56 protein-coding genes and 1 tRNA gene (1 of these 57 running past the window's edge) are annotated in these 57,671 nt (G+C 30.0%); 30 read left to right on the forward strand and 27 right to left on the reverse strand.

Translation table 11 applies throughout. The features are described from left to right. Positions 1–113: 113 nt before the first annotated feature. From L8U41_RS05520 to L8U41_RS05530, 3 genes are read left to right on the forward strand one after another with little or no spacing between them, the layout of a single operon-like run. Complete coding sequence (locus tag L8U41_RS05520) at positions 114–878, forward strand: class I SAM-dependent methyltransferase (protein ID WP_263728021.1); 765 nt, start codon at positions 114–116, stop codon at positions 876–878. Between the two features lies 1 nt (position 879). Further along, positions 880–2,235, forward strand: a complete 1,356-nt coding sequence (locus L8U41_RS05525) for an ATP-dependent DNA helicase (RefSeq protein WP_263728022.1) — start codon at positions 880–882, stop codon at positions 2,233–2,235. A 2-nt stretch (positions 2,236–2,237) separates the two neighbouring features. Continuing rightward, the gene (locus L8U41_RS05530) at positions 2,238–2,882 is read left to right on the forward strand and encodes a flagellar basal body-associated FliL family protein (protein ID WP_263728023.1); all 645 of its coding nucleotides are present in this window, start codon (positions 2,238–2,240) and stop codon (positions 2,880–2,882) included. Here the strand turns inward: L8U41_RS05530 and lolA are convergent, their stop codons facing one another. Then, positions 2,883–3,389, reverse strand: a complete 507-nt coding sequence (gene lolA / locus L8U41_RS05535) for a LolA-like outer membrane lipoprotein chaperone (protein WP_263728024.1) — start codon at positions 3,387–3,389, stop codon at positions 2,883–2,885. Between the two features lie 117 nt (positions 3,390–3,506). On the opposite strand from lolA, the gene secA reads away from it, so the two are divergent. From secA to L8U41_RS05570, 7 genes are all read left to right on the forward strand, one after another. Then, positions 3,507–6,098: a preprotein translocase subunit SecA gene (gene secA, locus L8U41_RS05540; protein WP_263728025.1), complete on the forward strand. Its 2,592-nt coding sequence runs from the start codon at positions 3,507–3,509 to the stop codon at positions 6,096–6,098. A gap of 8 nt (positions 6,099–6,106) precedes the next feature. Then, positions 6,107–7,396 carry a sigma-54-dependent transcriptional regulator gene (locus tag L8U41_RS05545; RefSeq protein WP_263728026.1) on the forward strand — a complete coding sequence of 430 codons (1,290 nt, stop codon included), beginning with the start codon at positions 6,107–6,109 and terminating at the stop codon, positions 7,394–7,396. 13 nt (positions 7,397–7,409) lie between these two features. Then, a complete protein-coding gene (locus L8U41_RS05550; protein WP_263728027.1) occupies positions 7,410–8,426 on the forward strand; it encodes an aspartate-semialdehyde dehydrogenase in 1,017 nt (338 codons plus the stop codon). Positions 8,427–8,436: 10 nt separating this feature from the next. Further along, positions 8,437–8,943: a YqhA family protein gene (locus tag L8U41_RS05555; RefSeq protein WP_012661246.1), complete on the forward strand. Its 507-nt coding sequence runs from the start codon at positions 8,437–8,439 to the stop codon at positions 8,941–8,943. 12 nt (positions 8,944–8,955) lie between these two features. Continuing rightward, entirely contained in the window at positions 8,956–9,978 is a 1,023-nt protein-coding gene (gene hemE / locus L8U41_RS05560) for a uroporphyrinogen decarboxylase (RefSeq protein ID WP_263728028.1), read from the forward strand. Beyond that, a complete protein-coding gene (locus L8U41_RS05565) occupies positions 9,975–10,883 on the forward strand; it encodes a radical SAM protein (protein ID WP_263728029.1) in 909 nt (302 codons plus the stop codon). Before hemE ends, L8U41_RS05565 begins: the two co-directional genes overlap by 4 nt. Positions 10,884–10,951: 68 nt before the next feature. Next, positions 10,952–11,026, forward strand: a tRNA-Asn gene (locus L8U41_RS05570). An 85-nt stretch (positions 11,027–11,111) separates the two neighbouring features. Here the strand turns inward: L8U41_RS05570 and L8U41_RS05575 are convergent. From L8U41_RS05575 to der, 5 genes are read right to left on the reverse strand one after another with little or no spacing between them, the layout of a single operon-like run. Beyond that, complete coding sequence (locus L8U41_RS05575) at positions 11,112–13,514, reverse strand: tetratricopeptide repeat protein (protein ID WP_263678842.1); 2,403 nt, start codon at positions 13,512–13,514, stop codon at positions 11,112–11,114. 8 nt (positions 13,515–13,522) lie between these two features. Next, positions 13,523–14,758, reverse strand: a complete 1,236-nt coding sequence (gene serS, locus L8U41_RS05580; RefSeq protein WP_263728030.1) for a serine--tRNA ligase — start codon at positions 14,756–14,758, stop codon at positions 13,523–13,525. A gap of 11 nt (positions 14,759–14,769) precedes the next feature. Beyond that, complete coding sequence (gene trpS, locus L8U41_RS05585; RefSeq protein ID WP_263702820.1) at positions 14,770–15,729, reverse strand: tryptophan--tRNA ligase; 960 nt, start codon at positions 15,727–15,729, stop codon at positions 14,770–14,772. Beyond that, positions 15,726–16,223, reverse strand: a complete 498-nt coding sequence (locus L8U41_RS05590; RefSeq protein ID WP_263728031.1) for a shikimate kinase — start codon at positions 16,221–16,223, stop codon at positions 15,726–15,728. Before L8U41_RS05590 ends, trpS begins: the two co-directional genes overlap by 4 nt. Continuing rightward, positions 16,207–17,592 carry a ribosome biogenesis GTPase Der gene (gene der / locus L8U41_RS05595; RefSeq protein ID WP_263728032.1) on the reverse strand — a complete coding sequence of 462 codons (1,386 nt, stop codon included), beginning with the start codon at positions 17,590–17,592 and terminating at the stop codon, positions 16,207–16,209. Before der ends, L8U41_RS05590 begins: the two co-directional genes overlap by 17 nt. A 99-nt stretch (positions 17,593–17,691) precedes the next feature. On the opposite strand from der, the gene L8U41_RS05600 reads away from it, so the two are divergent. Genes L8U41_RS05600 through pyrF form a run of 6 tightly spaced genes read left to right on the forward strand, consistent with a single transcriptional unit; the run spans position 17,692 to position 22,363 of the window. Next, positions 17,692–18,624, forward strand: coding sequence for a DMT family transporter (locus tag L8U41_RS05600; protein WP_263728033.1), 933 nt, complete (start codon positions 17,692–17,694; stop codon positions 18,622–18,624). Next, positions 18,614–19,975, forward strand: a complete 1,362-nt coding sequence (locus tag L8U41_RS05605) for a uracil-xanthine permease family protein (RefSeq protein ID WP_263678849.1) — start codon at positions 18,614–18,616, stop codon at positions 19,973–19,975. The genes L8U41_RS05600 and L8U41_RS05605 overlap by 11 nt, the downstream gene beginning before the upstream one ends. A gap of 21 nt (positions 19,976–19,996) precedes the next feature. Beyond that, positions 19,997–20,800: a 3-deoxy-8-phosphooctulonate synthase gene (kdsA, locus tag L8U41_RS05610; RefSeq protein WP_240386734.1), complete on the forward strand. Its 804-nt coding sequence runs from the start codon at positions 19,997–19,999 to the stop codon at positions 20,798–20,800. A gap of 12 nt (positions 20,801–20,812) precedes the next feature. Next, positions 20,813–21,283 (forward strand): 6,7-dimethyl-8-ribityllumazine synthase, encoded by a 471-nt coding sequence (gene ribE, locus L8U41_RS05615; RefSeq protein ID WP_043019540.1) that lies wholly within the window; start codon positions 20,813–20,815, stop codon positions 21,281–21,283. A 1-nt stretch (position 21,284) separates the two neighbouring features. Next, positions 21,285–21,683, forward strand: coding sequence for a transcription antitermination factor NusB (gene nusB / locus L8U41_RS05620; RefSeq protein WP_263728034.1), 399 nt, complete (start codon positions 21,285–21,287; stop codon positions 21,681–21,683). Beyond that, the gene (pyrF, locus tag L8U41_RS05625) at positions 21,680–22,363 is read left to right on the forward strand and encodes an orotidine-5'-phosphate decarboxylase (RefSeq protein ID WP_263668565.1); all 684 of its coding nucleotides are present in this window, start codon (positions 21,680–21,682) and stop codon (positions 22,361–22,363) included. Before nusB ends, pyrF begins: the two co-directional genes overlap by 4 nt. Before the next feature lie 10 nt (positions 22,364–22,373). Here the strand turns inward: pyrF and L8U41_RS05630 are convergent, their stop codons facing one another. Genes L8U41_RS05630 through rpmH form a run of 11 tightly spaced genes read right to left on the reverse strand, consistent with a single transcriptional unit; the run spans position 22,374 to position 33,425 of the window. After that, on the reverse strand, positions 22,374–22,787 hold the full coding sequence (locus L8U41_RS05630; protein WP_263728035.1) for an META domain-containing protein: 414 nt from the start codon (positions 22,785–22,787) through the stop codon (positions 22,374–22,376). Between the two features lie 11 nt (positions 22,788–22,798). After that, the gene (locus L8U41_RS05635; RefSeq protein ID WP_263678856.1) at positions 22,799–24,391 is read right to left on the reverse strand and encodes a methyl-accepting chemotaxis protein; all 1,593 of its coding nucleotides are present in this window, start codon (positions 24,389–24,391) and stop codon (positions 22,799–22,801) included. A gap of 15 nt (positions 24,392–24,406) precedes the next feature. After that, the gene (gene purH / locus L8U41_RS05640) at positions 24,407–25,939 is read right to left on the reverse strand and encodes a bifunctional phosphoribosylaminoimidazolecarboxamide formyltransferase/IMP cyclohydrolase (RefSeq protein WP_263728036.1); all 1,533 of its coding nucleotides are present in this window, start codon (positions 25,937–25,939) and stop codon (positions 24,407–24,409) included. Next, on the reverse strand, positions 25,936–26,706 hold the full coding sequence (locus L8U41_RS05645) for a TerB family tellurite resistance protein (protein WP_263728037.1): 771 nt from the start codon (positions 26,704–26,706) through the stop codon (positions 25,936–25,938). The genes purH and L8U41_RS05645 overlap by 4 nt, the downstream gene beginning before the upstream one ends. A 2-nt stretch (positions 26,707–26,708) precedes the next feature. Then, the gene (gene purL / locus L8U41_RS05650; protein ID WP_263728038.1) at positions 26,709–28,886 is read right to left on the reverse strand and encodes a phosphoribosylformylglycinamidine synthase subunit PurL; all 2,178 of its coding nucleotides are present in this window, start codon (positions 28,884–28,886) and stop codon (positions 26,709–26,711) included. A 12-nt stretch (positions 28,887–28,898) separates the two neighbouring features. Next, positions 28,899–30,227, reverse strand: a complete 1,329-nt coding sequence (gene mnmE, locus L8U41_RS05655) for a tRNA uridine-5-carboxymethylaminomethyl(34) synthesis GTPase MnmE (RefSeq protein ID WP_263728039.1) — start codon at positions 30,225–30,227, stop codon at positions 28,899–28,901. Then, positions 30,224–31,069, reverse strand: a complete 846-nt coding sequence (locus L8U41_RS05660; protein ID WP_263728040.1) for a Jag N-terminal domain-containing protein — start codon at positions 31,067–31,069, stop codon at positions 30,224–30,226. The genes mnmE and L8U41_RS05660 overlap by 4 nt, the downstream gene beginning before the upstream one ends. Next, positions 31,053–32,633, reverse strand: a complete 1,581-nt coding sequence (gene yidC, locus L8U41_RS05665) for a membrane protein insertase YidC (RefSeq protein ID WP_263728041.1) — start codon at positions 32,631–32,633, stop codon at positions 31,053–31,055. Before yidC ends, L8U41_RS05660 begins: the two co-directional genes overlap by 17 nt. After that, entirely contained in the window at positions 32,597–32,980 is a 384-nt protein-coding gene (yidD, locus tag L8U41_RS05670) for a membrane protein insertion efficiency factor YidD (protein WP_263664027.1), read from the reverse strand. Before yidD ends, yidC begins: the two co-directional genes overlap by 37 nt. Next, positions 32,968–33,294, reverse strand: coding sequence for a ribonuclease P protein component (gene rnpA / locus L8U41_RS05675; RefSeq protein WP_263664026.1), 327 nt, complete (start codon positions 33,292–33,294; stop codon positions 32,968–32,970). Before rnpA ends, yidD begins: the two co-directional genes overlap by 13 nt. Further along, positions 33,291–33,425 carry a 50S ribosomal protein L34 gene (rpmH, locus tag L8U41_RS05680; RefSeq protein ID WP_012661270.1) on the reverse strand — a complete coding sequence of 45 codons (135 nt, stop codon included), beginning with the start codon at positions 33,423–33,425 and terminating at the stop codon, positions 33,291–33,293. Before rpmH ends, rnpA begins: the two co-directional genes overlap by 4 nt. 138 nt (positions 33,426–33,563) lie before the next feature. On the opposite strand from rpmH, the gene L8U41_RS05685 reads away from it, so the two are divergent. The 3 genes from L8U41_RS05685 to L8U41_RS05695 are packed head-to-tail and all read left to right on the forward strand — an operon-like array spanning position 33,564 to position 35,862. Further along, on the forward strand, positions 33,564–34,037 hold the full coding sequence (locus L8U41_RS05685; protein WP_235362456.1) for a GNAT family N-acetyltransferase: 474 nt from the start codon (positions 33,564–33,566) through the stop codon (positions 34,035–34,037). Next, complete coding sequence (locus L8U41_RS05690) at positions 34,037–34,648, forward strand: uracil-DNA glycosylase family protein (protein WP_263663998.1); 612 nt, start codon at positions 34,037–34,039, stop codon at positions 34,646–34,648. The genes L8U41_RS05685 and L8U41_RS05690 overlap by 1 nt, the downstream gene beginning before the upstream one ends. Beyond that, on the forward strand, positions 34,645–35,862 hold the full coding sequence (locus tag L8U41_RS05695; protein WP_263678868.1) for a hypothetical protein: 1,218 nt from the start codon (positions 34,645–34,647) through the stop codon (positions 35,860–35,862). The genes L8U41_RS05690 and L8U41_RS05695 overlap by 4 nt, the downstream gene beginning before the upstream one ends. Here L8U41_RS05695 and L8U41_RS05700 read toward each other — a convergent pair. Continuing rightward, complete coding sequence (locus tag L8U41_RS05700; protein ID WP_263728042.1) at positions 35,840–36,220, reverse strand: YbgC/FadM family acyl-CoA thioesterase; 381 nt, start codon at positions 36,218–36,220, stop codon at positions 35,840–35,842. The two genes, L8U41_RS05695 and L8U41_RS05700, sit on opposite strands and share 23 nt — an antisense overlap. Before the next feature lie 147 nt (positions 36,221–36,367). Here L8U41_RS05700 and L8U41_RS05705 point away from each other — a divergent pair, with 147 nt between their 5' ends. From L8U41_RS05705 to L8U41_RS05740, 8 genes are all read left to right on the forward strand, one after another. Continuing rightward, complete coding sequence (locus L8U41_RS05705) at positions 36,368–36,997, forward strand: GntR family transcriptional regulator (RefSeq protein WP_263663994.1); 630 nt, start codon at positions 36,368–36,370, stop codon at positions 36,995–36,997. A 227-nt stretch (positions 36,998–37,224) separates the two neighbouring features. Next, a complete protein-coding gene (locus L8U41_RS05710) occupies positions 37,225–37,608 on the forward strand; it encodes a RidA family protein (RefSeq protein WP_263675187.1) in 384 nt (127 codons plus the stop codon). A gap of 18 nt (positions 37,609–37,626) precedes the next feature. Beyond that, a complete protein-coding gene (locus L8U41_RS05715) occupies positions 37,627–39,072 on the forward strand; it encodes an aldehyde dehydrogenase family protein (RefSeq protein ID WP_263728043.1) in 1,446 nt (481 codons plus the stop codon). A gap of 26 nt (positions 39,073–39,098) precedes the next feature. Beyond that, a complete protein-coding gene (locus L8U41_RS05720) occupies positions 39,099–40,091 on the forward strand; it encodes a dipeptidase (protein ID WP_263708781.1) in 993 nt (330 codons plus the stop codon). A gap of 9 nt (positions 40,092–40,100) precedes the next feature. Further along, positions 40,101–41,627, forward strand: coding sequence for a BCCT family transporter (locus L8U41_RS05725; protein WP_214126123.1), 1,527 nt, complete (start codon positions 40,101–40,103; stop codon positions 41,625–41,627). Between the two features lie 18 nt (positions 41,628–41,645). Continuing rightward, positions 41,646–44,045 carry a DUF3726 domain-containing protein gene (locus L8U41_RS05730; RefSeq protein ID WP_263728044.1) on the forward strand — a complete coding sequence of 800 codons (2,400 nt, stop codon included), beginning with the start codon at positions 41,646–41,648 and terminating at the stop codon, positions 44,043–44,045. A 55-nt stretch (positions 44,046–44,100) separates the two neighbouring features. Then, a complete protein-coding gene (locus L8U41_RS05735) occupies positions 44,101–44,745 on the forward strand; it encodes a thiol:disulfide interchange protein DsbA/DsbL (RefSeq protein ID WP_263728045.1) in 645 nt (214 codons plus the stop codon). 43 nt (positions 44,746–44,788) lie between these two features. Then, on the forward strand, positions 44,789–46,639 hold the full coding sequence (locus L8U41_RS05740; protein WP_263728046.1) for an aryl-sulfate sulfotransferase: 1,851 nt from the start codon (positions 44,789–44,791) through the stop codon (positions 46,637–46,639). Positions 46,640–46,668: 29 nt separating this feature from the next. Here L8U41_RS05740 and L8U41_RS05745 read toward each other — a convergent pair whose 3' ends face one another. After that, the gene (locus L8U41_RS05745) at positions 46,669–48,063 is read right to left on the reverse strand and encodes an anaerobic C4-dicarboxylate transporter (RefSeq protein WP_263663985.1); all 1,395 of its coding nucleotides are present in this window, start codon (positions 48,061–48,063) and stop codon (positions 46,669–46,671) included. Positions 48,064–48,193: 130 nt separating this feature from the next. Further along, on the reverse strand, positions 48,194–49,462 hold the full coding sequence (locus tag L8U41_RS05750; protein WP_263728047.1) for a M20/M25/M40 family metallo-hydrolase: 1,269 nt from the start codon (positions 49,460–49,462) through the stop codon (positions 48,194–48,196). Between the two features lie 53 nt (positions 49,463–49,515). Here L8U41_RS05750 and L8U41_RS05755 point away from each other — a divergent pair, with 53 nt between their 5' ends. Both L8U41_RS05755 and L8U41_RS05760 read left to right on the forward strand, forming a co-directional pair. After that, positions 49,516–50,040: a thermonuclease family protein gene (locus tag L8U41_RS05755; RefSeq protein WP_263702790.1), complete on the forward strand. Its 525-nt coding sequence runs from the start codon at positions 49,516–49,518 to the stop codon at positions 50,038–50,040. Between the two features lie 8 nt (positions 50,041–50,048). Further along, entirely contained in the window at positions 50,049–50,234 is a 186-nt protein-coding gene (locus tag L8U41_RS05760) for a hypothetical protein (RefSeq protein WP_263728048.1), read from the forward strand. On the opposite strand, the gene L8U41_RS05765 is transcribed toward L8U41_RS05760, so the two are convergent. Genes L8U41_RS05765 through abc-f form a run of 7 tightly spaced genes read right to left on the reverse strand, consistent with a single transcriptional unit; the run spans position 50,214 to position 56,953 of the window. Next, complete coding sequence (locus tag L8U41_RS05765) at positions 50,214–50,777, reverse strand: hypothetical protein (protein WP_263663982.1); 564 nt, start codon at positions 50,775–50,777, stop codon at positions 50,214–50,216. The genes L8U41_RS05760 and L8U41_RS05765 overlap by 21 nt on opposite strands. A gap of 2 nt (positions 50,778–50,779) precedes the next feature. Next, the gene (cmoB, locus tag L8U41_RS05770; protein ID WP_263728049.1) at positions 50,780–51,655 is read right to left on the reverse strand and encodes a tRNA 5-methoxyuridine(34)/uridine 5-oxyacetic acid(34) synthase CmoB; all 876 of its coding nucleotides are present in this window, start codon (positions 51,653–51,655) and stop codon (positions 50,780–50,782) included. 37 nt (positions 51,656–51,692) lie between these two features. After that, positions 51,693–52,442 (reverse strand): flagellin, encoded by a 750-nt coding sequence (locus tag L8U41_RS05775; protein ID WP_263725228.1) that lies wholly within the window; start codon positions 52,440–52,442, stop codon positions 51,693–51,695. A gap of 28 nt (positions 52,443–52,470) precedes the next feature. Next, a complete protein-coding gene (locus L8U41_RS05780; protein WP_263725229.1) occupies positions 52,471–52,944 on the reverse strand; it encodes a DUF4149 domain-containing protein in 474 nt (157 codons plus the stop codon). A 30-nt stretch (positions 52,945–52,974) separates the two neighbouring features. After that, positions 52,975–53,775, reverse strand: a complete 801-nt coding sequence (locus L8U41_RS05785; protein WP_263707079.1) for a HemK/PrmC family methyltransferase — start codon at positions 53,773–53,775, stop codon at positions 52,975–52,977. Beyond that, positions 53,775–54,962 (reverse strand): M48 family metallopeptidase, encoded by a 1,188-nt coding sequence (locus L8U41_RS05790; RefSeq protein ID WP_263728050.1) that lies wholly within the window; start codon positions 54,960–54,962, stop codon positions 53,775–53,777. The genes L8U41_RS05785 and L8U41_RS05790 overlap by 1 nt, the downstream gene beginning before the upstream one ends. Before the next feature lie 53 nt (positions 54,963–55,015). Next, on the reverse strand, positions 55,016–56,953 hold the full coding sequence (abc-f, locus tag L8U41_RS05795; protein ID WP_263728051.1) for a ribosomal protection-like ABC-F family protein: 1,938 nt from the start codon (positions 56,951–56,953) through the stop codon (positions 55,016–55,018). Positions 56,954–57,024: 71 nt separating this feature from the next. Here abc-f and L8U41_RS05800 point away from each other — a divergent pair, with 71 nt between their 5' ends. Then, on the forward strand, positions 57,025–57,671 hold the 5' portion of the coding sequence (locus L8U41_RS05800; protein WP_263728052.1) for a metallophosphoesterase. Its footprint extends 484 nt past the window's final position; only the first 647 of its 1,131 coding nucleotides appear in the window; its start codon is at positions 57,025–57,027; the stop codon falls past the right edge of the window.

The raw sequence follows: 57,671 nt of genomic DNA on the forward strand, positions 1-57,671 counted from the left end.
TTATGGCTTAGATTTGTGTTGTTGGTTATTGAATTGTTATTTGGTGGGTTGTGGGTTTTGATGAGATTAAAATGAAAAGTTTTGATATAATAAAGTTATTATAAGGATGTATAATGTTAGATAATAAGTATGATGATAATATTTTTTTTGATAAATATTCCTTAATGCTAAGATCTAAAGTAGGATTGGATGGTGCTGGTGAATGGGAAGATTTTAAAACATGTTTACCAAGCTTAAAAGATAAAGTTATATTAGACTTAGGTTGTGGATATGGATGGCATAGTATTTATGCTTTAGAAAATGGGGCTAAAAAAGTTTTTGCTATTGATTTATCTTTAAAAATGTTAGATAAAGCTAAGACTAAAACAAGTAAATATAAAAATAAAATATCCTTTTATAGAGGTTCTTGTGAAGAAATAGATAAAATCACTGACTTACAAAATATGAAATTTGATATAGTTATTAGTTCTTTAGTTTTTCATTATATAAAGGATTATGAAAAATTAATTTTTAATATTTCAAATCTTCTTAATAAAAATGGTAGTTTGGTTTTTAGTGTTGAGCATCCTGTTTTTACCGCAAATATTTCCCAAGATTTTATATATGATAATAATGGGGATATTCAATATTTTCCTATTAAAAATTATTTTTATGAAAATAAAAATAAATATAATTTTTTAGGTGAGAGTGTGATTAAATATCACCGTACCTTAACAAGTTATATTTCTCCCTTATTGCAAAATAATTTTAAAATAACCAATATTATTGAGCCAATGCCTTCTAATAAAATTATCAATCTTTTTCCTGAATTCAAAAATGAATTTAAAAAAGAATGGCATAGGCCAATGATGTTGATAATATCTTGCATGAAAGAGTAGCTTGAATTTAGTTATAGATAAATTAAGATTTTTTTTAAAAAATAATAATGTATTTTTAAGTGGTGGTGCAGGTGTTGGTAAGTCTTTTTTAACTATGGAGCTTATAAAATCTTATAGAGTTCAAGGAAAAATTGTTATTGTATTGGGTTCTACCGCTCTTAGTGCTTTTAATATAGGTGGGGTTACTTTACATAGTTTTTTTGCTTTTAAAAGATGTCAGAATTATGATGAGTTATATTATGAAGATAGAAAGCAAAAAGATAAACTAGAAAAATTAAAGAGAATTTTAAAACAATGTGATTTATTGGTTATTGATGAAATCTCTATGGTAAGTGCTTCGTTGATGGAAATGATTTATTATAGATTATCAAGAAGTGGTTTTAATGGTAAAATTCTATTAGTTGGAGATTTTTTTCAACTTCCACCTGTGGTTAAACATAAAGAAAATCAAATTCAAAGTACTTTATTTCAAAATACTTTATATGCTTTTTCTTCGCAAGCTTGGAATGATCTTAAATTTATTAATTTAAAACTTAGTATTACAAAAAGAACTTTAGATAAACAATTTTACGAATATTTGTTTTTTCTTAGAATGGGTGAAACAAATAAAGAAATATTGAATTTCTTTAAAAAAATGTTAATTAGTTCAAAAAATTTACTTGAGTATATGGATGAGTATACTTTATTATGTGCTACCAATAAAAAGACTAATCATATTAATACTGAAAAATTAAATCTTTTACAAGGTAAAGAAAGTATATTTAAAGCAAAAGCTGAAAAACTAGATTGTACCTTAGATGATAAAACATACGAGCAGTGGATTAATGGACTTAATTCTTTGAGTGAGTTAAAATTAAAAATAGCTGCTAAGATTATTTTTTGTGTGAATAATAAAGAAGAAAATTATTATAATGGGGAGCAGGGTGTTGTTTTAGATTTTATAAAAGATAAAGAGCAAGAATATATTCTGATAGAAAAAAATAATGGTGAAAGATTGAAATTAAAACCATATGAATATACCTTAGAAGAGTATGAGTTAGACAAAGATGAAAAACTAGAAGTTAAGATAAAAGCTAAATTTGTTCAATTTCCTATAAAATTAGCTTATGCTATAACAATCCATAAATCTCAAGGCATGAGTATAGATAAATTAATATGTGATATTGATGGAATTTTTGAAAAAGGACAATTATATGTATGTTTATCAAGAGCCATTAATCCAAGTAATTTAAAAATAATATATAATTATAAAATGCCTTTTGAGGATTATTTTTTAAAAATTTTAAAATTTGATAAAGAGGTAAAGCGATTTTATCTGCAAGAAAAGTTTATAAATTTAGAAGAAGATAGGGAGTGATTATGAGATGGGTAGTAATTTTATTTTTTTCTTTTTGTAGTATTTATGCTAATTCTTTAAGCATAGAAGATTTTAGAACAGATTTGTATTCAAAAGCTGGAAGTAATACTTTAAAAAAGATTGAAATGACTTTAGATTTTGAGGGAGAAAATTTAGAACAAAAGAAAATTACAGACGCATTAAATACTATTGTATCTAGTTATTTTTATGAAGATTTGTTTACAGAAGTGGGTAAAAATAACTTCAAAGAAACTTTGCTTAAATTTAGCAATAAAAAATACAAAACTCAAATAAAAAACATTTATATTTTAAAAATTAACTCAGTGGCTCAATTTGATATAGAAGAACTGAAGCGTTTTGTAAAAGATTTAGAAAAAAATGAAGAAGGTTTAAAAGAAACTGCTAAGCAAGAAGAAATTCAAAATATTCTTAAAGTTGCTAAAACTTCAGATCAAAATAATACCCAGCCAAAAGACATAAATGCTACTCAAACAAACAGTATTAAAGATAGTAATATAAGTTTTAATCAAGATGTTAATACAAGCAAAGAAGCTATGGATATGATTTTAAAAACTATGGAAAATGCTCAAATGCAAATGTTAGCACCAAGCAAAGAACAAGATTTGTTTAAAGAGATACCATTTTGATTAATGGATTATATCAAAATGGCTTGGAATTTTTGGTATAAAAATATTATCGTTGATATTTTGATCAAATTTTTGGTTGTAAAAATAAATACTAACTAAATTTCCTAATTCATCTTTATAAGAAATACTGTTAAGGCTACCGTTTTCTAGTTTGATATTATATATGATATTTTCGTATTTTGCTTCATAGCTTTCGTGAGATATTGATTTTGCATTTTTAAAAATTGCTTGAAGATTTGGTAAATTTTGTAATTGAGTATAAATGGCTTGTTCTAATTCAGGTTCTATGATAACAACTTCTTTGTTATTGATATAAATTTGCTTTTTATTCGGCTTAGTATAATTCCAAAAGGCTTTATTTTGAGTGATGATAAAATTTCCTTTGTAATTTAGCGAAGAATTATTACTTTGCACTTTTTGTTCAAAATCACTGCTAAAATTTTTAAAATTTATATCAAAAGCAAAAATATTACAAGCAAATATCATTAAAAATACAAAATATTTCATAATTATCCTTTAAAAATTTTACAAATTATATAAAATTTATGCAAATAAAATTTTATATAGTTCTAATTAAAATCAAGGTATAATCTAGCATATATTTTTGTAATTAAAGGTAAAAAAATGTTTTCTAGTGTATTTAAAGCAATATTTGGCACAAAAAACGATCGAGAAGTAAAAAAATATTTAAAGAGAGTTGCGCAAATTAATGCTTTAGAGTCAAAATACCAAAATTTAAGTGATGATGAATTAAAACAAAATTTTATAGATTTTAAAACACAAATTCAAAAAGAAGAAAAAACTTTAGACCAAATACTAAATGATGTTTTTGCAATAGTTAGAGAAGTAGGAAAAAGAACGCTTAATATGCGTCATTTTGATGTACAATTAATTGGTGGTATGGTTTTGCATGAGGGAAAAATCGCTGAAATGAAAACCGGGGAAGGTAAAACCTTGGTTGCAACTTTACCTGTTGTATTAAATGCTATGAGTGGCAAGGGTGTGCACGTAGTTACTGTAAATGATTATTTAGCCAAAAGAGATGCAGAGCAAATGAGTGCCATTTATAATTTTTTAGGTTTTAGTGTAGGTGTGATACTTTCAGAGCAAAATAGCGATGAAGCACATAAAAAAGCTTATGAGTGTGATATAACTTATGGTACAAATAATGAATTTGGCTTTGATTATTTGCGTGATAATATGAAATTTTCAAAGCTTGAAAAAGTACAAAGAGAGCATAATTTTGTTATAGTTGATGAAGTAGATAGTATTTTAATAGATGAAGCAAGAACTCCACTTATAATAAGCGGACCTACAAATAGAACTTTAGATGGTTATATTAAAGCAAATGAAGTAGCAAAACAAATGCAAAAAGGTCAAGCAGCGGCTACTCCTCAAGAATTACCAAGTGGAGATTTTGTTGTTGATGAGAAAAATAGAACTATCATGATTACAGAGGCTGGAATTTCTAAAGCAGAAAAATTATTTGGAGTAGAAAATTTATATAGCTTAGATAATGCAATATTAGCCCATCAGCTTGATCAGGCCTTAAAAGCACATAATTTATTCGAAAAAGATGTGCATTATGTATTAAGAGATAAAGAAGTTGTAATTGTTGATGAATTTACGGGAAGGCTAAGCGAAGGAAGACGCTTTAGTGATGGTTTACACCAAGCATTAGAGGCTAAAGAAGGGGTAAAAATTCAAGAAGAGAGTCAAACTTTAGCAGATATTACTTTCCAAAATTATTTTAGAATGTATAAAAAATTAGCAGGTATGACAGGTACTGCGCAAACTGAGGCAACGGAATTTTCTCAAATATATAATTTAGATGTGGTTTCCATACCTACAAATATACAGGTTGCAAGAATAGATAAAGATGATTTGATTTATAAAACACAAGAAGAAAAATTTAAAGCAGTTATTGAAGAGATAAAAAAAGCAAATGCAAAAGGTCAACCGGTTTTAGTAGGGACTGCAAGTATTGAAAGAAGTGAAGTATTTCATAATATGCTTGTAAAAGAACGCATTCCTCATCATGTGCTTAACGCTAAAAATCACGAGCAAGAAGCTTTGATTATCCAAGATGCGGGTAAAAAAGGTGCAGTAACTATAGCTACCAATATGGCAGGTCGTGGCGTTGATATAAAAATAGATGATGAAATAAGAGCTTTAGGAGGGCTTTATATCATAGGAACTGAACGCCATGAAAGTAGAAGAATAGATAATCAACTTCGTGGTCGTGCAGGGCGTCAAGGTGATCCTGGTGTAAGTAGATTTTATTTAAGTTTAGAGGATAATCTTTTGAGAATTTTTGGCGGTGATCGCATTAAAAATATCATGGAAAGATTGGGTATAGAAGAGGGTGAGCATATAGAAAGTCGCATTGTTACAAGAGCTGTAGAAAATGCTCAAAAAAAAGTTGAAAGTTTACATTTTGAAAGTAGAAAACATTTGCTTGAATATGATGATGTGGCTAATGAGCAAAGAAAGACTATCTATAATTATAGAAATGAATTACTAGATGAAGAATTTGATTTGCAAGATAAAATTTTAAAAAATATTGTTGAATATAGCAATCATTTGGTAAGTCAAATTTATCTAAATGCAGAGCTTGAAGATGATGTTAAGCATTTTGAAAGCTTAAAGCAAAAAGTAAGTTATGAGTGTAACCTTGAGCTAAACGAAGCTGATTTTAAAGATTTAGGTGTGATTGAAGTAGAAAACAAATTAAGTGAAATTTTAGAAAAAGCTTATAAAGACAAAATGAGTATTATTGAAGATAAGGAAGCTAGAAGAATTGAAAGAATTTTATATCTTCAAATTTTAGATAATCTATGGAGAGAGCATTTATACCAAATGGATATTTTAAAAACTGGTATAGGTTTAAGAAGTTATAACCAAAAAGATCCTTTAGTGGAGTATAAAAAAGAAAGTTATAATCTTTTCATGGAGCTTGTTGAGCGTATTAAATTTGACAGTTTAAAATTGTTATTTAATGTAGTTTTTACTCAAAAAGAAGTACAAAATTTTGAAGAAAAAAGCCATGAACAAAATGAGCAGTTGTTGTCAAATACTACAGAAAGTGGTGTTAATGAAAACGGTGAAGCACAAATTACTAAAGTACCTAGAAATTCACCTTGTCCTTGTGGTAGTGGCAAAAAATATAAAGAATGTCATGGTAAAAGTGGTCCTAAAAAAGGTATTTTAGCTTAAGGTTTGAGATGAATTTAGTTATAGTTGAAGATGATATAAATATGAGAAAATCACTCGAAATAGCTTTGGGTGAGTATGAAGAATTTACTATAAAATCCTATAAATCAGCAACTGAAGCACTAAAAAAACTTAATGATGATGTTGATTTAATTATTACAGATATTAATATGCCGGGTATGGATGGTATTGAATTTGTACAAGCTTGTGAGAATAAATATGATTTTATCATTATCACAGGCAATGCAACGCTAAATCGCGCTATAGAGGCAGTAAGGCTTGGAGTAAAAGATTTTCTAGTAAAACCATTTGATATTAATACTTTAGTAACTGCAATAAAACGCGCAAAAATAATTCAAGAAAAGACTTCTAAAAAAACAAATAAAAAGACTACTAAAAAAGAAGAAAATCAAGATTTTTATGGTACTTCTAAGGCTTTGGAAAATTGTCTAAATTTGGCTTTAAAAGCTGCTAAGACAGATGCAAGTGTACTTTTTTTTGGAGAAAGTGGAGTAGGTAAAGAAGTTTTTGCAAATTTTGTACATAAAAATTCAAAAAGAGCACAAAAACCTTTTGTGGCTATTAATATGGCAGCAATTCCATCAAATTTGATAGAAAGTGAGCTTTTTGGTTTTGAAAAAGGTGCGTTTACTGATGCTAATACTACTAAAATAGGGCTGTTTGAGCTTGCTAGTGAAGGCACTTTGTTTTTAGATGAAATAGGTGAAATGCCTTATGAAATTCAAGCAAAATTATTAAGAGCTTTACAAGAAAAAGAAATTACAAGATTAGGGAGTACTAAAAGTATAAAGATTGATGTAAGAATTATCAGTGCAACTAATGCTCATATAGAAAAAAAGATTGCAGATAATGAATTTAGACAAGATTTATATTATAGACTTAATACTATTCCTATTAATATACCACCGCTAAGAGAGCGTCAAGAAGAAATTTTGCAAATTGCGCAAAAGGTATTACTTGATACGTGTAAAGAATATGATTTTAATGAAAAAACTTTAAGTCAAGAAGCACAAGATGCTTTACTAGCTTATGATTTTCCAGGTAATATTAGAGAATTGATTTCTATTATACAAAGAGCTTGTATTTTAAGTGAAAATGATGAGATTAGTGTTCAAGATTTATTTTTAGAAAGTAGAAAAGGTAAAGATATTAAAAATCTTGAAAAAGAATTGATTTTAGAAGCTTTAAAAAATTCGCAAGATATTACAGAAGCAGCTAAGCTTATAGGGATGAGTGAGAAAATTTTTAGCGAAAAAATGAAAAAATACAATATTACTTAAAAAAGGACGGACAATGAAAAAAATAGCTATTGTAGGTGCAACAGGAGCAGTTGGTGAAGAACTTTTAAATGTCTTAGATGAGCTTGATTTTTCAGTTGAAAGTATTTTGCCATTAGCAAGTGCAAAAAGTGCAGGTAGTGAAGTAGAATTTAGAGGTAAAAGCTATAAAGTAAAAGAATTAACTCCAAGTGTTTTTAAAGAAAATCCTGTAGATATCGCTTTTTTTAGTGCTGGAGGAAATATAAGTGCTGAGTATGCAAAATACGCAGTAGAATGTGGTGCTGTGGTGATTGATAATACGAGCCATTTTAGAATGGATGAGAATGTTCCTTTGGTGGTTCCTGAGTGCAATAGTGAAGATATTAAAGATTGGGAAAAAACAGGGATTATTGCTAATCCAAATTGTTCTACCATACAAATGGTACATGTTTTAAAACCACTTGATGATGCATTTAATCTAAAAAGAGTAGATGTAAGTACTTATCAAGCAGCAAGTGGCGCAGGTAAAGAAGGTATGGAAGAACTAGTTCAAGGAATGCAAAGTTTTTTTGCTTTTAAATTAGATGAATTTGAAGCAAAAACTTTTCCATATACTTTGGCTTTAAATTTGATTCCCCAAATTGATGTTTTTAGCGACAATGGCTACACTAAAGAAGAATTAAAAATGGTAAATGAAACGCAAAAAATATTGCATAAAAAACTTGAAATTTCAGCAACTTGTGTAAGAGTTCCTGTACTTAGAAGTCATAGTGAAGCCATTACTATGCATTTTGAAAAAGACGTTGATGTTGCTAAAGTTAAAGAGATACTTTCTAAGGCGCCAAGTGTTGTTGTGATTGATGATGTAGAAAATAAAAAATACCCTATGCCTCTTTTTACAAGTGACACTAACGAAACTTATGTAGGAAGAATAAGACGTGATATTAATCATAAAAACATTTTGCACTTATGGTGTGTGGCTGATCAAATTCGTGTAGGAGCTGCTACAAATGCAGTGCGTATTGCACAAAAATGGCTAGAGTTAGTTTAAAAGGAGAAAAATGCTAGAAAGATTTTTTGAGAATTTATTAGTTAAAAGTCGTTTGGTTACTATTTTACCTGTAATTTTTGGTTTAATAGGGGCTTTTGTTTTATTTTTTATCGCAAGTTATGATGTGATTAAAGTTTTAAAATATGTATTTGAATACTTTATGTTGCCAAATTCTACGGTGGATTTGCATGAAGATATTGTTGGTTTGATCATAGGAGCTGTGGATTTATATTTAATGGCTTTGGTTTTATTTATTTTTTCTTTTGGAATTTATGAGCTTTTTATTAGCGAAATAGAGGATTTTAAACAAACAAAGCAGTCAAAAGTTTTAGAAGTGCATAGTTTGGATCAGCTAAAAGATAAGCTTGCAAAAGTAATTATCATGGTTTTAGTTGTAAATTTTTTTCAAAGAATTTTACAAATGCAACTTAATACAGTTTTGGATATGACTTATTTGGCAGGTTCTATTTTGGCTCTTTGTGTGGGGCTTTATTTCTTACATAAAAGTGATCATTAATAAGGAATAAAAATGATTTTTATTGATGCGTGTTTTAAAAAATCAACTCCTTATACTCCGGTTTGGATGATGCGTCAAGCAGGAAGATATTTACCTGAATACATGGAAGTTAGAGCAAGTGCTGGAGATTTTTTATCACTTTGCAAGGACTATAAAAAAGCAAGTGAAGTTACTTTGCAACCTGTGGATATTTTGGGCGTTGATGCAGCTATTATTTTTTCAGATATTTTAGTAGTGCCTTTAGAAATGGGCATGGATTTAAAATTTGAAAAAGGCGAAGGGCCGGTATTTTCAAATCCCATTAAAACTAAGGAAGATTTGGAAAGATTAGATGTTGAAAAAAGTATTAAAAATCTTTCTTATGTTTATGATGCACTAGCGCTTACTAGAGAAAAACTTGCGCATGATAAAGCTTTGATTGGTTTTTGTGGAAGTCCTTGGACTATTGCTACTTATATGATAGAGGGTGGTGGTAGTAAAAATTATACAAAATGTAAAAAATTAGTTTATCAAAATCCTAAATTTTTACATCAAATTTTATCTAAACTTACTTTAACTTTAAAGCATTATATTCAAGAACAAATTAAAGCAGGAGCTAATGCTATACAGATATTTGATAGTTGGGCAAGTGCTTTAGAAAAAGAGATGTTTTTTGAATTTTCTTTTAAATACATGCTTGAAATTGCTGATTTTATCAAAGAAAAATATCCACATATTCCCGTGATTTTATTTCCTAAAGGTGTTAGTGGATTTTTGGATGGTATAAATGGAAATTTTGATGTTTTTGGTGTAGATTGGAGTACGCCTTTAGAATTGGCAAAAGAAAAATTAGGCGCTAAGTATACTTTACAGGGTAATATGGAGCCTTGTAGATTGTATGATAAAAATGCGATTGAAGTAGGAGTGGATAAAATTTTGAATATTATGCAAGATAGTGCACATATTTTTAACCTTGGACATGGTATTTTGCCTGATATTCCTGTTGAAAATGCTAAATATTTTATCAAGCTAGTTCAAGAGAAATCTAAAAAGTGAACAAAATTACCTTTGGCCCCATAAGCTCGAGAAGATTTGGGCTTTCTTTAGGGATTGATTTAAGTCCAAATCAAAAGCAGTGCAATTTCGATTGTGTATATTGTGAGTTGCAAGCTGCAAAACCTGTGGAAAAATCTTTAGTATATCCAAAAATTCAAGATATCTTAGAACAAGTAAAACAATCTTTAGCTAGCGATGTGAAATTTGATTTTCTTACATTAACTGCAAATGGTGAACCTAGTCTGTATCCTTATTTAAAAGAATTAGTTTGCGAGTTAAATAAAATAAAACAAGATAAAAAACTTTTGATTTTAAGTAATGGTAGTGGTGTGTTAAATCCAAATGCATTCAATGCTTTATTGGATATTGATGTAGTTAAATTTAGTCTTGATAGTGCTAAAGAAAAAACATTTTATAGAATAGATAAAGCTCTAAAACAAATTAAACTTGAAGCAATGATTGATAAAATGATTACTTTTAGGGAAAAATTTCTAGGTGAGCTTGTTATGGAAGTTTTAGTTGTACAAGGTTTAAATGACAATAAAGAAGAAATGTTAGCTTTAAATGAGGTATTTGATAAAATAAAGCCATTAAGAGTAGATTTTAGCACTATTGATAGACCTCCAGCTTATCCTGTCAAAGGTGTATCCATGGAAAAATTAGAAGAATTAAGTATGTATATTAATAGTGCCCCTGTTGTTCTTGCTAAGCATTATTATAAAGGTGAAAAAATTGATTTTAATGCTCAAGAACTTTTAAAAATGTTGCAACTTAGAGCTCAAAGTGAATTTGATGTTGAAAATAAATTTAGTCAATATAGTAAAGATATATTAGAAAAGTTACTTAAGGAGCAAGAAATTATTGTAAAAAATCTAGCTGGAGTGAAATTTTATAAAAAAATATAATTTTTTGTGAAAAACTCTTGACAAGAGTATTTTTTTCTTATATAATACCATTTCTTATTTATTGATGTTCCGGATTAGCTCAGCGGTAGAGTAGTCGGCTGTTAACCGATTGGTCGTAGGTTCGAATCCTACATCCGGAGCCACTTCTTTTTAAAATATAATCCGGGTTTTATAAGTGTTAAGTAAATTATATGATTTTATATAACTAGTATTTTTGTTACGAAAATACTAGTTTTTGATATCAAAAGTAAAGAATTTGCTTTCGAAGTTATTGCCTACTTTTTCATACTGAAACATAGCAGGTTCTAGATTTTGCACTTCATGGTATAAAAGTCCTAAAGCAAGCCTTGCTTCTAAGGTTTCTTCGTTTTCTAATCTTGCAAGTTCAAGCAAAGCAATGGCTGAGTTTGGATTATTTGAACCTATTGCTGCAACTGCAGCTAAAAATAAAGTTTGAGCATCTTTAATTTTGTAATCATCTATTAAAATATTATAAAGTGTATATGCTTCTTGGTATTCTTTTGCAAATATATCTACATAAGCTAGAGCAAAGATTAATCCAATGGAATTTTTATTACTCATGGCTAGTCTTTTTTTAATATCATTTCTAACATGATTAAGCAAGCCTGTTATTTGCATAAGCGTTACATAGCTATCTTTAACTATCCCAGCTCCTCCAAATAAAGAATTATAATCAAGTTTGGTATTTAAAAAATACATTTGAGCTTGTTTGGCGTATTCTTTGATATTTAAGTTCATATTTTTGGAGTTAAAATATAAAATATTGCTAATAATATCCTCACTTAATAAATCTTTTAATTCTTTTATTTTTTGGTTTCTTAGGGTTTCAAGATTATTACCATTTGCAGCTATAATAGCAAATATTAACTCCAAAGGTGTGTTATTAGTATTTGAAAGATTATCTAGGTAAGGAATAGTAGCAGTAAAGTCATTTTTAGCTAAATATAGTAAATATTTGTATATGTTGTTGTTTTGATCAATGGTATTATCTGCTTGGAGATTTTCTAAAAGTTCATTAGCAAGTTTTGTATAATCTTTCTTTGCTAGATCCATACAATATATGCCAAAAATTCCTGCAATATAATTTTTAGGATTTAAATGATATGCGGTTGAAAAGTGCTTGTAAGCATTGTTATAATCTTGTAATTGTGCGTAAGTTAGGGCAAGATTATAATGAATTACATCATGAGCATGATAAATTTCACTTAAGTTTTTAAATTCTTGATTAGCTTCTCTTAGATGAAAATTAAAAGCTAAGTTAATAGCATGAGATAATTCTATATTAACCCCTGATAAAGCCTTACTTTTAACAAGTAATTCATTTTCGTACTCATATCCTTGTATAAAATTTCCCAAATCAGCCTTTGTAATAAGCTCCATGCTTTGTTTAACATCAAAAACACGATATGGTGAAAAGTAAAACAGTAAATCATATATTTGTTGTTTTCCAGTAATCAATCTTTTGGCAAAATTTTGTTGTGCGATATCAATATTTGAAAAATTTCTTTTTAATCTTGTTTTGATATTATAGTATTTTGAACCTATATCTTTATCTTTGATGTAAAGAGCTTTTAAAATTTGCGCACCACTTTCAAATTGACCAGTTTTTAATTCAACTAAGGCTAAAGCAACCTTGCTTCTAGCTTCATGTTCTCCTATCTTTGAGGCTTTTTCAAGATATTCTTTAGCTTTTTGATAGTCTCCTGATTTTGCATATAATAAGCCTAAGGGTAAGCTTGCTTCATAATCTTCTTGTTTTTGTAAAAAATCAATGGCGTTTTTTTCTGATTTTAATAAAGCATAAACTTTTGCTCCAAGATAATAAGATTCACCTTGATAACCATTGATGTTGTTTGAGCGCATAAACATTTGTAAGGCTTCAGGGTAAAATCCTTGATAATAATTAATTAAACCTAGATAATAATCATACAAAGATGATTTGGAATCTTGTGGTAAATGCACTCTTGCTAAGTCAAGATAATAATTAAATTTTTCTTTATTACCAAGATTAAAATAACACACAGCAGTGTTTATGGCAGCAGCCACTTTGTGCTCTTCTAATTCTAAAGATTGCTTGAAATTTTCAATTGCGCTAGCATAATCTTTTTGTTTCATTTGGGCTACGCCAAGATTGTAACTAGATAGGGATTGATTAAAAATGTTAATGTTATTGTAAAGTTCTAAAGCGCTTTCTACATCACCTTTTTCATATAATAAATTTGCTTTTTGTACTACAAGATCTAATGCTGATTGTTTTACTTTAGTGATGCTTGAGCTAGTATTATCATCTAAGACTTGAGTATTTAAAATAGCTTGTTTATCTTCTTTGAAAACTATGAGTAAAATTAAAACTACAAGCAATATTAGAGCAAGAGCTCCAAGTGCAGAAATTAAAATAATAAATTTTTTATCAAAAAGCTTTTTTTTCTCTTCAGGTTGCGGTGCTTGAGGTTCTTCTTCCACTCTTTGAAAGGTACTTTCTTCCTCCTCTAATTCAGGAGGTATCATGCCAGGAGGGATAGCTTGTTCTTCTACTCCTGGATTTTCATCTAACTCAGAGAAAGCTTTTTCTTGGTTGTCTTGTTCTTTAAGTGTTACTTCTTCGGCCATGTTTTCTCTTAAAAGTATTTTCTTAATACATCAGGAATTCTTATATTTCCATCTTTTTCTTGATAGTTTTCCATAATAGCTACCAAGGTTCTTCCAACAGCTAGCGAAGAGCCATTAAGTGTATGCACTAATTCGTTTTTGCCTTTATCGTTTTTAAAGCGAATTTTTGCACGTCTTGCTTGAAAATCTTTACAATTAGATACAGAGCTAATTTCACGGTATTTATTTTGAGATGGAAGCCAAACTTCTAAATCCACTGTTTTTGCAGCTGAAAAACCTAAATCTCCAGTACAAAGCATCAAATGTCTGTGTGCTAGACCTAAAGAGCTTAGCAAATCACTAGCACAATTTAGCATTTCTTCAAACATTAGCTCGCTTTGATCAGGCTTGCATATACTAACAAGCTCTACTTTTTCAAATTGATGTTGTCTTATAATGCCTCTTGTGTCTCTACCTGCACTTCCTGCTTCTTGTCTAAAACAAGCGCTATAGCAAGTCATTTTTAAAGGTAATTCTTCTTGAGTTAAAATTTCATTAGAATAAAGATTGGTTACAGGAATTTCAGAAGTTGAAATGAGGTATAAATCATCATTTTCTACCTTATACATATCATCTTTAAATTTAGGAAGTTGTCCAGTACCATACATGGTCGCACTATTTACTAAAAATGGCACATTAACTAACTCAAAACCTCTACTTCTATTAAAATCTATCATATAATTTACTAAGGCTCTACTTAGTAAAGCTCCTTCATTTTTAAGTACACAAAAGCGACTTTGCGAGATTTTAACTCCTCTTGTAAAATCAAGCCAATTTAATTTTTCTCCTAAATCATGATGTTCTTTAATTTCAAAATCAAAACTATGTGGGGTAAGAACTTTTTTTAATTCTACATTCTCATCCTCATCTTCCCCAAAAGGCACACAATCATCAGGGGTATTTGGTACTGCTAGAGCAATTTGCTCCAGTTTTTCTTCTAATTCATTAACGATTTTTGATTGAGTATTAATTTTTTCTTTATTTTGACTTAGTTGTGCTTTTAAGCTTTCTTTATCTTGTGCTGTTGCAAGTTCTTTGCTAAATTTGTTTTGAAAAGCTTGAAATTCTTCTAAAAGTGCTTTTTCTTTTTTTAAATTTATAAATAAATCACTCAATTCTTTGAGTAAATTTTCATCCACTTTTTTAGCTTTTAATTTTTGTGCAATTTCATCGAAATTATTTTGTAAAAGTTTTAAATCTAACATTCTAACTCCTTTTATAGTCCTATTTTAGCATAAATTTTTTCCATTGTTTCTTGGGCTTGTTTTTTTGCTTTACTTGCACCAAATTCTAAAATTTCCTCAATTTTTGAAGGATTAGCTAATAATTTTTCATATTCGTCCTTGGCTGAGGCAAAATACTCACTAATGATTTCATTTAAATACATTTTAAAATGCCCATAACCTTCGCCACCTTTTTCATAACGGCTTTTTAAAGCTTCTTGCTCTGTTTTGTCTAAAAATAATTTTGCGATTTTAAATATATTGCAATTTTGCCAATCTTTTGGATCTTCTAAAGCTGTACTATCTGTAACAATGGAAGAAATTTGTTTTTTAATAGCTTTTGGTGTATTAAAAATATCGATTGTATTTTGATAAGATTTGCTCATTTTGGCTCCATCAGTGCCAGGTACTACCGCAACTTCATCATTAACCTTAGCTTGAGGTAGAGTGAAAATTTCACCCCATTCATTATTTACTTTTAAGGCTATGTCTCTTGCTATTTCAACGTGTTGAATTTGATCTTTGCCTACAGGAACTATTTGAGCATTAAAAAGCAAAATATCTGCAGCCATTAAAACAGGGTAAGAAAAAAGTCCATGGTTGGCATTTAAACCTTTGGCGATTTTATCTTTATAGCTATGCGCTCTTTCTAAAAGTCCCATTGGGGTAAATTGAGAAAGAATCCAATAAAGTTCCATTACTTCTTTTACATCACTTTGCAACCAAAACACGCTTTTTTGCGGATCAATCCCTAAACTCAAAAAAGCTGCTGCAGCTTTGAGTGAATTTTGTCTGAGTTTTTCACCATCAAAACTTGAAGTCATAGCATGGTAATTTGCTATAAACATATACATTTGATTTTCTTCTTGCATATTTAGCATTTGTTTGATTGAGCCAAAATAATTGCCTATATGTAAATCTCCACTTGGTTGCAATCCTGTAATAACTCTCATTTTACCTCTTTTTTAATCTCTTTGATAAGTTCTTTAATACTTTTGTTTTCAATGTTAATTATAATATCTGCTTTTTTTTCATATTTTTTTGCCCTTTGATTAAAAAGAATTTTGGCATTATTTATATTTGTAAGTAAAGGCCTAGTGGCTAATTCTTCCTTGTTTAATCTTTGCAAAAGATAATCAAAGCTTGCTTTTAAATATATAATTGCTCCAATGTCTTTTAGTTTTTTTTGTTCTATGAAACCACCACCACTTGCAATAGAGCAATCTTGCACACAAGTTAAAAAAGAAACAAGTTTTTTCTCTTCTTTACGGAATTTTTTTTCACCATATGTTTTAAAAATTTCATCAATTTTAAGATTAAATTTTTCTTTAATTAAGCTATCCGTATCTAAAAATATTTTATCGTATTTTTTAGCATAAGCTCTTGCTATGGTTGTTTTGCCGCAGCCCATAAAGCCTACAAAAAGGAGATTATCCTTCTTGCTCATCTTTGCTACCTTTTTTTCTTGAAGCTAAAATCAAAGGAACACCTTCAAAATTAAATTGTTTTCTAATTTGATTTTGCAAATAGCGCTTATAGCTAAAATGCAAAGCTTTTGGTCTATTCATAATTAGAGCTATTTTTGGAGGTGCTAAGTCATATTGAACCGCATAATAAATTTTTACTAATTTACCATAATCATGTGGTAGTGGATGAGCTCTTGTAGCTTCTTCTACTAAAGCATTTAATTTTGCAGTTGGAATTTTTTGTGTAAAATTGGCAAAAACTTCTAAAATTTTATCTAAAAGTACATGCACTCTTTTTCCGCTTAAAGCTGATACGCTTACAACGGGTGCATAAGCTAGAAATTTAAAACGATCTAGTTTTAATTCTTTTAAAGTTTTATCAAAATCAAGCTCGCTTTTATCCCATTTATTAAGCACAATAATCACACCTAGACAATGCTTGGCAGCAAGTCCTGCAATACGCTCATCAAGTTCATTAAAACCCTCAGCTGCATCAAGCACTAAAAGTGCAATTTGAGCATTAGCTAGGGCATATTCAGTTCTATTTAGCGCATAACGTTCCAAGCCTTGTATTTTCCCACGTTTTCTAATCCCTGCAGTATCTACAAACTCAATGATTTTATCTTTATGCATAATGCTTTCATTAACAGGATCAATTGTAGTGCCTGCTATATCGCTTACCACGCTACGTTCTTCTTTAACTAAAGCATTTAAAAGACTTGATTTTCCTACATTTACCCTACCTATAATTCCTACTTTAATATGATTTTCATTGATAGTTTTTAGCTTAAAATCTCCGCTATTTTCATCAAAATTTTCTAAATAACTTTCAAAGTCTTCTTCTTCATCTGCATTTAAAAAACTTTCATTTAAAAACTTACCAGCCCACATGCAAAGCTCATCAATGCCTATATTATGTGTAACAGAGATATTAAAAACTTCTTTCACGCCAAAATTAGAAAATTCCCAAGATCTTTCTTCATCTTTTTTATTATCCACCTTGTTAATTACTAAGGCTATAGGTTTGTTGAGTTTTTTCATTTCATAAAAAAAAGCTTTATCTTCATCATCGGGCAGAAATTTTCCATCCACCATATAAAAGATAATATCACTATTTTTAGCAGCTTTTAATGAATTTGCTTTGACATTTTTAAAAAGCTCATTGCTTTCATCAAGTCCGCCACTATCTATCAATAAGGCTCTTTTACCATCAATTTCTACTTCTATTTTGTTAGTATCTCTTGTAGTCCCACTTATGTCACTGGTGATAGCTATGCGCTTTCTTGCAAGTCTATTAAAAAGACTTGATTTGCCAACATTTGGTTTTCCTATTAAAATAATACTTTGCATTAATACTCATTTTTAAATTTTTATTTGTGATTATATAAAAATTGCCTTAAAATTAAGCAAAAAAGACTAAAATAACGGGAATTTTTATATGGAATTTATATGTTAAGAATAGTTAAAAAAAATTTAGGTATATATTTTATGATTATTGCTTCCATAGAATTTGCACTTGTAGGTGCTTGTGCAAAAATTCTTAGTGAAGAATTATCATCGATTGAAATTATGTTTTTTAGAAATATCATAGGCACAGCTTTTATGCTTTATGCGCTTTCAAAATTAAATTTTCATAAAAGCGGCGGTCGTTTGGGTTTGCTTATTTTTAGAGGTGTTATAGGGACAATTGCTTTATATCTTTTCTTTTATAATGTTTCTAATATTTCTTTAGGTGGGGCTTTTGCTTTTCAAAAAACAGCACCGATTTTTATAGCTTTAATTGCTTTTTTATTTTTTAAAGAAAGCTTGGGATTAAAAGCTTGTTTTGGGATTTTGATTGCTTTTATAGGAGTATTGTTAATTTGTCAGCCTTTTGCAGATAGTGCTATGCACTCAGGTTTTGATTTGAAAAATAGTATTTTGGGAATTTTAAGTGGTTTTTGTGCAGCCTTGGCGCTAACTAGCGTAAGAGAGCTTAGAAAATCATATCCAGCACCTTTTATAGCTTTATCTTTCGTTTTAATTGGTACTTTAATGCCTTTAATGTCTATGATTATAGGTTCTTTTTATGAAATAAAAGAACTTGATTTTTTAATTGCTCCTTTTGTTATGCCTAGTTTTAAAGCTTGGATTTTTATTATTTTAATGGGTGTTTTTGGAGCAATGTATCAAATTCATGTTACCAAAGCTTATGGGGTGGCAAAAAAGGCAGGAGTTGTTGCTGGGGTTAGTTATATAGATGTAGTTTTTACTTTATTTTTGGGCATATTATTAGGAGATGAATTTCCTAGTTTGATGGTTTTTATAGGAATTTTTAGCATTATTATAGGAGGAATTATTTTGGTTAGTAAGCAAACAAAAGGAAATAAAAATGGAAAATAAAACAGATTTAATTTATGGTTTAGAAGATAAACCGCCTTTTGCTAAAGCTTTTTTTGCTGCTTTGGTGCATTTAATGGCTATGTTTGTGGCTGTGATTACACCTGCTTTATTAATTTGTAAGGGTCTTGGAATAGATGATACTAATACAGCTAGAATTATATGCATGTCGCTTTTTGCTTCAGGTGTTGCTTCGCTTTTACAGATTAAAACTTGGGGTCCTATAGGGAGTGGACTTTTATCTATTCAAGGGACTAGTTTTAACTTTGTTGCGCCTATTATACTAGGTGGGCTTGTTTTAAAAAATAATGGTTTATCACAAGAAGCAATGCTTGGGGCTATTTTTGGCACTTTAATGCTTTGTTCTACCACTGAAATGATTATTTCTCAAATTTTACCTTTTATTAGAAGAGTGATTTCGCCTTTGGTTTCAGGTATAGTAGTGATGATTATAGGTCTTAGTTTGATTAATGTTGGTCTTGTGAGTGCAGGAGGTGGATTTGCGGCTAAGGCAAGTGGTGAGTTTGGTTCTTTACAAAATTTATTATTAGCCGGAGTTGTGATTTTTAGCATTATTATTTTAAATCGCTTTAATAATGCATATATAAGAATTTCTTCTTTATTTATAGCTATGATAATAGGGCTTTTAGTGGCTATGACTTTTGAAAATTTTAGCTTTAATTTTAATGAAAATTTACCTTTAATGTTTTTACCTGATCCTTTGCATTATGGTTTGAGTATTGATTATAATCTCATTTTACCTTTGATTTTGGTTTTTATGGTAACTTCTTTAGAAACAATTGGTGATATTAGTGCTACTAGTGAAGTTTCAAATCAGCCAGTTAAAGGCGAACTTTATGCAAAAAGATTAAAAGGTGGAGTTTTGGCAAATGGTTTTAATTCTTTTGTTTCGGCCTTTTTTAATACTTTTCCAAACTCATGTTTTGGGCAAAATAATGGTGTCATAGCTTTAACAGGTGTTGCAAGTCGCTATGTAGGGTTTATTGTAGCTTTTATGTTGATGATTTTGGGTTTATTTCCTATTGTGGCTGATATTACTTTGCAAATTCCAGAACCTATTTTAGGTGGGGCAACTTTAGTGATGTTTGGCACTATAGCTGCAACGGGGGTTAGGATTATCTCTAAAGAAAATTTAAACCGTCGTTCTATTATCATCATAGCTATGAGTTTGGGTATAGGACTTGGAGTTTCTAATAATCCTGATATTTTAGAATTTATGCCAATGTGGTTTAAAACTTTATTTTCTTCAGGGATTGCAGCAGGTGGGATTACAGCTATTATTTTAAATTTTGTTTTTCCTCTTGAAGAAAATAATAAAAATAAAGTAAAATAATAAAAAAACAAGGAAAAAATGATGAAAAAAATGATACTAATAGCAGGGCCTTGTGTGATAGAAAATGAAGAGCTTGTTTTTAAGGTTGCGCAAGAGCTTGAATGCTTTTTAAAAGATGATAGAATTGATTTTTATTTTAAATCAAGCTTTGATAAAGCAAATAGAACTAGTATTAATAGTTTTAGAGGTCCAGGCATTGAAAAAGGCTTGGAAATTTTGCAAAAAGTTAAAGACAAATTTGGCATGCAAATTTTAACTGATATTCATGAGAGTTCTCAAGCAAGTATTGCGGCTGAGGTTGTAGATGTTTTACAAATTCCAGCCTTTTTATGCAGGCAAACTGATTTATTGGTGGCTGCTGCTAAAACAAAAGCTAAGGTAAATGTAAAAAAGGGGCAATTTTTAAACCCTGAAGACATTAAATACAGTGTAGCTAAAATTTTACAAACTAGAGGCATTAACGAAGAAGGTTTTGAAATAGCCAAAGAAAATGGGGTTTTTGTAGCTGAGAGAGGTTCGAGTTTTGGTTATGGAAATTTAGTTGTAGATATGAGAAGTTTGGTTATCATGAGAAAATATGCTCCGGTTGTTTTTGATGCTACTCATAGTGTGCAAATGCCAGGAGCAAATGGTGGAAGTAGTGGAGGCAAAAGTGAATTTGTAGAGCCTTTAGCAAGAGCTGCTGCTAGTGTGGGTGTAGATGGATTTTTCTTTGAAACACACATTGATCCTTGCAAGGCTTTATGTGATGGACCAAATATGCTTGATCTTTCAAGACTTAAAAACTGCGTAAATACACTTTTAAAAATTCAAGAAATCATTTAAAAAAGGAAAAATATGAAGATAATAGAAGGAAATTTAAGTTTAAAAGGTGATGAGAAAATTGCAATTATTAATGCAAGATTTAATCATATTATCACAGATCGTTTAGTTGAAGGTGCTAAAGATGCTTTTTTAAGACATGGGGGTAAAGAAGAAAATTTAAATCTTATTTTAGTACCCGGTGCTTTTGAAATTCCTTTTGCATTAAAACAAGCTATAGAGAGTAAAAAATTTGATGGAATTTGTTGTGTTGGAGCGGTAATACGTGGCAGCACTCCACATTTTGATTATGTTGCAGCTGAAACAACTAAAGGGATCGCAAGTGTAGGACTTGGGGCGAATGTGCCTGTAAGTTTTGGGGTTTTAACAACTGATACTTTAGAGCAAGCCATAGAAAGAGCAGGTAGTAAAGCAGGTAATAAAGGTTTTGAAGCTATGCTTACTGTAGTTGAAATGCTTAATTTAATCCAAAAAATTAAGGCTTAAAATGGCTACTAGACACCAAGTAAGACAAAGTATTGTTTCTTTGCTTTATGCAGCACAGCTAAACCAAGAAAATAAAGATTTTATTAATGAATTTTTAGATGAGAAAAAAATTCGCAATGATCAAAGAAAATTCACTCTAGATTTATATAATGGCATTAATGAGCAACTTGCTTTGCTTGATGAGAAAATCAATGAGTGTTTGAAAGAGCATAAGTTAGATGGAGTAGCTAGTATAGAAAAGGCCATTTTGCGTTTAGGTGCTTATGAGATTTTATTTACTTCTATACAAAAAGCGATTATCATTAACGAGGCTATAGAGCTTGCAAAAGAAATGGCAGGGGACAATGCTCCTAAATTTATCAATGGAGTATTAGATAAAATCAACAAGGAAGCACAATGAAACTTTGCGTGGCTTTTGACGTGGCAAGCTATGATGAGTGTATAAATTTAGCCAAGGAATTAAAAGGTTTAGATCTTTGGGTTAAAATAGGGCTTAGATCGTATTTAAGAGATGGAGTAAAGCTTTTAGAAGCGATTAAAAAAGTGGATAATTTTAAAATATTTTTAGATTTAAAGCTTTATGATATACCAAATACTATGGCAGATGCTTGTGAAGAACTTGCTAAACTTGATGTAGATATGTTTAATATCCATGCAAGTGCAGGTAAAAGTGCTATGTGTATGATTATGGAGCGCTTAAATGCTTTAAGCAAAAGACCTTTAGTGCTTGCCGTATCTGCTTTAACTAGCTTTGATGAGCAAGAATTTTTTAGTGTGTATAAACAAGATATTAAACAAGCTGTTAAAGATTTTTCTAAAATTAGTTATGAAAGTGGTCTTGATGGTATGGTTTGCTCAGTATATGAAAGCTTGCTGATAAAAGAAAATACAAGTACAAAATTTATTACATTAACGCCCGGAATTCGTCCGTTTAAAGAAAATTCAGATGATCAAAAAAGAGTAGCTGATATAGAGTGTGCTAAGGATAATTTGTCAGATTTTATTGTGGTTGGAAGACCTATTTATAAAGCAAAAGAACCTAGAAAGATTTGCGAGGATATATTAGAGCATTTAAAATAAGCCTTAAGGCTTATTTTAAATAAACTTTCATTTTTTTATTTTCTAAAATAATTCCTTCATCATCGTTAATGATTTTAAATTCTCCATTAAAGTATCTTAGGAAATTGTCTTCAAATTTCATAGATTCTTGATCACAAAGCATTTTTGTTGAAGCAAGATTGTCTTCTATTTTTATGCTGCTTCCTTGATCTTTATAGTTTCCAAAAAATCTATTACATCCTGCTGTTCCAAAAAGCCTTTTGTCTTTATTGTCAAAACTAATGCTCGCTTTAGTATTTTGAGGAAGTTCGTAGCTTTTTCCATTTGCTTCATAAGAACTTATGGTAAATTCTTTATTTTGTAAATCATCAACACTTAAATTTGCCACAGAACACCCACTAAAAACAGCTAAACTTGCTATGCTTAATGTGATTATTTTTCTCATTTTTATTCTCCTTATACATGAAAATGTTTTAATTCATCTTCTAAATTTTGACAAACTACATTTAACTCATGAGCAACATCAAGCAAAATTTTTGAAATTTCTTCATTTTTATCGCTTAATTTTACCGTTTCTTGCATTTTATCAAGTAAAGATTGTAAAGTTTCTTGTGTGCTTGAGATTTTTTGCATACAAGCATTTGCTAAGTCTCTTGCGTTTTCATTGCAAACTTTTACTTCATTGGTCCCTTCTACAAGATCTTTTGCATCTTGGTTTAAAGAATTAATTTCTTTAGCATTGTGTTTTAATTCTTTAGAAACTTCATTAATACTATCTACTAATTGCTTGGTGACAATAGCAATATTTTTTAAAAATTCTTCTGAGCTTTGAGCAAGATTTCTTACATCTTCAGCGATAACTGAAAAACCACGACCAAATTCTCCAGCACGTGCAGCTTCAATACCTGCGTTTAATGATAAAAGATTGGTTTTATCAGCAATTTCTCCCATCATATCAGAAGCCTTTTTGATCTCTTCTGCTTGTTTTTCCATAACTTCAACTTTTTGAGATAAAACATCTTCATTTTCTGCAACAACTCTTACTTTATCTACTACCTGATTTAATGAATCAAGCATGGTGTTTAAAACTTCAAAAGATTTTGTATTGGCTTTATTTGCATTGTTTGAAAGCTCAGCAAGATCTTGCAACTCTGTATGAATTTGCTCACTTAAATGATAAGATTCATCAGTTTTTGTGTGACCTTCTTTTGTTCTATTTGCTAGATCAAGTGCATTAGTATTTAAAAGCTTAGATTGTTTATCTACCATTTGAGAATTTTCATTAGTAGAAATCACTGCATTTTGAATTTTTTCAATAAATTGGTTGATGTAGGTGCAAGCTTTGCCTATTTCATCAGTGCTTTTTATGTTGATTCTTGCGCGTAAATCTCCATCGCCGCTAGCTAATTCTTTAGCATGTTTTAAAAGATCTAAAACAGGATTACCCACAACTATTTTTAAAATATAAAGCACAGCAAAAACAGTAAAAAGTAAAGCTATGCTAAAGATTATAATATAAGTTCTAGCTGAGCTTGCCAAATCATCATCTACATGTTTTAAATCATTATACATATCCATAACACCCAAAACATCACCTTCTTTAGCATTAGCATGACAAGCTAAGCAACTTTCATTAGCGATTAATGGGCGTATAAGTCTTAGATAATGTCCTTGATTGTTATTGATTTCAACAGCTTGTATTTGCGGCTTATTAAATTGTTCGTTGATGATACTTTCATCACTTTTTGTATATTTTTGCATTTCAAAAAGTTCAATTGTGCCCTTTGAAGGATAAATTTTAATATCTTTTATGCCTTCAATTTCTCCAGCATCTTTTATAGCTTGTTCTATAATAGCAGGGTCACCTAAATTCATTGCCATTCTTAATGTTTGAAAAACAGAAGTACTTAAGGTATCTAAATGTGCACGGCTGATTCTATCGGTCGTTTGCTGAGAATCTTTTTGTAAGATAATTTGCATGATAATAAAACTAATTAGCAATGTAGAAATCATTGCTAAAGATATCTTCGCGCCTATGCTTTTAAACATTTGAAGCTCCTTGTATTAATGTAAAAAGTGTCTTACACCGCTAAAATATAATGCAATACCATATTCATTGGCAGCTTGGATGATATCCTCATCTCTTATGCTTCCACCTGGTTCGATAATGGCCTTTACACCTATTTTACTAGCCTCATCTATGCTATCTCTAAATGGAAAGAAAGCCTCGCTTGCTAAAACACAACCATTTAAATCAAGCCCCATTTCCTTAGCTTTATTAATAGCTGCTTTAGCTGCATCGATACGACTTGTCATGCCCATACCAATGGCTACCATAGCTCCATTTTTTACATAAACTACGTTATTTGATTTGGTAAATGCAGCAATTTTCATAGCTATTTCAAGATCTTTTAATTCTTGTTCATTAGCTTTTCTTTCGCTTTTTAATACTGCATTTTTTAATTCATCTTCTCTAACTTCATCGCTATCTTGATATACAAAACCACCATCTATATGTTTAAAATCATATTTATCATAAGCTCTAGTTAAAAATGGCGCTTTTTGTGTAAAGATTTTAATACGTTTTTTATCTTTAAAAACTTCCAAAGCATCATCGTCTACATTTGCTGCAATGATTACTTCTATATAAATTTCATTGATTTTTTGCGCTAATTCTTTGTCTAAGGTTCCATTGATAGCTACAACTCCTCCATAAGCACTCAAGGTATCGCATTTAAGCGCATGGATATAGCTTTGGAGTAAGTTTTCTTTTATAGCAAAACCACAAGCATTTGCATGTTTTACAATGGCTACTGCTGGAGCTTTATCAAAAGCACTTGCTAAATTTAAAGCTGCGTTAATATCGGTTAGATTGTTAAAACTTGCCTCGCCTTTTAAGGTTGTAAAATTGTGTGTGAAAAAATCATCAAATTCATATAAAGCACCTTTTTGGTGAGGATTTTCTCCATATCTTGTGTCAAACACTTTTTGACCTACAATAAATTTACTTGCTCCAAAACCACCATTAAAACGCTCGTTCATATAATTTGCTATATAAGCATCATAATTTGCTGTATGCTCATAAGCTTTGATCATCAAAGCTCTTCTAAAATCAAGATCTAAAGTATTATCTTTTAAAGCTTGTATGATTTTATCATAATCTAAAATATCACAAACTACAATGACATTTTTAAAGTTTTTTGCGCCACTGCGTATCATAGCAGGACCACCAATGTCGATATTTTCTACAATCTCATCAAAATCTTGGGTTAAAATTGTAGTTTTTTTGAAAGGATATAAATTTACACAAAGTAAGTCTATGCTTTCTATATTATACTCTTTAGCTTGCTTTTGGTGGCTTTCATCTTCTCTTTTGTATAAAATTCCGCCATGAATTTTTGGGTGCAAGGTTTTTACACGTCCTTCAAACATTTCAGGACTTTGAGTAAAATCACTAACTTCTTGTACTTGTAGGTTATTTTCTTTTAAAAGCTTATAAGTGCCTCCAGTAGATAAAAGCTCAAAACCTAATTTTGCAAGCTCACTAGCAAATTCTACTACTCCTTCTTTATCACTGACACTAATTAGTGCTTTCATTGATTTTTCCTTTCTATATATTGTTTTAAAAATTCATAAGATTCATTAACTTCTTGAAATTTTTTTACACCTTCTTTTATTTTTGCTTCATCGCTGTTGTTTGCGTTTAAAATATCAGGATGATATTTTTTAGCAAGTTCTCTATAGCGCTTTTTAAGCTCTTGCAAATTTACATTTTCGCTTACACCTAAGACCTCGCATGCTTTTTGCAAATTCATACCTACCTTTTGAGTTTGCATAGAATTTAGAAGTCTCTCAAGTATATTTACATCAAGATTAAATGCTTTGACAATGGCTTTTAATACATCTTTTTTAGTGCTGTTAAGTTCTCCATCAATCAAGGCCATTGCGACCAAAACATTTAATATATTAATTCTTTCTTGTTGAGGTAAAGGTACTTCCTTGATGAGTTCTTTGGCTACTTCATAGGTGTCATTTAAGGTGTTTTTGTGTTCATTAAAACTTTGTTTTAAAAATTCTCTTTCTCTTGAATCTTTAGCATTGTAATCAAGAATTTGTGAGATCATATTAGCTTCATTTTCACTAACTCTGCCATCACTTTTTGCTATTTTTGCTAAAAGTGCTATAACATAGTAGTTTAATCTTCTTTTAAATCCATCAATTCTTTCTTCGTGATAGCCTTGTTTAAAACCTTGAGAGAAACTTTTAGCTCCTTTTTTTAAAGAGCCTAAAAGATCATCTTTACCCCATGTTTTATAATACCAATAAAATGCCAAAATTGCCAATACGAGTAAAACAAAAAGCATTTTTATCCTAAATACTCATTAAATTTATCAAAATAAATTGTTTGTAGTTTTGCTAAAGATATCTTAATATCATCTAAAATGAAATCTTTTTCAGTTAAATTTCCAAGTTTTGTAAATTTAATTCCCATTTCATTTGCAAATTTGATAAATTTTTCTTCATTTTTAACACCAACTATAACTCTTGTTGGACTTTCTTCGAAAATAAAACTCTTATCTTCAAAATCAGTCTTTACTTCAATACCTAAATTTGCCTTTGCACTCATTTTAGCTAAGGTAATAGCAAGACCACCTATACCTATGCTATTAGCACAATCAAGTAATTTTGCTTCGTTTGCTTTTAATAGGAAATCCCATAGTTTTAATTCCGCGTTAAAATCTATATCTTCAAGCTCTCCTGCTACTTTTTGATCTAGCACTTTAGCAATTAAAGATCCACCAAAACTACCTTTGCTTTCTCCAAGTAGATAAATAGCGCTAGTATCTTTACTAAAATATGATTTTAAAACATTTTCTGCTTTTTCATTTACTCCAACACAAGCTATGGTTGGACTTGGAAAAATACTTACTCCATCGGTTTCATTATATAAAGAAACATTTCCGCTTACTACAGGTGTATTGAGTTCTTTACAAGCTAGTTTAATACCTTCACAACCTTGTGCAAATTGCCACATTACCTCAGGATTTTGTGGGTTGCCATAATTTAAACAATCACTAATTGCTAAAGGTCTGGCTCCTGAGCATGCTATTTTTCTTCCTGCACTTGCAACAGCTGCTGCTGCACCGATTTTTGGATTTACATAGTTTAATCTTGAGTTACACTCAATGGCCATAGAAAGTAAGCAGTTATTTTCTTTAATTCTAATGCTATTTGCTCCTAAAGCCCCATCACTTTTTAAAGTATTGGTTTGTACGCTTGAGTCAAACTGCTCATAAATATAAGCTTTATTGCTAACATTTTCATCTGCAAGGAGTTTTTCAAATGCTTCTTGGGTAGGAATGTTAAGTTTAAATTGATAGCTTTTTATTTCATCTAAGTATTTTGGCTTAGATACAGGTCTATCAAGTATAGGTGCTTTTTCACTTAGTGGTTCAATAGGGATTAAGCCAACTAATTCATCATGCCAAAATAGTTCCATTTTGCCAGTATCGGTAACTTCGCCTATAATAGCTGCATCAAGCCCCCATTTGTTAAAAATTTCAATAACTTTTTCTTCATAGCCTTTTTTAGCACAAATTAGCATTCTCTCTTGAGATTCACTTAGCATTAACTCATAAGGAGTCATACCTTCTTCTCTCATAGGAGTTTTATCAAGATAAAGTTTCATACCGCTACCACTGCGTCCTGCCATTTCAAAAGAGCTTGAAGTAAGTCCTGCTGCACCCATATCTTGAATTCCAACTATATAATCAGTTTTGAAAAGTTCTAAACAAGCCTCCATTAGCAATTTTTCAGCAAATGGATCGCCAATTTGCACGGTTGGTCTTAAGCTTTTACTAGATTCATTAAAGCTATCACTTGCCATTACAGCTCCACCAAGCCCGTCGCGACCAGTTTTTGAACCCACATAAATTACAGGATTGCCTATACCTTCAGCTTTTGCATAAAAAATATCTTCGATTTTGCAAGTTCCAAGCGCAAAAGCATTAACTAAGATATTTCCATTAAAACATTCATCAAAAGCACATTCTCCACCAATAGTAGGCACACCCATGCAATTACCATAGTGTGAAATTCCACTTACTACACCTTTAACTAAATATTTTTGATGTTTGCCTATTTTTTCATCGTGGATGTTGCCAAATTTTAAAGAATTCATACCTGCAACAACTCTTGCACCCATGGTAAAAACATCACGTAAAATTCCGCCCACACCTGTTGCTGCACCTGCAAATGGCTCTATAAAGCTTGGGTGATTGTGACTTTCTACTTTAAATACAGCTGCCATTCCTTTGCCTATATCTATCACCCCAGCGTTTTCACCAGGACCTTGGATTACCCAAGGAGCCTTGGTTGGAAAGCCATTAAGGTATTTTTTGCTTGATTTATATGAGCAATGCTCGCTCCACATAGCAGAAATTACTCCAAGCTCTAGTAAATTAGGCTTTCTGCCTAGTATATTTAAAATTTCTTGATATTCTTCGTCACTAATTTTGTGTTGTTTTATAATTTCTTTATCCATTTTCTCTCCTTTTTATTTACCTAAACAAAAATTACTAAACATAGCATCTAAAATTTCATCTCTTTCAAAATCTTTTGTAAATTGGGCTATCTCTCCTATGGCTAAATTTAGTTCAAAAGCAAAAAGTTCTAAAGAACTTTCTTTTAATAAATCCCTTGCGCGCAAAATAGCTTCGCTAGCATTCTTGCAAGCATTGAGTATTAAGGTATTGCTAATTAGCATTCCATCACCATCTAAAGTATTTAAGTATTCATTTAAATTTTCCTTAATGGCTTGGGTGTTTTCTTGAGCACAAATGCGTATACAAGAAGTACTAATTTCATGTTCAAATTTGGTGGTTAGATCGCTTTTGTTTAAAACATAAATGATTTTTTTATCACAATTTTTTAAAGCTTGTAAAATACGCTCATCTTCTTCTTCAAATTCTTTAGATCCATCAAAAACAGCTATGATAATATCTGCTTCTTTAATGCTTTCATAGCTTAAATTAACCCCGATTTTTTCTATCTCATCATTTGCATTTCTTATACCTGCTGTGTCGATGATTTTGATTAAATGTGAGCCTATTTTCAAGCTTTCCTCGATACGATCTCTTGTAGTACCTGCAATATTAGAAACAATAGCTCTATCAAATGCTAAAAGTGAATTTAATAATGAGCTTTTTCCTGCATTTGGCTTACCGATAATAGCAACTTTAAAGCCTTCTATAAGTCCTTTTTTACTTAAAGAAATATCTACTATATCACGTAAAAGTTTTGAATTTTTTTCACACATGGTAATGATTTGATCAAGTAAATCTTGTGGTAAATCATCATCTGCATAATCAATGCTAGTTTCTACAAAAGCAAGGGTTTGAACAAGATCCATTCTAATGGTATTTAAAAATTTACTTAAATCACCTTTAATGTTTTTTGCTATGATATTTGCAGCACTTGTTGATTTTGACATGATGACATCTTGTATACTTAAAGCTTTTAAAAGATCCATTTTGCCATTTAAACAAGCTCTTTTGCTAAATTCTCCAGGGCTAGCAAGACGCGCTCCTGCTAAAATAAGCTCATCAAGTAAAATTTCACTCAAAGAAAAACCCCCATGAAGTTGAAATTCTACTATATCTTCTCCTGTAAAAGAGTAGGGTGCTTTAAAATAAATCACTAAAGCTTCATCTAAGAAGTCATTGTTGTTTTTATAAAGTTTGCACAAGTGTGCATAGCGGGGCGTTAATTCTTTTTTGTGGGTAATTTTCAATGCAAGCTCTAAAGCTTTCTTCCCACTTACTCTAATGATACTTATAGAGCCCACTCCATGGGCTGTGGCTATAGCAGCTATAGTGTCATTCATTCATTTTTCTTCAAAAAATCATTTACAACGATGTATCTTTGATCGTCATTTTGTTTAATAGCTACATATTTATCAGGAAAACGTTCTCTTAATTTTTCTAATGCAAGTTTTAGCCAAATTCCATCTAAAGGCTTTGTTTGGACTCTTCCTGTACTCTCTACTTTTTCTATAAGAATTTTTAAATAATTTTCTATAGCTTGGGTTTGATTTTCTAAAAATTGAGCAATTTCTAGCCTTGGCTGAATTTTATATTTAGCACTAAGCCAGTTATAAAGTAAATAAGAAAATGCCTTATATCTATGGGCTTCTTTGCCTATAAGTAAAGCTGCATCTTCTCCATCAAGTTTTATCAATACGCAATTTTCATCCCAAACACTAACTTGTACAACCTTGATATCAAAATCAAAAGTTGCTAGTAAATTTTCTAGTGAAATTTTTATCTCATCAATATAAGAAGCGATATTTTTTTCTTCTGGTGATTCTTTATGAAATGAATCAAAAATAGCATCATTTTTTACTTTATAATGTTCTTTAGTTGGAGTATTGGCTTCAAGTGGTTTTTGAAAACTTTCTCTGTGTTCTTTGTAGTGTTCATTTTTTTCAAGATTTTTTTGTGAATGTTTGATAAAATTCTCGCTTTGATTTTTTTTAGCTTTTTCTTGATGAGGTTTTTTGGTTTTTTTGTGTCCTTTAATACAAATAATAGCATTTTTTCTAAACAAACCAAAAAATCCTGCTTTAGCATGTTGAATAACTTCATATTCTAGATCAATCACAGAGCACTCAAGTTGTTTTGAGGCTTCTATGAGTGCAGTTTGTAAGTCTTTAGCTTCTATGTTCATGTTTAGCTATTTCCTCTTTTTTGTGGTTTTTGAAAAGTTTATTTACAATCACTTGTTGAATAAGTGAGCATATATTATTTACACACCAATATAAAGTTAAACCTGCTGGGAAGGTTAAGAAGAAGAAAGTGAAAATTAATGGCAAAAATTTCATAATCTTTTCTTGCATAGGATCTTGTATAGCCATTGGTGTGATAAGTTGTTGGATAAACATAGTTAGACCCATAAATATAGGTAAGATAAACCATGGATCCATCGCAGATAAATCTGTAATCCAAAAAGCCCATGGTGCAGCTTTTAGCTCTATAGCATTTAGTAAAACTCTATAAATTGCAAAGAAAATTGGAATTTGAATGAGTATTGGTAAACATCCACTCATAGGATTTGCACCATGTTTTTTATAAAGTTCCATCATGTGTAAATTCATTTTTTGCGGATCGCCTTTATAACGTTCTCTGATTTCTTTCATTTTAGGTGCTAAATCTTTGAGTTTATTCATAGAAATCATTGATTTATAAGTAAGTGGGAAAAGAATAATACGCACGATTAAAGTCATCACTACAATAGCCCAACCCCAGTTGCCCATGTAGCCATGTAAGAAATTTAAAAATTCAAACATAGGCTTAGCTATAAAAGTAAACCAACCATATTCCACAACATCATCTAAATCCGCATGAATACTTCTTAAAATTTCATGCTCTTTTGAGCCAACATAACCGCTTGCTTTAAAAGTATTTGTCGAACTTGCAAAAACGATAGAATTTTCGTGATTATCTTTAGTAACTACAGCATTGAGTGGTTTTTCAAAATTATAAAAGAAAGCACTATAATAGCGATCTGAAGCCGCCATAAGGGTTACATTAGAAAAACTTTCATCATTTTCTACATCGCCATCTTCTAACATTGTGATTTTATCATCTTTGTCTAAGATCAAAACCCCATGTACTGTATAGCTATCAACTGCTATATTTGGACGATAACCCGGAGTGATAAAATAAGCTGCGTCTTTGCTTAGATTAACCTCTAAATCATAGTTTCCATATTTATGGAAAGTGATTTTTTTAGTTACTACTAAATCATTTAAATTTTGAGTAAGGATCAAGGTTATGTTTTCATCGCTGACATTGATAGTTTTTTGACTTGTGGTATATGGTGTATTAAATGCCTCTTGATTGATTTTTGCATCACTAAATCTTATTTCTAATGGTAAAGGTGATAAAGAAGTATCTACTAGATTAATACTTTTGCCATTTTCATCTTTGTATTTTTCATCACTTAGATAAAATTTAGCTATCCTACCTAAAGAGTCAATATGTGCTTCAAAATGTTCACTTTTAACAACTGCTATTTCTTCTTTTTGATTAACGCTAAGTTCTGTTTTTGGAGCTTGAGAGTTAGTACTTGTAGTGCTTTGTGGAGCTGAGTTGTTTTGTTCTATTTGAGTGATATTTTGCTCAGTTTGTGGAGCTTTGGGTATAAAAAAATAATCATAAACTACAAAAAATAAAAATGATAATACAACAGCAATTAATATGCGTTTTTGTTGAGATAAATTTTCTGACACGGATTGTCCTTTGGAAATATAATCTTAATTAAAAAAAATTGATTATCGTTGCAAGGGATATAAAGATAATTGAGTTGTTTTAAAGCATTAAAACTAGGTTTAAAACATATACCTGAGTTTAGATTATTCTTGCGTATTTTAGGATAATCAATACCACCTTTAAAAAACGGATTGCATTTTAAAATTCTTAAAAAAACTGCACCAAATGCTTTAAAAATATTATTTTTTTTAAATTGCCATAAGGCATACTCAGAGCAACTTGGGTAATACCTACAGCATTGTGGTTTAAAAGGACTGATAAAGAGTTGATAAAATCTGATAAATTTTAGACAAACTATTTTATGCATCCTATTTTTTTCAAACCCCATTTCAAGTTTTTTTCTAATTTTAAAAAAGGAATTTCAGTGATACTCGTTTTGGCTACAAGTATGTATTTTCCGTTTTCAACTTGATTTTTAACCTGAAAAAAAGCTGATCTTAAGAGCCTTTTGGCTCTATTTCTTATAACAGCTTTTCCAACTTTTTTACTAGCAACAACGGCGAATTTTTTTTCTTCGCTTAAAGAGTAAAAGATGATCATGCCTTCGCAATGCCATTTTTTACCTTCTTTATAAATTGCTGCAAACTCTCCTAAGTCGTTAATACTTAGAAAATCTTTTATACCGCTAATCTTTTTCTACCTTTAGCACGTCTAGCATTGATCACTTTGCGACCATTTTTGCTCTTCATGCGTACACGAAAGCCGTGAGTTCTTTTTTTAGGAGTTTTATGTGGTTGATATGTTCTTTTCATATTTTTTCCTTAACTTAAAATAAAAAACAAAATAATAAGCGAGTATGTTAGCAAAATCTTACTTAAATCTGCTTTTAATTAAGAGTTATTTTAAAACTTTTTGCTAAATTTTGATTTTATTTTGTAAACTAAGGAAAAATAATGGCTTTTGAAATTTGTGAGAGTAAAAAAGAAGATTTGGAAAAAATTTTAGAATTACTCAAAGAACTTGCTATTCATGAAAATATGCTTGAAGATGTAAAATGCACAAGCAAAGAACTTGAAGAATCATTCTTTAAACATGAATATGCTAAGGCTTTGAGCCTAAAGGTTGATGGTGAGATAATAGGCTATGTGATGTATTATTTTACTTTTTCATCTTTTTGGGGTTTGGGTGGATTATACCTAGAAGATATTTACATACAGCCAAAATATAGAAAAAAAGGTTATGCTAGAGCTGTTTTTAAATATCTAGCGCAAATTTGCAAAGAAAAAAATCTTAAACGCTTAGAGTGGGTTTGTTTAAATGATAATGATTTGGGGATTGAATTTTATACCAAGTTAAATGCAAGACATATGAGTGAGTGGAGAACTTATCGTTTAGAGGGTGAAAATTTAGAAGCATTGATGTGATGAATAAACGCAGTTTGTATTATCTAAAAGCTTTTGGTTATGAATATTTTGATGAACAAAAGCAAATTAGACATTTTAACTTAAGTTTTAAAGAATTAAACGAAAGAGTAAAAACTTGCAATCTTTGTCATTTTTCTAAATTAAGAAAGTATAGTTTAATAGAAAAAGAAGCCAAAAATGCTAAAATTTTGATTTATCAAGCTTTTATTGATAAAGAAGAAAACGAAAGTGGAAAGTTTTTTGCTTCTAAAAACAAACAAGAGTTTTTAAGATTATGCAAAGAGCTTTTAAATTTAAAAGAAGATGAGATATATTTTTCTTATATGTTTAAATGTTTTAGTAATTTTAAAATAGATGATCAAGCACTAAAATTATGCTTGCCGTATTTTTATAACGAGCTTGATTTTGTAAAAGCAAAGATTATTTTATGTCTTGGTCAAGAAGCTTTTGTAAGTTTGGGTTTTGAGAACTTTCAAAAATACAAAGGGCAATGTATGCGTTTTAATAATGCTTTGCTTTTGCCAAGTTATGATTTGAATTTTTTGAGTAAAAATCCTAGCTTTTATGCTGAATTTATAGAAGATATTAAAAAAATAAAAGGTTATTTATGAGAAAAAGTTTAGTTTGTTTGATGATGAGTTTTGTTTTAACTTTAAGTGCTTTTGCGAAAGAGCAAAAACCATCGCCCATAGAACCTAGTGAGTCTTTTTATCCTAATTTAGAATTTCAAAATTGTGATAATGATTGTTTATTTACTTTGTTAGAAACAGGACTTTATTTCAATTTCTTATCAAGATTTAACAATGATAATGCAAATGAACTTTTGGTTAATATCTATACTAAACTTTTAAATTCCATCATAGATTTTGAAAAAAGAATTCAAAAAAATGCTAGTGTAAAATTAGCTATTATTATACCTGAGCAAACGATTAAAAGTTATTCTAATACTATTATAAACTCAAGCATAGCGTATTTATTAAGACAAAGAGCGCAAATAAAAGTAAAGGTGTTTTTAATAGGCACAGAAGATGAGAACAAGATAACTAAAGCTTTTAAGCAAGCTCAAGATGAGAAATTTAATTATATCATCGCAGGTTTTACAGATAAAGGTGTGAAAAATTTATTAAAAGAAAGCCTTGATTCTAATGTAAAAGTTTTTATTCCTACTGCACATAAAAGAAATTTTGATACGCAAAATGAAAATGTGTATTTTGGAAGTATAGACTATCAAAAACAAATTCAAAAACTTTTAGAATATTCAAATGGTAAAAATATTATTTTTTCAGATGGAACACCTTTGGCAAATCGCTTAGATGAGAATGTTTTAAACGCAGGTAATGGTAGTGAGAAAATTTATACTATTAATAGTTCTAAATTTGATTTTAGAAGTATTTTAAATCAAAATAGAAGTTTTCAAGATTCTAGTATTATTTTAAATACTTCTTTGATTAAAACAGCGCTTATAAGCTCGCAAATAAGAACTTATGATATAGAACCTTTTGTGTTATTATCAACTCAGATTAATTATAATCCTATTTTGCTAAGCCTAACGCAAATTAATGATAGAAAAAAACTTTTACTAGCAAATTCCATTTCTAATGAGGATCAAACTCTAAGCTATCTTAATGAGCTTTTTTCGCAAAATATTAATTACAACTGGATAGCGTATGCAACTAGCGTGGGGCTTGATTATTTTTATACGCAGTTTTTAGATAAAGACTCTCAAAGAATTTTCGATGAGAGTTTAAATGATAATCAATTTGACTATAAGGTTAAAATCATTCGCTCGCAAGGCTTAGGTTTTACTCCTTTGCAAAATCAGTAAAAATCTTAGCTATAGCCTCATCTATAGGGGCTACTTTTTCATTTTTTAAAAAAGCTAGGGTAAATTCAGCCTCAAAAAGTTTGGTGTTTTCTTTGTAAATCTCTTGTTTTATACAAACTGAGGCTTTTTTAAGTTTTGCGATAAATGTTTTTACTTCTATAAGATCTCCAAGTTTGGCTGGTTTTAAAAAGTTACAATTTGCTTTAGTAAGTAGGAAATGTCCTGTGCTTTTGTCAAAAATTTTTGCATTTTTTTGAAAAAATATCTCACTTCTTGCTCTTTCGCAAAATTTTAAGTAGTTGCTATGATATACCACTCCACCTGCATCGGTATCTTCATAATAAATTCGTATTTGCATTTAAAATCCTTTTTTTTGTTTTTTATAATACATTATATTTAAAGTAAATTGAATATCAAATATGAATTTTAATCATTAATATTCTGTCTTAAATACATTAATAATTAGATATTATTCTATAATTTTTATTTTATATTTGGAAATTACATGAAAAAAGTGAAAAATAAAACTTTAGCCGAACAAGTATATGATGAATTAGAAAGAAGAATAGTTTTTTGTGAAATAGAACCTGGTAGTATTTTGACAGAACAGGGCATAGCAAATATGCTTGATGTTGGACGTACGCCTGTAAGAGAAGCATTATTGTTGCTTTCAAAACGTTATTTGGTGAATATATCAAAAGCAGGAATAATGGTTCCACAAATGAATGCTTCTTTACAAATGCAACTTTTGGAAGTAAGAAGAGTTATTTTGAAACTTTGTATAGAATGTGCTATAAAAAGACTTACTGAGGATGATAAAAAAGCTATAAATGAACTTTTAAATGAAATTGAAAATTATGATGAAATAAATTTTTTATCATGGCTTGATAAAAGACAAGATGTATTAGCTAAAGCTTCTAAAAATTATTTTATTTACGAAGAATTGAGAAACGTGCAAGGGATTTCAAGGAGATTTTGGTATCGCTATGCTCAAAATAGTCAACATGATATTGTAAAAGAAAAACACAAGAATATATTAAAAGCTGTGTATCAAAAAAACACAGAAAAAGCTTTGGAATATGTTGATGACATTATTGATTATTTTGAGAATTTTGTTAAACAATATTTGATTTGATATAATCATATAATAAGTATATATTCAATTTTACAACTAAAACTACCTTGCTAACTTATTTGATGTTTTAATCATAGGGATATCTTTTAAATATATTTACCAATATTCACATATTTACATGTTTTTTCAAGGTAAGAAAATATATAATATATTTATTGTCGGCATTAAGTATTTATTAAGTTTTTTTTCTATAGACTTGAAAATATAACAATACAAAAAGGAGTTGTATGTCAAGTAAAATAGCGGTTAAAACAAAATTATTCCCCTCAAAATCTCCATTAGAATGGGCGGTTGTATCAAATAATATTTTATATACAGCACAAATTCCTATTGATAAAAATGGAGAGGTTGTTACTGGTGGTATAGAAGCGCAAACCAAGCAAGTTTTTTCAAATCTTATTCATACTTTAGAATGTGCTGGTTCTAAATTAGATGATGTGTTACAGATTTTAATTTATGTTACAAAAAGAGAAGATTTAAAATTTGTAAATTCGGTATATTCAACCTATTTCAATACAGTTTATCCAAATAGAGCTGCATTTATTGTTTCTGGTTTGGCTAGAGAAGAAATGCTGGTTGAATTTGTAGTTTATGCGCAAACTCATAATTAAAATTATAAAGGAGATAAAATGTTAGATTGTACTAAGGGTTTATATATTAATGGTCAATGGGCAGAGGGTGTTAATACTATAAAAAATATTAATCCATCTGATATTGATAATGATCTAGGGGATGTAGCACAGGCTGATAAAAAACAAGTAGAGCTAGCTATTGATGCTGCCAAAGAGGCTCAAGTTTCTTGGGAAAAAACTCCTTTAGAAGAAAAGGCAAATTTGCTTTATAAAATCGGTGAATCTTTAATGAATAGAAGCGATGAGATTGGAAAAATCATATCTTTAGAAGAAGGAAAAACAAAAATAGAAGGAAAAGGAGAAGCGTTTAGATCAGGTCAATTTTTTCAATATTATGCAGCTGAAGTATTAAGACAAATTGGGGAAAATGCAGCGTCTGTAAGAAGTGGTGTTGATGTTGAGATTACAAGAGAGGCTGTTGGTGTTGTTGGTATTATTTCTCCTTGGAATTTCCCTATTGCAACAGCTTCTTGGAAAATAGCTCCTGCTCTTTGTTTTGGTAATAGTATAGTATGGAAACCAGCTAATACCACTCCAGCTTCTGCTGTAGCTTTGGCTGAGATTATTCATGAGCATGGATTGCCAAGCGGTGTATTTAATTTAGTTTTAGGTAGTGGTGGAGAAGTTGGTGAGACTATTATTAATTCTAGAAATATCAACGCACTTTCTTTTACTGGATCTGTTGATGTTGGTAGAAAAATAGCACGTGCTACGGCTGCAAATTTTGTTAAATGTCAATTAGAAATGGGTAGTAAAAATGCCTTAGTTGTTATGGATGATGCAGATCTTGATCTTGCTGTTGAGTGTGCTATTGCAGGAGCTTTTTCAGGTACTGGACAAAAATGCACAGCAAGTTCTCGTTTGATTGTTATAGAAAGTATTCACGATGCTTTTGTTGAGAAAATGGTTTCTAGAATGAAAACATTAAAGATTGGCTATTGCTTAGATGATGGAATTTTTATGGGACCAGTAGCCGATAATAAACAATTTGAATCTAATTTCAAATGGGTTCAAAGAGCTAAAGATCTTGGAGCGGAATTGGTATTTGGTGGTGAAAAATTATCACTTGATAAAAATGGTTACTATATGTCTCCTACTTTATTTATTAATACTAAAAATGATTGGGATATTAATCAGGAAGAAATTTTTGCTCCATTAGCATGTGTGATTAAAGCAAAAGATTTACAAGAAGCTGTTGCGCTTAATAATGGTACTCGTTTTGGATTGACTTCAGGGATTGTAACATCAAGTTTAAAAAATGCAAACATATTTAAAAAAGAAGCAAAAAGTGGTTGTGTTATGATTAATCTTCCTACAGCTGGAACAGATTATCATGTGCCTTTTGGAGGCAGAAAAGAATCTAGCTTTGGTCCAAGAGAGCAAGGTTCTTATGCGAAGGAATTTTACACAGTTGTAAAAACAACTTATGTAAAAGCTTATTAAATGTTGTTTACAAAAAGGAGGTGGTTATGTTTGGGAAAGATATCATTATAGATGGTTTGCAATATTGCAAATGGGATAAAGAATATTTTAAATTTTTAAAATCAAGTGGTGTTAGTGCTGTGCATGTTACTTTAGTATATCATGAAAATGCTAGAGAAACACTCACTAGATTTGCCCAGTGGCATAGATTTTTTGAAGAATTTAATGAATATATATTGCCTGTTTTTTCAAGCGAAGATATTTTAAAAGCAAAAGCTCAAAATAAGGTAGGGATTTTTTTTGGAGCACAAAATTGTTCTTTGATTGATGATGAAATAGGGTTAATATCTGTTATGAGACAGCTTGGTTTGTTGATTATGCAGCTAACTTATAATAATCAAAGCTTATTGGCTACTGGTTGTTATGAAAAAAACGACAGTGGTATTACTCGCTTTGGTAAACAAGCGATTGAAGAAATGAATAGGGTTGGTATGATTGTTGATATGTCTCATAGTAGCGATAAATCAACATTGGAAGCTATTGACATATCGTCTCGCCCTATATGTATATCTCATGCTAATCCTAAATTTGCGCACAATGGATTGCGAAATAAAAGCGATGAGGTGATAAAAGCTTTAGCTAAGAGAAAAGGTTTGATAGGTTTGTCTTTATATCCTTTTCATTTGCCAAATGGAAGCGATTGTACATTGGATGATTTTTGTAAAATGAGTGCTGATTTGGCAGATATGATAGGGGTTGATCATATAGGTATAGGAAGTGATTTATGTTTAAATCAACCATTAGATGTATTAGAATGGATGCGCAATGGTAGATGGTCTAAGATAAAAGATTATGGCGAAGGTAGTGCTACTAATTCCACATGGCCTAAAAATGTGTCTTGGTTTAATGATTCTAGTGGCTTATATAATATCTATAAAGGATTGATTAATTATGGGTTTTCTGAGAATGATGTAAAAAAAATCATGGGTCTTAATTGGCTTTATTTTTTACAAGATGGCTTAAAAGCTCAAACTTGCTAAGGAGTTAAAATGTTAAACAGTGCTCCTAAAAACAATACTCGTATTGATAAGTTGACTTTAATTTGTAGTAGTGGATTTTTGATGATATTTGTTGTAATAGCTTTAATTGATTCAAAGTTACTTAGTGCGATCGTTGAGTTTGGTTTTAATGTCTCAGCAAAATACTTTGGTGCTTATTGGCAAATTTTACTACTTTTGACTTTTATTATTGGGATCGGGCTTAGTTGGGGAAGAACAGGCGGCGTAGTTTTGGGTAATATTAAAAATCCTGAAATGAGTACATTTCAATGGATATCTATTATTATGTGTACTTTACTTGCAGGCGGAGGTGTTTTTTGGGCTGCTGGAGAGCCTATAGCTCATTTTGTTTCTCCATCTCCTGTATTTGGAAATACTAGTAATATTTTTCAAAAAATCACAGAAGCTCTAGCGCAATCTTACATGCATTGGAGTTTTTTATCTTGGGCTGTTTCTGGAACTATTACCACAATAGTGCTAATGTATTTACACTATGAAAAAGGCCTTCCTTTAAGACCTAGAACTATTCTTTATCCTATTTTTGGTGATAAAGTTATACACGGATGGATTGGTTCTTTAATAGATGCTTTTTGTATTGTGGCTGTTGCTGCTGGTACTATAGGACCTATAGGATTTTTAGGTTTACAAATTTCTTATGCACTAAATATGATTTTTCAAATACCAGATAATATAATCACTCAAATGAGTATTATTATTTTGGCTATTTTAGTTTATACTATATCTTCGCTTAGGGGTTTAGCAAAAGGCATTCAAATTCTTAGTAAATGGAATGTTATTTTAGCTGTAGGTTTGATGTTTTTTATTTTTATTTTTGGTCCTACAAAATTTATTTTGGATGTTTATGTTCAAGGTGTTGGAACTTTGATACAAAATTTTATACCTATGGCTACTTATAGAGAAGATACTGTTTGGCTTGCATCTTGGACTTTGTTTTTTTGGGGGTGGTTTTTAGGATATGGTCCAGTATTGGCTATCTTTATTGCTAGAATTTCAAGAGGTAGGACTTTAAGAGAGCTTATTATAGCTGTAAGTATTTGCGCACCAATTATTACAATGTTTTGGTTTACTATTGTTGGTGGAACAGGATTATATTTTGAGATTGAAAATCCAGGCAGCATAAGCTCTGCTTTTAAAGGTTTTAATATACCTGCTGCGTTAATAGCAATAACACAGTCATTGCCATTGTCAACATTTATTTCAGCATTATTTTTGATATTAGCAGCTATTTTTATTATTACAACTGGTGATTCTATGACTTATACTATGAGTGTTATTGTTAGTGGGAACACTGAACCTAGCAAACTTCTTAGAGCTTTTTGGGGAATTTTAATGGGGGTATTGGCAATTATTTTAATATCTATCGGACAGGGAGGAATTTCGGCTTTACAATCATTTATAGTAATTACTGCTGTGCCTGTTTCATTTATATTATTACCAACCTTATGGAACTCTATACAGATTGCAATTAAAATGGCAGATGAGCAAAATTTACGTTAATATAAAAAAGGAGACAAAATGAAAAATGATATGAAATTAAGAAGTCCACAAGAAGTCATGTCTTTAGAAAGACTAGGCTCTATGCACTCATCTAGACTTAGTTTTACTAGAACTTTGATGAGGAAAATTGCTCAAGAAAAATGGGTATTAAAAAATATTTTATGGGATTTAGATGATAAAGGATTTGGTGATGTAATATATCAAGTTAGAACACCTCATGGAATATATCATCTTGTTATATTTGCTAATTATATAAAAGATGAAGAAAGAAATGATAGAGTTATAGCAAATAAGTGGGATGTTACTTTTACTTTTGTAAATGGAGAGATTGATAGTGGGTTATTGACTGTTTTAAAAGAAAATGTTCCACTGCAAGAAGCTGGTAGAAATTTTAACAATGCTTTTGTTTTAGCAAGGGCTAATAAAAGTGTAAGAATTTTTGAATATATTGTTAATTCTTTAGCTAATGGAAAACAACCTGATTTAGATGAACTAGCTAAAGTTGGTTATATATTAAGAACCACAGCTGTATATGGAAGTGGAAAATTTGGAATTTCTGATTTTGATAATCTGCAAAAAAATGGAGATTTTTCTCAGTCATTTTCTGCTGAAATGTGCGCTGTTTATATTGTAAGGCAATTTAGTTTAGATTGGGTAAATTATATAGCCAAACAGCGTGGTGGAGATAAAGCTGTAGAACTTGATAGAGATATTCAAAGATATTTAGGTGTGGGAAATGCTACTGGACTTGGTATGGCTCCTTATTTGATTAAACACCCAAAAGTTGTTGATAATTGGCTTTATCAAAGAGAATTAGCTTTGTCAAAAGTTATGCAACAAAAGCTTGATATGAGTAAGGCTAAAGAATTGATTGATTATTTAAAAAGAGCAAGTTTACATCTTAAAGAAATAACAACAATAGATTCAAGGCAAGATAATTTAAACAAAATAGCTTCAAGTGAGCTTTCTTATATAGTAAAAGAAATAAAAACAAAAATAAATGCTTCTATGGTTATTGAGGAATTTGTAGAATATACAAAAAAATATTCTTTGGAAGCACAAGAAATCGTACTTTCGTGTTTATTAGAACTGTATCCTGAATTAGTTGATATACACGATAAAATGATGACAATCGATGAAACTCCATTAGAACTTACTGGTGTTAAAATTTCTGAAATTAAAAATGTAATAGAGAAAAAATATGATTGGGCTTTAGGTATTAATTTTGAAAATCCTGAAAATAATTATTGGTTTTGGTATATATCTGAAGAAAAAGAAGAGCCTAGGCTTGGAGTAAGAGGTATTGATAATGGAGATGAACTAGAACAACCTTTAGATATTGCTAGGCAAGTGGTTAAATTTTACAATACTTTAAAAAATCAGGATGATTATTTACATATAAGTAAATTTTTATTAGAAAACCCTTGTTTTACATCTATAGCTAGAAGAGTTTGGACTATGGGAAATTGTGTAATGGGTGATATAAGGGCTAATGTTTTAGCAAAAGACTTTTTGCCTATGCATCTTTTAAGAGCTAAATTGTCTATGTTTGGTGCAACAAAGTATGATCCAAGATCAGATAGATGGGTTCAAGTGACATTGTTTCAGAATGCACCTTTAATGGATGAAATTCATGCTAATGAGTGGATGTTTCCATTATTGCCAAAAAATAAGCATAGTGTTTGTGATTTATCTAATAATAATGTTTATGTTTCCAAAAACGAACTTAAAGCTGCTTGTATTAAAGCTTATAATGGATTAAAATTAAATCTTGGAGAAGCTGATTTAATTGCATCTATGGTTATTGACATGCAAATGGCTGGATTAAATGGATTGTCAAATTTTCTTAAAGCTGCGCCTTATTTAAAAAGTGACAATTTAGATATAACATTAAACATTACAAATGAGTATTTAAGTGTTGATCTTAATCATCATAGCATATTATGTCATATTCAAATTATTATTGCGTATGCACTTGATTTTTTAAATCAATATAATTCTTTAAATATAAAAATTTCAAAATGTTATAATAGGTGTTTTGTGTATTCTCAGTTAAAAAGATTATCAAATAAAAATTTATATGTTAAAGCTTATTGGTATGACATAAAGCAATCTCAGTATGTGGAATACTTTATAAAAAATAATGAAGATTTTCCAGATATTTTAATGAAAAATATACCTTGTGATTTAGATGAAAGAGCGCTTTATATTGAAATTTCTAAAAATCCTTTAATCAGAAATGATGAGAATGTAAGTATTTCTCATGATATTATTGAAAAAAATTACGAAGAGAGTGTTCAAAAAGGCATCTTGCTACAAAAGAAAGAATGGGAGGAACTGTTGAAATATACAAAAGGAATTATGGTTCAATCTAGTGAGCAATCAAGAAAAGATGCTGGAGGTGTGGTTGAATCCTGATGTTTATGATATTGCAATATAATTATATTGCAATATCATGATATAGGAGTTAAAATTGAATTTAAAAAATATTTTTTTGATTGTTTGTTGTACGCTCAGTTTTGCTATAAATGCCAATGCGTTAAGTGAGGGTAAAGAGTATATTATTTTAAAAACGCCTATCCCAAATGCACAAAATTCTCTAATAGAGGTATTTTCTTATCGTTGTATTCATTGTTACACTCATCATCAATTTCACACTTTGGCAAAGGTTAAAGAGGTTTTGCCAAATTTAAAATATGATCTTTTTTCGGTAAGTTCTATGAGTGAGTATGGTGGGGCTTTAAATGAGATGTTCGCTTTAGCTTCTTTTAAAGAAAAAGCTTTAGGTTTAGATGTTACTAGCGAAAAAAGTCTTACCTATAAGCTTGCTGATGTGTATTTTATAAGTCATTTTGAGCAAAAGTTAAATTTAAATGATCTTGATTTGTTTTATAAAATAGGTTTAAATGCTATCGGTGTTAGCAAAGAAGAGTTGCAAAAATTTTTACAAACCAAAGAAGCCAAAGAGCTTTTAGTTGCTTATGATGAAGCTAATGAAATTTCAAGAAATTATGGCACGCCTGCTTTTGTAGTAAATGGTAAGTATCAAATCAATCCTGAATACATTACTTCTTTAGAAGAACTAATCCGTATAGTTAAAGAACTTTCAGTTAAATAATGCCTTTATTTTAAAGGTGTTATTGATCTTATAAAGGATAAGCATGAAAATTAAAAAAATCATCAGCTTAAGCTTGCTAGCTAGCGTGGTTTTAGCGCCAAATTTAGCTTTAGCTGTAGGCGGAGCAAGTGGGGCTAAGATAGACTATCAAGTGCAAGGAAAAATTGGAGCTATAAGGCTTAATCCTTATGGTTTATCCCCGCTTAGTGCTGTAATTATGGATGGAGGGTATAAACTAAGCGATGTAAGCGTAACTATAGTTCCAAAACCAAATGGGCAAACTATATCTTATAAGGTAAGTTCTAATAAAATTAAAACTTATGGAGGAATTCCTATTTTTGGACTTTATCCATCGTATTTAAACACAGTAAAAGTAAGCTATACTAAAAGTGCTTTTGGAAAAAGTGAAAAAGTAATAGATGAGGTATATAAAATAGCAACAGGTGGGGTAAATATAGAGCCAAGTGGAAGTCTTATGCAAAGAGGTGTACCTTTTGAAAAAGTGGAAGTACTTAAAGTAGATAAAGAATTTGAAGATAGATTATATCTAGTAAATAATACTCCAGGAAAATACAGCGCAAAAAGCTCTCAAGCTATATGGAATAACCCAAGTGGTGGTGCTTTAGAATGGGATGAGGCTTCTAATACCTTCATTGTCGATACAAAGGGTGAAATTCGTTGGTATTTAGATAATGATAAGCTAATGGATAAAAACAATATTTATAATCGTGGTATTATGATGGGCTTTAGACAAAATTCAGATGGGGCATTAAGCTTTGGGTTTGGTCAAAGATATGTAAAATATGATTTAATGGGTAGAGAAATTTTTAACCGCCTTTTACCTTCTTCTTATATAGATTTTTCTCATTCTATGAGTCAAATGCCAAATGGAAATTATCTTTTAAGAGTAGCCTTGGCTAATGTTAAGCGTCCTGATGGTAAAAATGTGCGCTCGGTGCGTGATGTGATATTAGAGGTTGATAATAATGGCAATGTGGTAGATGAGTGGAGGCTTTTTGAAATTTTAGATCCATATAGAGCTAATATTATCAAAGTTTTAGATCAAGGTGCGGTTTGTTTGAATGTAGATGTTTCAAAAGCGGGTAAAACTTTAAGCAATGAAGAATTAGCCAAAATGGATACAAGTGAAATTTTTGGGGATATAGCAGGCACTGGAGTAGGGCGTAACTGGGCTCATGTAAATAGCATAGATTATGATCCAAGCGATGATAGTATTATCATTTCAAGTCGTCATCAAAGCGCTATTATAAAAATCGGCCGTGATAAAAAAGTAAAATGGATATTAGGAGCACATAAGGGCTGGGGAGAAAAGTATAAAAAAGTACTTTTGCAACCTATTGATAAAAATGGCAAAAATATAATTTGTGAAGATGATTATAGCAAATGTCCTGGTTATAAAAATAAGGAAGGTGGCTTTGATTTTACATGGACACAACACACTGCTTTTAGAATAGATGAAAAATCTAATAAAAGATATATTTATATTACAGCTTTTGACAATGGTGATGCAAGAGCTATAACACAACCTGCTTTTGCTTCGATGAAATATTCAAGAGCGGTTGTATATAAAATAGATCAAAAAAATAAAACCGTAGAGCAAATTTGGGAATATGGAAAACAAAGAGGTAATAAATGGTTTTCGCCTATTACTTCTTTAGCTGAGTATTATAAAGATAAAAATTCGATTATGGTTTATAGCGCTAGTGCCGGTATGGCTTTTGATTTAAGCAAGGGTGTTGCTATAGGAGAACCAAAACCTGAAATAGATGAGTTTAAATGGGGAGCTAAAGAACCTTCAGTACAAATTCGCTTTAGTGGAGCAAGTACTGGTTATCAGGCTATGCCTATTGATTTAGAAAAAGCATTTAAATAAAAAAGGGCTTTAAAACAAGCCCTTTGATTTTATAAATATCCTGCACCTAAAGCTAAGAAATAACCCACTATACAAGAAACAATTACACCAATTAAACCTGGCAAGATGAAGCTGTGATTGATAACAAATTTACCTATTTTTGTAGTACCTGATCTATCAAATTGTATAGTTGCAAGATCGCTTGGATAGGTTGGTAAAATATAATATCCATAGCAAGCTGCTGCAAAAGCAATGATAATACCTGGTTCAACACCAATTCCTAATGCAAGTGGCACAAAAGCTGCAATTGCTGCTGCTTGAGAATTAACAAATTTAGAAATTAATAAAAGCATAACTGCATAAGTCCAAGGGTGCTCTATAACAATATTTCCTAAAGATTCTTTCATCATAGGAGTGTGTACTGCAAACATAGTATCTGCCATCCAAGAAATTCCAAAAACAGCTACTAAAGCTATCATACCTGATTTAAAAATTTCATTTTTTGCAATTTTACTTGCATCAAGCTTAGTAAAGATGATAAGTGCCGCACCTGCTAAAAGCATAAACATTTGAATTACTGCAACCATATTCATAGGTTTAGTAACGCCTTTTGAGGTAAATTGTGGTCTAAGTTCTGGGAAGGCTCCAAGTATAGCCACTATTGCAATAGCACCTAAGAAAATCCACATAGCTACCCATTGAATAGTTGGAAGTTTTTGTCCAAGAAGAGTTTTGCTATCACCATAGATGTATTCTCTTTGTTCTGGATCTTTGATTCTAGCTTGAAATTCTTCATCTTTATCAAGATCTTTTCCTCTAAACCAAGAAAAAATTCCTATAGCTAAAACACCCACTAAAGTAGAAGGTATAGTAATAGCAAGTAAATCTACATAGCCATCAAATCCTGCTAAAGGATGTTTATTAATTTCTGGATTTAAAAGTAATGCAGTTAAACTTACAACAGCAACTGAAACAGGACTTGCTATAACTCCAAGTTGAGAAGAAATGCTAGAAGCAGCCATTGGTCTTTCTGGACGAATGCCATTTTTAATAGCAATGTCATAAATAATAGGCATCATAGTATAAACAACATGTCCGGTTCCACAAAGCATGGTCAGAAAGCAAGTTACAAAAGGAGCTAAGATGGTTAAAAATTTAGGATTTTTTCTTAAAACTCTTTCTGCAATTTGCAACATTACATCTAAACCACCACTAGCTTGTAAAGTTGCACTAGCAACAACAACAGCTAAGATAGTAAGCATAACATCAATAGAAGGTTTTCCAGGTGCTACAGCAAAACCAAAACTTAAAACTAATAAACCTATACCGCCTAACAAACCTAGAGCGATACCACCTTTTTTTGCCCCATAAAAAAGACAAATGAGAACTACGGCTAGTTGGATACTAAATTGAGTGCCTTCGCTAAGGCTAGTTAGCATTTCCATACTCTCTCCTTGTTTTTAAAATATGCGAGAGTATAGTGTAAGTTTTATTAATAGTAAATAAAATTTTTTATTATTTAAATAAATATTTACCAATATTTTGAATTTGTTTGTCAAAATATTGGTTTTTTGCTTATTGGTAATTTTTTAAGATAGCAAAAAGAATTTTGCTGATTTTTTCAATAGAAGCTATTTCACATTTTTCATCTGTTGAGTGAGGACTAAGGATATTTGGGCCTATGGAGCAACATTCTAGTGGTTGTTTTTCACTTATAATACCACATTCTAAACCAGCATGTATAGTATAAAGCTTGGCGTTTGGATTTTCTTTTTTGAAATAACTTAGAATTTCTTCTCCAAAATTAGTATCTTTATTGACCCAAGGCGGATAAAAATTTGCACTTGCAACTTCACAATTTTGCATTTTAAAATAAGTTAAGGTTTCAAATTCTATATTTTTAAGCTCTTGTAAATCATTCGACCTTGCAAAAAGTTCAAAATGAAATTTACCTTCTTTTTCATAAGCTAACGAAAGGTTGATACTTGTTTGGACTAAATTTAATTGATGATTAAAAGTTCTAACACCTTGTGCAAAAGCATTGATAAGATTTAAAATGATTTGAGAATTTTTATAATATGTCCTTTTGATTTTACCTATATAATTCACTTTAAATTGATTATTTTCTTTTGGGGGATTTTTAAAAAATGCTATGATTTTAGCATGTTTTGGTATAGAGTTGATTCTCTCACCTGCACTAAATTCACAAAGCTCACCTTGGTTTTGAGTGATAAAACAACTTGCTTCTTTAATAGAAGATTTAATATTTTTAACAATATCAATCCCTGAATGCCCACCTTTAAAATCAATTGCTTCTATTTCATAGCATTCACCTTCTTTTTTGCCTATTTCTAAGTTTAAACTAGCAAAAATATCCACACCACCAGCGCAACCTATAACAACTTCATCATCACTTTCATGATCTAAATTTAATAGTTTGTTTGAAATCAAAGCATGTGAAAGATTATTTGCTCCACAAAGGCCAACTTCCTCATCATTAGTAAAAAGACATTCAATATTTTCAAAGTCTTTTAAAGCTTGCATCATTAATGATACTCCTATGCCATTATCTGCACCCAAGCTCGAGTTTTTAGCCTTTAAATATCCATTTTCTTCATACATTTGTATATTAGGAGCCTCTCCCATGCAAACCATATCATAATGACTTTGTAAACAAATTTTAGGTTTTCCTTTATATGTATGGATATTACCTGCTTTATCAACGTTTACTCGGCAGTTTTGACTTTTGGCAAAATCAATAAGAAAATTTTTTAATTCTTCGGTATGGAAACTACAATGAGGTATTTGAGTAATTTGTTTAAAATTTTGTATAATTTCTTGCATAAAATCTCCTTTTTGTTGTAATTATGGCATATTTTTATATAGATGAGGTTTAAATGAAAATTTCTAAAAAGCAAATTAAATTATTAATAACTTTACTAAAAGATCCAAAGAAATTTTTAATTGCACTTTTTTTATTTGCTTTTGCTTATATTTTAAATTATGATAGTGGCTCATACATTAATGCTAAAGTAAGTCGTGTAGTAGATGGGGATACTATTGAGGCTAAATTTGAAGATGAAAAACTTAAAATTAGACTTTTTGGTATAGATGCACCTGAAAGTGATCAAGCTTATGGAAAGATGGCTGCGCAATTTTTAAATGCAATTGTCTTGAATAAAGAAGTGGTTTTGAATGTAAAAGATGAGGATAAATATGGTAGAATTTTAGCCATTGTGTATTTAAATGATAAAGATATCAATCAAGTTATGGTTAAAAATGGTTTTGCTTGGGCTTATGAACATTATAGTGATTTATATGTAAATGAGCAAAATTATGCCAAAGAAAATAAAAAAGGCTTATGGGTAGATGAAAATCCTATAGAGCCTTACAAATGGCGTAAACAAATAAGATTAAAATAGGAAAAGAGATGTTTAAAAAAATATTTTTCATTGGATTTTTAGCATTATTTTTTGGTGGTTGTTTTGTAAATGAAAGAGGAATTTCAAACCACTTTTATGATGATTGTAAAGAATATTATGATGCAAGCGGGACTTACCATAAAGAATGCCCAAAGAATTGGGTGGATTTGCCTTTAACCCCCGATTCCTTTTAAAACAGCATTTAATTCCTCTGGAGTAGCATCTTGCTTGGAGGTTTCTTGTTGGTTTTGACTGCTAGAGCTTGTGCTTTGACTTTGTTTTAATTTAAATATATGATCATCTGTGGTGATTACTTGAAAAGATGCATCGAAAATTTTAATATCATTTACAAAGCCAACTACTTTAACCTCTCTTTTTCTTGAATCATCACTAAATAAAGCACTTGCTTCAAGATTTAAAACATCTCCAACTTTTAAAGGCGCATAAAAAAAGCTTCTTGAGCCTATTAAGACGCTAAATTCTTTATTGATTGCAGCTTGAGCTATATAATTTGCCGCATTAAATACAAAACCACTATGCACTAATCCTAGCTCATCTACTGCCATATCATGGGTTGTGATTAAGATACCTTTAGCAAAGTTTTTTTCTATATGAGAAATACTTCCTGCTAAAGCATTATTTATCCCTGGACAAGTGATAAGTTCTGATTTAATGCGATTTAATTCTTCAGGGTCTATTAGCTCTTCTATAGTAACAGCACTTACTGTTCTTGCCATTTTTACACCTTTAATTTAACATAAACTCTTTTTGGTGCTTCATAGCCTTCACAAGTTAAATTTGAGTCATTTTCGTCTAAAAATTGATCTAAAGAATAAGAATCAATCCATTGTGTTTTTCTTTGTTCTTCAAAATCAGTTTGTTTGGTTGCTATAACTTCAAATTCACTAAATCCAGCTCTATAACACCAATTTCTTAAACCCAATATCGACGGAATGAAAAAAATATTTGGTATTTTTGAATAAGTTTTTTGAGGGATAAGTGCAATTTCTCTTTCATCTTCTATATACATAGTATCTAAAAAGACTACGCCATCTTTATTTAAAGATTGCTTGAGTTGTTTTAGCATGGCTATAGGATCACTGCGATGATAAATTACGCCAAGACAAAAAATTACATCAAATTTTATGCCATAATTTGGTACATCAGCCACACCTAAAAGCTCATATTGTATAGGAGTTTTTGCAATAGAGTTTAAAAGTAAAAATTGCAAATAATACTTAATAGAAGGATCAAAACCTATGAGTGTTGAAGGATTAAATTCAAGCATTTTAAACATATAATAACCATTATTACAACCAATATCCGCAACCACTTTGCCTTTGATTTCTTGCATATAAGGCTTTAATATGTTAAATTTAATAAAACTTTGCCACTCTGTATCTATGAACAAATCATTGATTTTAAAAGGTCCTTTGCGCCAAGGTTTTAATTCTAAGGCAATGTCCTTAATCTCATTATTTAAACTTTTATCGCAAAAAATATCAAAACTTTCGTTTATAAGATAATTTGAGTTTTGAACTTTTGTGCCAAGTTTTTGAATTTTTTCATATAAAGGATGTTTTAAAACTTGCTTTAACAAAGCATTATCTTGCATATTTTTCCTTAAAAAACTCCCTTATTTGGGAGTTTTATTATTGAAGTAGGCTTGCTAGTTTAGTTTGTAGCATTACATTTGAGTGAGCATTTGCAAATAAAAATGCATTTTCTTTTAGGTAATTTGCATTAAAATCATTGATATTTTGCGCTAAGTCATTATTTTGCAATTTACTTTCAGCTTCTTTAGTGTTAATGCTAGTTTGCAAAGATGAGTTGATATTAGAATGGATAGCATTAATCCCAGCACCAATATCTGCGCGTAAAGAACCTACTTGATCTTGAAAATCGCGAATTCCATCTTGGTTTTCAAGGCTTAAGTTTGCCGTGCTTGGTTGATTTAAATTGATACTTTCAACCCCAGATCCAACAACAAAATCCATACTTTGGAAAACATTTTTTCCATTAAAAGTCGCGTTTGAAAATGCATCATTGATCGAGCTGATGAGCTTATTTGCTTCAGCATTTAGCATGCTTTTTTGTCTATCATTTAATGCAACACTATTTGAGCGTACAGAAAGCTCATTAAGTCTATCTGCAGTAGCTGAGATATTATTTAGCGCTGAGTCTGCAATTTGCAAAACACCTACTGAATCATAAGCATTTAAAATGCCTTGATCTATGGTGCTATACTGACTTCTTAAAGAATCAGCTATGGCTAAATTTGCCCCATCGCTCCCATCTATAGCACGCATTGCGGCTATATTTTCTAAAGCTTTTTCTTGGCTTTTTTGCGCTTGATTTAAGTAATGGTTTTGTTGAGTTGTCCCTATATCGCCTATTTTCATCTTTGACTCCTTTTAAAGACTTATTTTATTATATCATTTTTTTTGTTTTAAAATTTAAAAAAAATAAAATTACTTGTGATAACATGATAATTTTCATCACAACTTCACTTGCACCATGAATTTTTATAAATTCTTGAGTCTTAGTTGCTTCTTCTCCTAAGCTTTGTGCTTCTAAAACATAAGCAGTGAAGTAAAATACAAAAAGCAAACTTAGTGCCAAAATGATTAAAGAAAGCATGAATTTTGAAAAATTTATTTTAAAAGTTAAATTTTTATCCTTAAATGAGAAAATTTCCATTAAAACAGATAAAACACTCACACCTAGTAAAACATAACCAAATTGTACAAAAATGTGTGTCATTAAAAGTCCACTTTGAAAATGAGTTAAAACTCCTTCGCCTATGAATTTAGCAGGATAAAATATAGTCGGAGCTAAAAGTACGCCTATGCTAATTTCAATCCCAATTAAACTTGCTAGTAAAAATAAATATATTGATTTCATTATTTTCTCCTATAAAAAGATAATTATAGTCTAATTTTTTAAATTCCACGCAACAAAGGCTCTATCAAATCCATTATAATCTTGATAAAAAGTAGCTTTAAAATCATTTTCTTCTAAAATTTTATTTAAAATTGCTTTTTGATCATAACCAAATTCACATGCTAAGACTTTTGTGTTATGATTTTTGGCAAAAAGGATAATTTCGTGTAAAATTTCCCAACCTTTATCCCCGCCAAATAAAGCATTATGCGGTTCATTTTGCACCCATTTATCTAAAGGATAGTCATTTTTAATATAAGGTGGATTAGAAAAAATAAAGTCAAAATTTCCTTGCATATTTTTAAAATCACAAAGTTGAAAATCAATTAAATTTGAAACATTATGAAAATCTGCATTTTTTTTAGCAAGTTCCAATGCTTTTGGATTGATATCGCAAGCTTGTATAAAAATTTGCTTTAATTTTGCTAGAGAGATGCTTAAAATTCCACTCCCAAAGCCAATTTCAAGTATATTTTTAAAAGAGTTATGATCTAAAATTTCTAAGCATCTTTCAAGTAATATTTCACTATCAAAACGCGGTATTAAAACCCCTTTTTCAATAAAAAAATCTAAACCATAAAACTGTGTTTTTTGAAATAAATACTCAAAAGGCTCGCCATTTAAAAATTTATCTACGTATTCTAAAAAAACTTTTTCATCGATTTGAAATTCAGGATTTAAAAAAATCCAAGCCTTATCTTTTTGTAAAAGCTCACAAAGAATAAAAAGTATATATTCTTTGTGAGTAGGATCTTTTGCGTAAGCTTGCTTTAAGGCCTGTTTGATTGAAATCATTGCAAAGCTTTGATTCTATCGTAAATACAAGGATGGCTTAGATGAAAGAAGGTATAAATTTTACTTGTTTTAACAAAGGCTTTATTTTCTTTTGCTAAGGCTATGAGGGCATTTTTCATATCTTCTTTAGAACTTAGTTTTGCTCCATGTAAGTCAGCATTAAATTCATTTTTTTGACTCATTTTATTAAGTAGCGGGGAGATAATAAAAGTAAAAATATTTCCAAAAATCAATAAAAGCGCAAAAACTCCAGCATTTACTCCATCTAAATGACTTTCAATATAAAAAAAGCTTGGTAAATGTGCAAAGATAAAAAATAAAGCAAAAAGCATCAAAGCACTAGAAAATAACATTTTTAGTAAATCTTTATGCACAAAATGTCCTAGCTCATGACCTAAAACAGCAATGAGTTCTTTTTCTTTTAAAGCATTTAAAAGTGTATCAAAAAGCACCACTCTTTTGCTTTTAAATAAACCGCCAAAATAAGCATTTAATCTTTTATCCCTTTTACTTGCATCAATAACATAAACACCATTTGCACTAAAGCCACATTTTTGCATTAAATTGGTGATTTTTTCTAATAAATTTTCATCTTCAAGTTTTTTCATTTTATTAAACATAGGTGCAATAAGAGTAGGGTAGATGAGATTTATAATAAGTATGATTATAAAGCTTAAAGCAAAAGCAACAATCCACCAGTATGTGTTAAAAAATTCAAAGCAAAACACTAAAGTATAGATGATTAAAAAGCCAAAAATAAGCATTAGGGCTAAAGATTTAATGTTGTCTTTAATAAAAAGTGCTAAAGTCATATTTGAAAAGCCGTGTTTTTTATCTTTTATAAAGCTTTCATAATAACTAAGTGGTAAATTTAAAATACTAATAATCAATAAAAATGTAAGTAAAAATAAAGTATTTTCTAAAGTAGAATTTTCTTTTATAAAAATTTCTTTTAAATATAAAAAGCCAAAGCTCATCCAAGAAATATTAATTATCAGATTATAAAGATTAGAAAAGATTTTGTATTTTTCATTTTCTATGGCGATATTTGCAGCATTTTTATAATCATGCTCATTTAAAATAATTGCTTGTTTTTCTCTTTCTTTTTTTAAAAAAGAAATTTGCATATAAGATATAAAAACCAAAAAGGCCGTGTAAATACATAAAATAGATATTAAAGTCATAGTTTTTCCTTAAATAAATTTGAGTAATTTTATCTTATTTAAAATATATAAAGTTAATCAGTGCTTTCACTTTTTTCCAAAACCTCAAAATAAGCTTCTTCTAAAATACTAAGTTCATTTTCTAAAGAGTTTAGCTTTTCATAAAGGGTATTTATACCTAGTTCTTGATAGATTGCAGGATTGCTTAGGGCATTTTTGATTTCTTTGATTTCTTCTTCTAATTTATGAATTTTATCAGGATATGAGTTTAAAATTTCATTTTCTTTATAGCTTAGTTTTTTACTTGATTTTTCTTTTGTTTTTACACTTGTTGTGGTATTTATTTCTAAGCTTTTAGAAAATTCTTCAAAGTCTTTGTATTCTTTTTCATTTTCTAAATATTCGCTGTAAGAAAGAACTTCTATGTTAATATTTGCATTATCTTCAAAAGCATAAAGTTTAGTTGCTATTTTATCAACAAAATATCTATCATGTGATACAAGCAAAATCGCACCTTCAAAAGAAAGTAAATATTCTTCTAAAATATTAATCGTAGCTATATCTAAATCATTTGTTGGTTCATCTAAGATTAATACATCATATTCTTTAGTAAAAAGCAAGGCTAGGGCAACTCTGTTTTTCTCGCCCCCACTTAACACACTCACACTTTGCTCTAAAAATTCTTTTGGAAATAAAAATTGTTTTAAATATCCATAAACATGCATATTTTTACCACGCACTTGAATATGATCACCGCCATTTGGGCAAAAAATTTCTAAAAGTTTTTTATCGGTATTGAGTAAGCTTCTGCTTTGATCAAAATAGCCTATTTTAACTTCACCTCTTTTAATTTCTCCACTATCAAGTGGAATTTGATCAAGTAAAATTTTTAAAAAAGTAGATTTACCACAGCCATTTTTACCTACTATGGCTATGCGTTCACCTTGTAAAATTCGTGCATTAAAGTCCTTAAAAAGTGTCTTGTTAGCGATAGATTTTGAGATATTTTTAAGTTCAAAAAGCATTTTTTTACGATTTTGACTTTGGGTTTGGTTGAAATTTTTACTTGCTCTTTTAATCTCAAGTTGTAAGCGTTTGATAGCTCCTGGGTTTTTCTTGGCTTCTTCACGCATTTTAAAAATGCGTTCTTTACGCCCTTCGTTACGTTTAAGTCTAGCTTTAACTCCTCTTCTTAACCATTCTTCTTCGCTTTTTAGTTGCTTAAGTAAGGTTTCATGACTTTTAGCTAAGGAAGCTAAAATAGCTGCTTTTTTTTCTAGATATTGTGTGTATCCGCCTTCAAAAACGCTTAATTTTCCTGCTTCTATTTCTACGCATTTTTGCGCTATTGCATCGATAAAATATCTATCATGAGAGATGAAAATAACACACATTTTAGAAGCTTTCAATCTTTCTTCTAAAAAGCTACTCATATATACATCTAGATGGTTGGTTGGCTCATCAAGCAATAATATATCAGGATTTTTCAGCAAAAGCGTGCAAAGCCCTACACGTCTTATCTCTCCTCCGCTTAAAGAGCAAAGTGTTCTGTCTTTATACTCTAATAGTTTAAACTCTTCTAGTATTCTTTGTATTTTTTGGTCTAAATTCCATGCATCTTTTGAATCTATAAATAAACTTAATTCATCTACTTTCTTTAAATATTCTTTATTTTCAGGATCAAGAGCTAGTTTTTCATTATAGTTTTCAAATTCTTTTAAGGCTTGATAAATTTCTTCAAGTTCTTTTTTGATAGCCTCACTCACGCTTAAGGTGCTTTCAAAGCTTACTTGTTGGCTTAGCATACCTATGCTAGCGTTATTTTGTTTAATCACTCTACCGCTATCTAGTTTTAAAGTTCCCATAAGGGCTTTTAAAAAGCTTGATTTTCCTTCGCCATTTTTGCCTATAATGGCGATTTTTTCTCCTAAATTTGCACTAAAATTTGCATTTTCTAAAACTATTTTTGTATTAAATTTCTTATTTGCATCGATTAAATCTACTAAAGCCAAATTTCTTTCCCAAATGTTTTTTTGCGATTTTACTTTAAAAAGTATTAATTTTGCTTAAATAAAATTACACTATGAGAGTGTTTGTTTTTTTTACTTTATTAGTTTTATTTTTTGCTTTGGCAAATTGGTATATTTATAAAAGATTTTTAAGTAAGGTTGATTTTTTAAAACCTTATAAGAAGTTTGTATTAGCTCTTGTTTTAATAGTTTTTGCATGTGAATTAATCTTTTTTGTAAATATGCGCGGGGATTTTTTGCATGAAAAGCTTTATTATATTTTAGCTATTTTTCCTACTATTACTTGCTTTTTCTTGCTTTTTGGAGTGGTTTTTGAAATTGGTTCTTGGATTTTCTTTAACGAAAATAAAAAAGAGCAAATTTTTAGCCTTCAAAGAAGAAAGTTTTTAAAATTAATTTTTGATTCTTGGCTTATTATACTTAGCGTTAGTATGGTGTTTAAAGGCTTTGTAAATGCTATTAGCACACCTAAGGTTAATGAGGTAGATATTAAAATTAAAAATTTAAAAGAAGATTTAAACATAGCTTTGCTTTCTGATGTGCATTTAGGGAAAAATTTAGGTGAAGATTTTTTAAAAACCTTAATTGATGAGGTTAATACTTTAAATGTTGATATAATCATCATAGCTGGGGATTTAATCGATGCAGATATTGCTAGTATGTCTTATATTGATCTATTAGAAAATTTTAAATCAAAATA

The sequence above is a fragment of the Campylobacter sp. RKI_CA19_01116 genome (genome assembly GCF_025771405.1).
Classification (GTDB): Bacteria; Campylobacterota; Campylobacteria; order Campylobacterales; family Campylobacteraceae; genus Campylobacter_D.

Coding starts and splice junctions, on each gene's coding strand:
- L8U41_RS05520 (WP_263728021.1), top strand. CDS start 114: ATGTTAGATAATAAGTATGATGATAATATTTTTTTTGATAAATATTCC.
- L8U41_RS05530 (WP_263728023.1), top strand. CDS start 2,238: ATGAGATGGGTAGTAATTTTATTTTTTTCTTTTTGTAGTATTTATGCT.
- lolA (WP_263728024.1), bottom strand. CDS start 3,389: ATGAAATATTTTGTATTTTTAATGATATTTGCTTGTAATATTTTTGCT.
- secA (WP_263728025.1), top strand. CDS start 3,507: ATGTTTTCTAGTGTATTTAAAGCAATATTTGGCACAAAAAACGATCGA.
- L8U41_RS05545 (WP_263728026.1), top strand. CDS start 6,107: ATGAATTTAGTTATAGTTGAAGATGATATAAATATGAGAAAATCACTC.
- L8U41_RS05550 (WP_263728027.1), top strand. CDS start 7,410: ATGAAAAAAATAGCTATTGTAGGTGCAACAGGAGCAGTTGGTGAAGAA.
- L8U41_RS05555 (WP_012661246.1), top strand. CDS start 8,437: ATGCTAGAAAGATTTTTTGAGAATTTATTAGTTAAAAGTCGTTTGGTT.
- hemE (WP_263728028.1), top strand. CDS start 8,956: ATGATTTTTATTGATGCGTGTTTTAAAAAATCAACTCCTTATACTCCG.
- L8U41_RS05575 (WP_263678842.1), bottom strand. CDS start 13,514: ATGGCCGAAGAAGTAACACTTAAAGAACAAGACAACCAAGAAAAAGCT.
- serS (WP_263728030.1), bottom strand. CDS start 14,758: ATGTTAGATTTAAAACTTTTACAAAATAATTTCGATGAAATTGCACAA.
- trpS (WP_263702820.1), bottom strand. CDS start 15,729: ATGAGAGTTATTACAGGATTGCAACCAAGTGGAGATTTACATATAGGC.
- L8U41_RS05590 (WP_263728031.1), bottom strand. CDS start 16,223: ATGAGCAAGAAGGATAATCTCCTTTTTGTAGGCTTTATGGGCTGCGGC.
- der (WP_263728032.1), bottom strand. CDS start 17,592: ATGCAAAGTATTATTTTAATAGGAAAACCAAATGTTGGCAAATCAAGT.
- L8U41_RS05600 (WP_263728033.1), top strand. CDS start 17,692: ATGTTAAGAATAGTTAAAAAAAATTTAGGTATATATTTTATGATTATT.
- L8U41_RS05605 (WP_263678849.1), top strand. CDS start 18,614: ATGGAAAATAAAACAGATTTAATTTATGGTTTAGAAGATAAACCGCCT.
- kdsA (WP_240386734.1), top strand. CDS start 19,997: ATGAAAAAAATGATACTAATAGCAGGGCCTTGTGTGATAGAAAATGAA.
- ribE (WP_043019540.1), top strand. CDS start 20,813: ATGAAGATAATAGAAGGAAATTTAAGTTTAAAAGGTGATGAGAAAATT.
- nusB (WP_263728034.1), top strand. CDS start 21,285: ATGGCTACTAGACACCAAGTAAGACAAAGTATTGTTTCTTTGCTTTAT.
- pyrF (WP_263668565.1), top strand. CDS start 21,680: ATGAAACTTTGCGTGGCTTTTGACGTGGCAAGCTATGATGAGTGTATA.
- L8U41_RS05630 (WP_263728035.1), bottom strand. CDS start 22,787: ATGAGAAAAATAATCACATTAAGCATAGCAAGTTTAGCTGTTTTTAGT.
- L8U41_RS05635 (WP_263678856.1), bottom strand. CDS start 24,391: ATGTTTAAAAGCATAGGCGCGAAGATATCTTTAGCAATGATTTCTACA.
- purH (WP_263728036.1), bottom strand. CDS start 25,939: ATGAAAGCACTAATTAGTGTCAGTGATAAAGAAGGAGTAGTAGAATTT.
- L8U41_RS05645 (WP_263728037.1), bottom strand. CDS start 26,706: ATGCTTTTTGTTTTACTCGTATTGGCAATTTTGGCATTTTATTGGTAT.
- purL (WP_263728038.1), bottom strand. CDS start 28,886: ATGGATAAAGAAATTATAAAACAACACAAAATTAGTGACGAAGAATAT.
- mnmE (WP_263728039.1), bottom strand. CDS start 30,227: ATGAATGACACTATAGCTGCTATAGCCACAGCCCATGGAGTGGGCTCT.
- L8U41_RS05660 (WP_263728040.1), bottom strand. CDS start 31,069: ATGAACATAGAAGCTAAAGACTTACAAACTGCACTCATAGAAGCCTCA.
- yidD (WP_263664027.1), bottom strand. CDS start 32,980: ATGCATAAAATAGTTTGTCTAAAATTTATCAGATTTTATCAACTCTTT.
- rpmH (WP_012661270.1), bottom strand. CDS start 33,425: ATGAAAAGAACATATCAACCACATAAAACTCCTAAAAAAAGAACTCAC.
- L8U41_RS05690 (WP_263663998.1), top strand. CDS start 34,037: ATGAATAAACGCAGTTTGTATTATCTAAAAGCTTTTGGTTATGAATAT.
- L8U41_RS05695 (WP_263678868.1), top strand. CDS start 34,645: ATGAGAAAAAGTTTAGTTTGTTTGATGATGAGTTTTGTTTTAACTTTA.
- L8U41_RS05700 (WP_263728042.1), bottom strand. CDS start 36,220: ATGCAAATACGAATTTATTATGAAGATACCGATGCAGGTGGAGTGGTA.
- L8U41_RS05705 (WP_263663994.1), top strand. CDS start 36,368: ATGAAAAAAGTGAAAAATAAAACTTTAGCCGAACAAGTATATGATGAA.
- L8U41_RS05710 (WP_263675187.1), top strand. CDS start 37,225: ATGTCAAGTAAAATAGCGGTTAAAACAAAATTATTCCCCTCAAAATCT.
- L8U41_RS05715 (WP_263728043.1), top strand. CDS start 37,627: ATGTTAGATTGTACTAAGGGTTTATATATTAATGGTCAATGGGCAGAG.
- L8U41_RS05720 (WP_263708781.1), top strand. CDS start 39,099: ATGTTTGGGAAAGATATCATTATAGATGGTTTGCAATATTGCAAATGG.
- L8U41_RS05725 (WP_214126123.1), top strand. CDS start 40,101: ATGTTAAACAGTGCTCCTAAAAACAATACTCGTATTGATAAGTTGACT.
- L8U41_RS05730 (WP_263728044.1), top strand. CDS start 41,646: ATGAAAAATGATATGAAATTAAGAAGTCCACAAGAAGTCATGTCTTTA.
- L8U41_RS05740 (WP_263728046.1), top strand. CDS start 44,789: ATGAAAATTAAAAAAATCATCAGCTTAAGCTTGCTAGCTAGCGTGGTT.
- L8U41_RS05745 (WP_263663985.1), bottom strand. CDS start 48,063: ATGGAAATGCTAACTAGCCTTAGCGAAGGCACTCAATTTAGTATCCAA.
- L8U41_RS05750 (WP_263728047.1), bottom strand. CDS start 49,462: ATGCAAGAAATTATACAAAATTTTAAACAAATTACTCAAATACCTCAT.
- L8U41_RS05755 (WP_263702790.1), top strand. CDS start 49,516: ATGAAAATTTCTAAAAAGCAAATTAAATTATTAATAACTTTACTAAAA.
- L8U41_RS05760 (WP_263728048.1), top strand. CDS start 50,049: ATGTTTAAAAAAATATTTTTCATTGGATTTTTAGCATTATTTTTTGGT.
- L8U41_RS05765 (WP_263663982.1), bottom strand. CDS start 50,777: ATGGCAAGAACAGTAAGTGCTGTTACTATAGAAGAGCTAATAGACCCT.
- cmoB (WP_263728049.1), bottom strand. CDS start 51,655: ATGCAAGATAATGCTTTGTTAAAGCAAGTTTTAAAACATCCTTTATAT.
- L8U41_RS05775 (WP_263725228.1), bottom strand. CDS start 52,442: ATGAAAATAGGCGATATAGGGACAACTCAACAAAACCATTACTTAAAT.
- L8U41_RS05780 (WP_263725229.1), bottom strand. CDS start 52,944: ATGAAATCAATATATTTATTTTTACTAGCAAGTTTAATTGGGATTGAA.
- L8U41_RS05790 (WP_263728050.1), bottom strand. CDS start 54,962: ATGACTTTAATATCTATTTTATGTATTTACACGGCCTTTTTGGTTTTT.